This window comes from Marinobacter halodurans (genome assembly GCF_004327985.1).
GTDB lineage: Bacteria > Pseudomonadota > Gammaproteobacteria > Pseudomonadales > Oleiphilaceae > Marinobacter_A > Marinobacter_A halodurans.
The window spans coordinates 1-57671 of sequence record NZ_SJDL01000014.1 but is presented as its reverse complement, the minus strand read 5'-3'; the positions used below and the strand labels follow the sequence as shown (position 1 = coordinate 57671).

50 protein-coding genes and 1 riboswitch (1 of these 51 running past the window's edge) are annotated in these 57671 nt (G+C 60.6%); of the genes, 31 read left to right on the top strand and 19 right to left on the bottom strand.

Annotated features, from left to right (window positions below):
* The 9 genes from pip to EZI54_RS10710 all read left to right on the top strand — a co-directional run.
* Positions 1 to 837, top strand: partial view of a prolyl aminopeptidase gene (gene pip / locus EZI54_RS10750; protein WP_131481835.1) — the 3' portion only. The gene continues 135 nt to the left of window position 1, outside the view; 837 of the gene's 972 nt are visible here — the last part of the coding sequence; its start codon lies beyond the left edge, outside the window; it ends in the stop codon at positions 835 to 837.
* A 172-nt stretch (positions 838 to 1009) separates the two neighbouring features.
* Positions 1010 to 1453 (top strand): D-aminoacyl-tRNA deacylase, encoded by a 444-nt coding sequence (gene dtd / locus EZI54_RS10745; RefSeq protein ID WP_131481833.1) that lies wholly within the window; start codon positions 1010 to 1012, stop codon positions 1451 to 1453.
* Between the two features lie 619 nt (positions 1454 to 2072).
* Complete coding sequence (locus EZI54_RS10740; protein WP_131481831.1) at positions 2073 to 3074, top strand: porin; 1002 nt, start codon at positions 2073 to 2075, stop codon at positions 3072 to 3074.
* A gap of 128 nt (positions 3075 to 3202) precedes the next feature.
* On the top strand, positions 3203 to 4051 hold the full coding sequence (locus EZI54_RS10735) for a CYTH domain-containing protein (RefSeq protein ID WP_131481830.1): 849 nt from the start codon (positions 3203 to 3205) through the stop codon (positions 4049 to 4051).
* Between the two features lie 256 nt (positions 4052 to 4307).
* Entirely contained in the window at positions 4308 to 7232 is a 2925-nt protein-coding gene (glnE, locus tag EZI54_RS10730) for a bifunctional [glutamate--ammonia ligase]-adenylyl-L-tyrosine phosphorylase/[glutamate--ammonia-ligase] adenylyltransferase (protein ID WP_131481828.1), read from the top strand.
* A gap of 94 nt (positions 7233 to 7326) precedes the next feature.
* Entirely contained in the window at positions 7327 to 8253 is a 927-nt protein-coding gene (locus EZI54_RS10725) for a branched-chain amino acid transaminase (RefSeq protein WP_131481919.1), read from the top strand.
* 65 nt (positions 8254 to 8318) lie between these two features.
* Positions 8319 to 8723: a DUF6165 family protein gene (locus EZI54_RS10720; RefSeq protein WP_131481826.1), complete on the top strand. Its 405-nt coding sequence runs from the start codon at positions 8319 to 8321 to the stop codon at positions 8721 to 8723.
* Between the two features lie 245 nt (positions 8724 to 8968).
* A complete protein-coding gene (locus tag EZI54_RS10715) occupies positions 8969 to 10213 on the top strand; it encodes an O-antigen ligase family protein (RefSeq protein ID WP_131481824.1) in 1245 nt (414 codons plus the stop codon).
* Positions 10210 to 10980 carry a glycosyltransferase family 25 protein gene (locus tag EZI54_RS10710; RefSeq protein ID WP_131481822.1) on the top strand — a complete coding sequence of 257 codons (771 nt, stop codon included), beginning with the start codon at positions 10210 to 10212 and terminating at the stop codon, positions 10978 to 10980. Before EZI54_RS10715 ends, EZI54_RS10710 begins: the two co-directional genes overlap by 4 nt.
* A 9-nt stretch (positions 10981 to 10989) precedes the next feature.
* Here the strand turns inward: EZI54_RS10710 and EZI54_RS10705 are convergent, their stop codons facing one another.
* On the bottom strand, positions 10990 to 12042 hold the full coding sequence (locus EZI54_RS10705) for a glycosyltransferase family 9 protein (protein ID WP_131481918.1): 1053 nt from the start codon (positions 12040 to 12042) through the stop codon (positions 10990 to 10992).
* 162 nt (positions 12043 to 12204) lie between these two features.
* Between EZI54_RS10705 and EZI54_RS10700 the strand changes: the two genes are divergently transcribed.
* The 3 genes from EZI54_RS10700 to EZI54_RS10690 all read left to right on the top strand — a co-directional run bounded on the left by EZI54_RS10700 (position 12205) and on the right by EZI54_RS10690 (position 15220).
* Positions 12205 to 12927, top strand: coding sequence for a 3-deoxy-D-manno-octulosonic acid kinase (locus tag EZI54_RS10700; protein ID WP_242674423.1), 723 nt, complete (start codon positions 12205 to 12207; stop codon positions 12925 to 12927).
* A 79-nt stretch (positions 12928 to 13006) separates the two neighbouring features.
* A complete protein-coding gene (locus EZI54_RS10695) occupies positions 13007 to 14134 on the top strand; it encodes a glycosyltransferase family 4 protein (protein ID WP_131481820.1) in 1128 nt (375 codons plus the stop codon).
* 21 nt (positions 14135 to 14155) lie between these two features.
* Positions 14156 to 15220, top strand: a complete 1065-nt coding sequence (locus EZI54_RS10690; RefSeq protein ID WP_131481818.1) for a CDP-glycerol glycerophosphotransferase family protein — start codon at positions 14156 to 14158, stop codon at positions 15218 to 15220.
* 128 nt (positions 15221 to 15348) lie between these two features.
* Here EZI54_RS10690 and EZI54_RS10685 read toward each other — a convergent pair whose 3' ends face one another.
* The 4 genes from EZI54_RS10685 to EZI54_RS10670 all read right to left on the bottom strand — a co-directional run bounded on the left by EZI54_RS10685 (position 15349) and on the right by EZI54_RS10670 (position 19679).
* A complete protein-coding gene (locus tag EZI54_RS10685; protein ID WP_131481816.1) occupies positions 15349 to 16275 on the bottom strand; it encodes a polysaccharide pyruvyl transferase family protein in 927 nt (308 codons plus the stop codon).
* On the bottom strand, positions 16272 to 17906 hold the full coding sequence (locus EZI54_RS10680; RefSeq protein ID WP_242674422.1) for a glycosyltransferase family 2 protein: 1635 nt from the start codon (positions 17904 to 17906) through the stop codon (positions 16272 to 16274). The genes EZI54_RS10685 and EZI54_RS10680 overlap by 4 nt, the downstream gene beginning before the upstream one ends.
* A gap of 71 nt (positions 17907 to 17977) precedes the next feature.
* A complete protein-coding gene (locus EZI54_RS10675) occupies positions 17978 to 18874 on the bottom strand; it encodes a lysophospholipid acyltransferase family protein (protein WP_131481814.1) in 897 nt (298 codons plus the stop codon).
* A gap of 121 nt (positions 18875 to 18995) precedes the next feature.
* Positions 18996 to 19679, bottom strand: coding sequence for a YrbL family protein (locus tag EZI54_RS10670; protein ID WP_242674421.1), 684 nt, complete (start codon positions 19677 to 19679; stop codon positions 18996 to 18998).
* 45 nt (positions 19680 to 19724) lie between these two features.
* Here EZI54_RS10670 and EZI54_RS10665 point away from each other — a divergent pair, with 45 nt between their 5' ends.
* The gene (locus tag EZI54_RS10665) at positions 19725 to 20396 is read left to right on the top strand and encodes an SGNH/GDSL hydrolase family protein (protein WP_131481812.1); all 672 of its coding nucleotides are present in this window, start codon (positions 19725 to 19727) and stop codon (positions 20394 to 20396) included.
* Here EZI54_RS10665 and EZI54_RS10660 read toward each other — a convergent pair.
* Genes EZI54_RS10660 through lpxL form a run of 4 tightly spaced genes read right to left on the bottom strand, consistent with a single transcriptional unit; the run spans position 20371 to position 24435 of the window.
* On the bottom strand, positions 20371 to 21420 hold the full coding sequence (locus tag EZI54_RS10660; protein ID WP_131481810.1) for a glycosyltransferase: 1050 nt from the start codon (positions 21418 to 21420) through the stop codon (positions 20371 to 20373). The two genes, EZI54_RS10665 and EZI54_RS10660, sit on opposite strands and share 26 nt — an antisense overlap.
* On the bottom strand, positions 21417 to 22535 hold the full coding sequence (locus tag EZI54_RS10655) for a glycosyltransferase family 4 protein (protein ID WP_131481808.1): 1119 nt from the start codon (positions 22533 to 22535) through the stop codon (positions 21417 to 21419). The genes EZI54_RS10660 and EZI54_RS10655 overlap by 4 nt, the downstream gene beginning before the upstream one ends.
* Positions 22532 to 23476 (bottom strand): ELM1/GtrOC1 family putative glycosyltransferase, encoded by a 945-nt coding sequence (locus EZI54_RS10650; RefSeq protein WP_131481806.1) that lies wholly within the window; start codon positions 23474 to 23476, stop codon positions 22532 to 22534. The genes EZI54_RS10655 and EZI54_RS10650 overlap by 4 nt, the downstream gene beginning before the upstream one ends.
* Positions 23473 to 24435: an LpxL/LpxP family Kdo(2)-lipid IV(A) lauroyl/palmitoleoyl acyltransferase gene (gene lpxL, locus EZI54_RS10645; protein WP_131481804.1), complete on the bottom strand. Its 963-nt coding sequence runs from the start codon at positions 24433 to 24435 to the stop codon at positions 23473 to 23475. The genes EZI54_RS10650 and lpxL overlap by 4 nt, the downstream gene beginning before the upstream one ends.
* Before the next feature lie 230 nt (positions 24436 to 24665).
* Here lpxL and waaA point away from each other — a divergent pair, with 230 nt between their 5' ends.
* Positions 24666 to 25925, top strand: coding sequence for a lipid IV(A) 3-deoxy-D-manno-octulosonic acid transferase (waaA, locus tag EZI54_RS10640; protein WP_131481802.1), 1260 nt, complete (start codon positions 24666 to 24668; stop codon positions 25923 to 25925).
* Positions 25926 to 25989: 64 nt separating this feature from the next.
* Here waaA and EZI54_RS10635 read toward each other — a convergent pair whose 3' ends face one another.
* On the bottom strand, positions 25990 to 27372 hold the full coding sequence (locus tag EZI54_RS10635) for a TolC family outer membrane protein (protein ID WP_131481800.1): 1383 nt from the start codon (positions 27370 to 27372) through the stop codon (positions 25990 to 25992).
* Between the two features lie 204 nt (positions 27373 to 27576).
* Positions 27577 to 27681: riboswitch (TPP riboswitch) on the top strand.
* Between the two features lie 118 nt (positions 27682 to 27799).
* Between EZI54_RS10635 and thiC the strand changes: the two genes are divergently transcribed.
* From thiC to EZI54_RS10600, 7 genes are all read left to right on the top strand, one after another.
* On the top strand, positions 27800 to 29680 hold the full coding sequence (gene thiC, locus EZI54_RS10630) for a phosphomethylpyrimidine synthase ThiC (RefSeq protein WP_131481798.1): 1881 nt from the start codon (positions 27800 to 27802) through the stop codon (positions 29678 to 29680).
* A gap of 112 nt (positions 29681 to 29792) precedes the next feature.
* Positions 29793 to 30422 (top strand): ADP-ribose diphosphatase, encoded by a 630-nt coding sequence (gene nudF / locus EZI54_RS10625; RefSeq protein WP_131481796.1) that lies wholly within the window; start codon positions 29793 to 29795, stop codon positions 30420 to 30422.
* Positions 30422 to 30910: a DUF1249 domain-containing protein gene (locus tag EZI54_RS10620; protein WP_207389195.1), complete on the top strand. Its 489-nt coding sequence runs from the start codon at positions 30422 to 30424 to the stop codon at positions 30908 to 30910. The genes nudF and EZI54_RS10620 overlap by 1 nt, the downstream gene beginning before the upstream one ends.
* A 137-nt stretch (positions 30911 to 31047) precedes the next feature.
* Positions 31048 to 31872 carry a 3',5'-cyclic-AMP phosphodiesterase gene (gene cpdA / locus EZI54_RS10615; protein WP_131481794.1) on the top strand — a complete coding sequence of 275 codons (825 nt, stop codon included), beginning with the start codon at positions 31048 to 31050 and terminating at the stop codon, positions 31870 to 31872.
* A gap of 5 nt (positions 31873 to 31877) precedes the next feature.
* Positions 31878 to 32468 (top strand): YqiA/YcfP family alpha/beta fold hydrolase, encoded by a 591-nt coding sequence (locus EZI54_RS10610; protein WP_131481792.1) that lies wholly within the window; start codon positions 31878 to 31880, stop codon positions 32466 to 32468.
* Between the two features lie 72 nt (positions 32469 to 32540).
* Positions 32541 to 32933, top strand: coding sequence for a glycine cleavage system protein GcvH (gcvH, locus tag EZI54_RS10605; RefSeq protein WP_131481790.1), 393 nt, complete (start codon positions 32541 to 32543; stop codon positions 32931 to 32933).
* A gap of 93 nt (positions 32934 to 33026) precedes the next feature.
* Positions 33027 to 34220, top strand: coding sequence for a class I SAM-dependent rRNA methyltransferase (locus EZI54_RS10600; RefSeq protein ID WP_131481788.1), 1194 nt, complete (start codon positions 33027 to 33029; stop codon positions 34218 to 34220).
* On the opposite strand, the gene EZI54_RS10595 is transcribed toward EZI54_RS10600, so the two are convergent.
* Together EZI54_RS10595 and EZI54_RS10590 are read right to left on the bottom strand one after the other, a co-directional pair.
* Positions 34200 to 35333 carry an imelysin family protein gene (locus tag EZI54_RS10595; protein WP_131481786.1) on the bottom strand — a complete coding sequence of 378 codons (1134 nt, stop codon included), beginning with the start codon at positions 35331 to 35333 and terminating at the stop codon, positions 34200 to 34202. The two genes, EZI54_RS10600 and EZI54_RS10595, sit on opposite strands and share 21 nt — an antisense overlap.
* Positions 35334 to 35338: 5 nt before the next feature.
* Entirely contained in the window at positions 35339 to 35995 is a 657-nt protein-coding gene (locus tag EZI54_RS10590) for a histidinol-phosphatase (protein ID WP_131481784.1), read from the bottom strand.
* A 262-nt stretch (positions 35996 to 36257) separates the two neighbouring features.
* Between EZI54_RS10590 and EZI54_RS10585 the strand changes: the two genes are divergently transcribed.
* From EZI54_RS10585 to EZI54_RS10575, 3 genes are all read left to right on the top strand, one after another.
* The gene (locus EZI54_RS10585; RefSeq protein ID WP_131481782.1) at positions 36258 to 36779 is read left to right on the top strand and encodes an RNA pyrophosphohydrolase; all 522 of its coding nucleotides are present in this window, start codon (positions 36258 to 36260) and stop codon (positions 36777 to 36779) included.
* A 6-nt stretch (positions 36780 to 36785) separates the two neighbouring features.
* Positions 36786 to 39080, top strand: a complete 2295-nt coding sequence (gene ptsP, locus EZI54_RS10580) for a phosphoenolpyruvate--protein phosphotransferase (RefSeq protein WP_131481780.1) — start codon at positions 36786 to 36788, stop codon at positions 39078 to 39080.
* Between the two features lie 244 nt (positions 39081 to 39324).
* Entirely contained in the window at positions 39325 to 40566 is a 1242-nt protein-coding gene (locus tag EZI54_RS10575) for a patatin-like phospholipase family protein (RefSeq protein WP_131481778.1), read from the top strand.
* Between the two features lie 9 nt (positions 40567 to 40575).
* On the opposite strand, the gene EZI54_RS10570 is transcribed toward EZI54_RS10575, so the two are convergent.
* The 6 genes from EZI54_RS10570 to EZI54_RS10545 form a co-directional block, all read right to left on the bottom strand.
* Complete coding sequence (locus EZI54_RS10570; protein ID WP_131481776.1) at positions 40576 to 40956, bottom strand: gamma-butyrobetaine hydroxylase family protein; 381 nt, start codon at positions 40954 to 40956, stop codon at positions 40576 to 40578.
* 64 nt (positions 40957 to 41020) lie between these two features.
* Positions 41021 to 42352, bottom strand: coding sequence for an ATP-dependent protease ATPase subunit HslU (gene hslU, locus EZI54_RS10565; RefSeq protein ID WP_131481775.1), 1332 nt, complete (start codon positions 42350 to 42352; stop codon positions 41021 to 41023).
* A gap of 10 nt (positions 42353 to 42362) precedes the next feature.
* Positions 42363 to 42893 (bottom strand): ATP-dependent protease subunit HslV, encoded by a 531-nt coding sequence (hslV, locus tag EZI54_RS10560; protein WP_131481773.1) that lies wholly within the window; start codon positions 42891 to 42893, stop codon positions 42363 to 42365.
* A gap of 222 nt (positions 42894 to 43115) precedes the next feature.
* Complete coding sequence (locus EZI54_RS10555; protein ID WP_131481771.1) at positions 43116 to 43769, bottom strand: SPOR domain-containing protein; 654 nt, start codon at positions 43767 to 43769, stop codon at positions 43116 to 43118.
* A 37-nt stretch (positions 43770 to 43806) separates the two neighbouring features.
* Positions 43807 to 45492, bottom strand: a complete 1686-nt coding sequence (argS, locus tag EZI54_RS10550) for an arginine--tRNA ligase (protein WP_131481769.1) — start codon at positions 45490 to 45492, stop codon at positions 43807 to 43809.
* A gap of 189 nt (positions 45493 to 45681) precedes the next feature.
* Positions 45682 to 47856, bottom strand: coding sequence for a primosomal protein N' (locus EZI54_RS10545; RefSeq protein WP_131481767.1), 2175 nt, complete (start codon positions 47854 to 47856; stop codon positions 45682 to 45684).
* A 194-nt stretch (positions 47857 to 48050) separates the two neighbouring features.
* Here EZI54_RS10545 and rpmE point away from each other — a divergent pair, with 194 nt between their 5' ends.
* Entirely contained in the window at positions 48051 to 48269 is a 219-nt protein-coding gene (gene rpmE / locus EZI54_RS10540) for a 50S ribosomal protein L31 (protein WP_131481765.1), read from the top strand.
* A gap of 318 nt (positions 48270 to 48587) precedes the next feature.
* Positions 48588 to 49853 carry a malic enzyme-like NAD(P)-binding protein gene (locus tag EZI54_RS10535; RefSeq protein ID WP_131481763.1) on the top strand — a complete coding sequence of 422 codons (1266 nt, stop codon included), beginning with the start codon at positions 48588 to 48590 and terminating at the stop codon, positions 49851 to 49853.
* 77 nt (positions 49854 to 49930) lie between these two features.
* On the opposite strand, the gene EZI54_RS10530 is transcribed toward EZI54_RS10535, so the two are convergent.
* Positions 49931 to 52384, bottom strand: coding sequence for a penicillin-binding protein 1A (locus EZI54_RS10530; protein WP_131481761.1), 2454 nt, complete (start codon positions 52382 to 52384; stop codon positions 49931 to 49933).
* A 185-nt stretch (positions 52385 to 52569) separates the two neighbouring features.
* Between EZI54_RS10530 and EZI54_RS10525 the strand changes: the two genes are divergently transcribed.
* The 5 genes from EZI54_RS10525 (at position 52570) to EZI54_RS10505 (ending at position 57497) form a co-directional block, all read left to right on the top strand.
* On the top strand, positions 52570 to 53637 hold the full coding sequence (locus EZI54_RS10525) for a pilus assembly protein PilM (RefSeq protein ID WP_131481759.1): 1068 nt from the start codon (positions 52570 to 52572) through the stop codon (positions 53635 to 53637).
* Complete coding sequence (locus EZI54_RS10520) at positions 53637 to 54206, top strand: PilN domain-containing protein (protein WP_131481757.1); 570 nt, start codon at positions 53637 to 53639, stop codon at positions 54204 to 54206. The genes EZI54_RS10525 and EZI54_RS10520 overlap by 1 nt, the downstream gene beginning before the upstream one ends.
* Complete coding sequence (locus EZI54_RS10515) at positions 54203 to 54817, top strand: type IV pilus inner membrane component PilO (RefSeq protein WP_131481755.1); 615 nt, start codon at positions 54203 to 54205, stop codon at positions 54815 to 54817. The genes EZI54_RS10520 and EZI54_RS10515 overlap by 4 nt, the downstream gene beginning before the upstream one ends.
* A gap of 2 nt (positions 54818 to 54819) precedes the next feature.
* The gene (locus tag EZI54_RS10510) at positions 54820 to 55368 is read left to right on the top strand and encodes a pilus assembly protein PilP (protein ID WP_131481753.1); all 549 of its coding nucleotides are present in this window, start codon (positions 54820 to 54822) and stop codon (positions 55366 to 55368) included.
* A 65-nt stretch (positions 55369 to 55433) separates the two neighbouring features.
* Positions 55434 to 57497, top strand: a complete 2064-nt coding sequence (locus tag EZI54_RS10505; RefSeq protein ID WP_242674419.1) for a type IV pilus secretin PilQ — start codon at positions 55434 to 55436, stop codon at positions 57495 to 57497.
* Positions 57498 to 57671: the final 174 nt, after the last annotated feature.

The following is a 57671-nucleotide window of genomic DNA, read 5'->3' as shown; positions in this document are numbered from 1 at the left end:
GGCGGCTGTGAGGACTACTATCGACGTTTCTTCGATGCCGAGCGTTTTCGCATCATCCTGTTTGACCAGCGTGGAGCCGGGCGCTCGACGCCCCTCGCCGAGCTGGAAGGCAATCATACCCGGGCCCTGGTGGAGGACATGGAGCGTATTCGCCAGTTCCTCGGCATCGAGCAGTGGGTGCTCTTTGGCGGCAGTTGGGGGGCGACCCTCAGCCTGGTGTACGCCGAAACGCATCCCGGCCAAGTCCTGGGCCTGGTGTTGCGCGGTATTTTCCTGTGCCGTCCGCAGGATATACGCTGGTTCTATCAGGATGGGGCCGGGCGGATCTTCCCGGACTACTGGGAAGACTACATCGGAATCATTCCCGAAGCCGAACGGGATGACATGGTCGGTGCCTACTATCGCCGGCTGACCAGCCCCAACGAACTGGAACAGATGCAGGCCGCCAAGGCCTGGTCGGTCTGGGAAGGGCGCTGTGCCACGTTGCATCCCAACCCGCGGGTGGTGGAGCACTTCGGGCATCCCCACGTGGCCATCGCGCTGGCGCGGATCGAGTGCCACTATTTCATGAACAGCTCCTTCCTGGAGCCCGACCAGATCGTCCGGGATGCCGGTCGCCTGCAGGGTATCCCGGGGCACATCGTGCACGGACGCTATGACATGGTCTGCCCGCTCGACAATGCCTATGCCCTGCGTCAGGCGTGGCCGGAAGCCGACTTCTCGATCATCCGGGACGCTGGCCATTCGGCTTCCGAGCCGGCCATCGTCGATGCCCTGATGCGCGCCTGCGAAAGGATGGCCGAACGCTACGAGCATTCCCACCGTCGTCCGGTCTAGGGCTGCAGCAAAAGTATCCGTCTTTTGTCTATTTATGTAACCGCTGCTTGCCGAGCCGGGTGGGGATAATTAGAATCCTGATCTGTTCGTAGCAGTCCTGTCATGAATGGGTCATATTCCAGGCATGACAAAGCCCCAGCAGTTCGAACCGGCAAAGGGACAAGGAGTTGATTTGAAGGCCCTCATCCAGCGGGTGACTCATGCCAAGGTGGACGTGGACGGCCAGTCTGTCGGCCGTATCGACGCGGGTATTCTCCTGTTTCTCGGCGTCGAACACGACGACACTGACGAAACCGCCCGGAATCTCTGCCAGCGTGTCCTCAACTACCGGATCTTTCCCGACGCCGACGGTCGAATGAACCTCAGCCTCCAGGATTGTGGAGGCAGCCTCCTTGTTGTTCCCCAGTTCACCCTTGCCGCCGATACACGCAAAGGCCAGCGCCCCAGCTTTTCATCTGCGGCGCCGCCAGACCAGGGCAACACCCTGTTTCGGGCATTTGTGGCGAGCGCGCAGGAGGTCTTGGGCGAGGCGCGGCTGGGTACCGGGCAGTTCGGCGCCGATATGGCCGTCTCGCTGGTCAACGACGGGCCGGTGACGTTTCTCCTGGATGCCTGAGATCAAGGTGCCCCGGGCCATGGGCAGGAAAATGTGTCATAAAAGCGTCACGATTGCCGTGATTCAATGCCGCCCGAGGGTGGCCGAAAGTAGCACTTGATTGATCGAATAGTTGTGCTACTTTCCGATGCTTTAATGCCAGGAATGATTAAGGTGCAGTCAGTCAGGGGCTGCGCCATCATGGCGCAGGCTTAATGATCAGTCCAGAGGGTAATGCAGAATAACTGACTGAAAAATGGAGTTTTTTCTGGGTTGGCCTGAAACTTGTTGGATTGGTTTGAAGATTGGCGTGATCTGAACGCTTAAAAAATCGCCAAAAAAATTTGCAAAATGAGATTGACTGTATTAAAACCGTGTCATTATGCAGTGCTTTAAGAAGCAGCTGTAAGTGACTGACCTTGAAGGTGTACCCGGATCGGGTTCGGCAGGAGCTGGGACGATTTAGGGAGCCTGAAAGGAAACGTATCACGCATGTTCCTGTTGTGGCTCAGGATTCGCTCCGGGCGTAACTCGAATGACATGCTTGATTCACATAATGGGCCTGCTAAAAGGCCCAATACTAAAAACGGGTAAAAACCCGCGGCTAAAACCTGAGTTAACTCAAGAAGGAAGACGCAACATGAAAAAGACTCTGATCGCATCAGCTGTAGCGGCGGCTACTTTTTCCGGCGCAGCGCTGGCGCAGGAATCCAACCTGCCGACCGTATACGGCAACATCCAGTTGAACACTGTTTACACTGACCTTGACGGCGCTGGCAGCAGCTTCAGTGGCCTTCAGGACAACGGCACGACTCTGGGTGTCAAGCACAGCCACGAGATTGCACCGGGCGTTGAAGGTTTCTTCAAGATGGAGCTTGAAGGTATTGCAGCAGACGATAAAGCTCATTCTGGTGGCGGTTCAGGTGCAGACCACAACGGTATCACCAAGCTTGACGAAGCCTACATTGGTGTGAAAGGCGACAGCTTTGGTCAGATCTGGGTTGGTTCTGACGATTCCACCTTCGAATCCGCTATCGATGAAATTGCCAACTATTACGAGTACGGCGGTCAGAACCTGGGTGGTGGTTACGACACTGGCGAAGGCAACCTGATCCAGTATAAGACGCCGTCCTTCAGCGGTCTGACCCTCGGTGGTGCGGTTCAGGTTAACGGCGACAGCGATACCGGTGGCAAGTCTTACCCGTACCAGCTGGCTGCGACGTATGAAATGAGTGGTCTGGAACTGGCCGTTGCCATGGATTCCAACGACGGTGGTCGCGCATACAGCAGCAACTCTGCCAGCTTCAACAATGAGAACACCTACGGCGCTCGTGCCAGCTACAGCATGGATAACCTGCGTGTCACTGGTCTGGTCAAGACCCGCAAAGACGTAGCTGACGTATACGGCCTGTTGGGTTCATACTCAATGGGTGCCAACACCTTCGCAGCTTCCTGGGAGCATCTGTCTCCGGACAGCGATGTTGACGACTCTGACGTATTCTCTGTACAGGCTCTGCACAACCTGTCTGACCACATGTACGTCTACGTTGAAGGTTACCTGGGTCAGTATCCGGACAATACCTTCGGTCCTGATGCCAGCGATCAAACCGATCTGGCTATCGGTGGTACTTACTACTTCTGATTCAGCGCTTAGCTGACTCGAAGCCGTACCTGAAAAACCGGCGCCCCTTGGGGTGCCGGTTTTTTTGTGCCCGGACGTTTTGCGCCTTATCCTGAAGCGCGAATCACCGATACGGATCCGGATAGAACATGGCTGAAGAACTGGAAATCAAGTTGACGCTGGGAAAGGGTGGCATAGATGCGGCAAGGGCTTGGCTGGCGGGTTGGGGATCGGGCGAGACCACCCGGAAGCGCCTGGTGAACCGGTATTTCGACACCCCCGAGCAGGCCCTGAATCACGAGCGCGCAGCCCTGCGGGTGCGTCAGGCGGATGCCCATTACATCCAGACGCTCAAGACACAGGGTGAGTTTGTCGATGGCGCGCACAAACGGCAGGAGTGGGAATGGCCGCTACCCGGCGCTGATCTGAACCTGGGATTGCTGGCGGACACGCCGATTGCCGAGAACGTCAACCTGGCCCGGCTGGCAGTGATTTTCGAGACCAACTTCGATCGCGAAACCCGTCTGCTGACTCGGGAGGGGGCGACCATAGAGTGCGCGCTGGACAGCGGAACGGTCGTGGCCGGCTCGCGGCAACGTGCGCTGGCCGAATTGGAGCTTGAACTGAAATCCGGCGATAGCACTGCGCTGTTGGAACTGGCCTCGCAGCTGGTGGGACAGGTGCCGGCTTTCCTGAACCTGGTCAGCAAGGCGGAGCAGGGTTACTACCTGGCGGGGCTTGGCGAGCCCGCGAGTCGTGTTGATAGCGATGAGCCTGTGACAGCCTGGCTGCAGGCTCTCGGGATCCACTGGCTGACCGGCGAGGCCGGGCAGGTGTGCCGGGAGGCGCTCGATGCGTTGCACCAGGTCGCTACGCGTATGGGGCTCGAGGAAGAATGGCGCTGGGCGTTAGCCCAGGATGATAGGGCGACGGACTGGCTGTTCGATACTCGGCTGCTGAGACTCCAGTTGGGATTGCTGCAACGGCCGGCACGATAATGTAGCAGGCGTCGTCCACAGGGGATGCGACGAGGCCGGCCGGGATCAGCGTCAACCGCCTGAGGCGTTGGCGGATCACTCCTGACATGGGAAGATGCGTAATAAAATGGTGCCCGGCTGGTGACGGTGCGTCTGTCTTTGTTGAGCATCGGTGATGTCCCGGGCCAGGGGCCGGGTAGTTGCCGTGTTCCAGTCCAGACGGATGACCTGGCGGGCGCCCCAGGAAGTTGCTGAGCGATAAGGTGGTTTTGACGTTATGACAGTTGCCCCGCATTCCGGCCCCGCGATTCCGGACCTGCTTCGTGAAGACGCCGATGGCGTGACGAGACTGCTCGATGGACTGCCGCCGCTGCCGCAGGACAGGATCGTCACTCGAGTCCATTGGCAGCGTGCGTTGGTTGGCAGCTTCTTTCTGCGAGAGGTTCTCGAGCGTCATCACGGTTGGCTGTATGACTGCCTGAAGAGCCAGCCGCTGTCACAGCCGCTGGATCAAGCCGTTCTCGCCGCCCGCTGGCAGGCCTACCTGCAGGAAGTCACCGACGAAGCATCGCTGCACCGCGCGCTACGGCTGTTTCGCCGTGAGGCGATGTTCCGGATTATCTTCCGTGATTTCGTACGTCTGGCGGATCTGGATGAAACCATGGGCGCTGCCAGTGCCATGGCTGATGTCGCCATCGATGGCGCCCTGGACTGGCTCTACCAGGACGCCTGTGTGCAGTCGGGCACACCCTGGGGCATCGATCCGGTTACCGGTCAGGAAGCACCACAGCGCCTGGTGGTGATGGGCATGGGCAAGTTGGGCGGCCACGAACTGAACGTGTCTTCCGACATCGACCTGATCTTCGGCTTCCCGTCCAATGGTGAAACCCGGGGCGGGGCGCGGGCCATGGACAACCAGCAGTTCTTTATCCGGCTGGGGCAGCGCTTGATCCAGGCGCTGGACCAACTGACCGCCGACGGGTTTGTCTTCCGGGTTGATATGCGACTGCGCCCCTATGGACAGAGTGGCGCATTGGCGCTCAGTTTCGGCGCGCTGGAGTCCTACTACCAGGATCAGGGGCGTGACTGGGAGCGCTATGCCATGGTCAAGGCCCGGGTCGTTGCCGGCGACAAGAAAGCGGGTGAGGTGCTGATGGCCACGCTGCGCCCGTTTGTCTATCGCAAGTATATTGATTTCAGTGCTTTTGAATCGCTTCGCAGCATGAAATCCATGATCAGTCGCGAAGTGCGTCGCAAGGGCATGGAAAACAACATCAAGCTGGGTGATGGCGGCATCCGAGAGATTGAATTCGTGGTCCAGGCTTTCCAGTTGATCCGGGGTGGGCGCGATCGCGAACTCCAGCAGCGGGAGCTGCTGTTGATCCTGCCGGAACTGGTCAATCTCGAATTACTGCCCCAGACGGTGGCCGACGAACTGGCCGATGCCTACTTCTTCCTGCGCAACCTCGAACATGCCTTGCAGGGCATTGCGGACCAGCAGACCCAGGAGTTGCCGGCGACGCCCGCCGCGCAGGCTCGGGTGGCCATGGTCATGGGATTCGAGAGTTGGCGCGATTGCCTGGCCGAACTCGATACCCATCGCAACCGGGTGGCGCGGCACTTCGCTGATATCATCGCCTCTGACGAAGAGGAGACGGAGGAAGGAGAGGCCAGCGCCCGCTGGCAGGAAATCTGGCTGGCGGAGCTGGAACCCGAAGCGGCGGTAAAACGACTGGCACAGGCTGGATTCGAAGCGCCGGAACAGAGCCTCGAGCAGCTTGTGACCCTGCGCAGTAGCCGGACCACACAGATGATGCAGACCGAGGGGCGGCGCCGCCTGAATCGCTTTGTCCCGGTGTTGCTGGAAGCGCTGAGCCAGGTCGACCAGCCCTCCGAGACCCTGTCCCGGGTCCTCCAGTTGGTCGAAGCCGTCCTGCGCCGCACGGCCTACCTGGTCCTGCTGCTGGAAAATCCGGGCGCATTGCATGAACTGGTGCGCCTGTGCAGCGAGAGCCCCTGGATTGCCCGGCAACTGGCGGAGACGCCACTGCTGCTCGATGAGCTGCTCAACCGGGAAAGCCTGTACCACCCGCCGTCCCGGGAAGCGTTGCAGGACGATCTGCGCCAGCAACTGCTGCGCATCCCGATGGAGGATCTGGAAGAGCAGATGGAGGTCCTGCGCCATTTCAAGAAGGCACACGTCTTGCGGGTGGCGGCGTCGGAGCTGCGCGGGACGCTGCCCCTAATGAAAGTCAGCGATTACCTCACCTGGATCGCCGAGGTGGTGCTGGATCATGTGGTGGAAGTGGCCTTCTCCAACCTGGTGAGCCGCCATGGCTATCCCCATCATGGTGACGGTTCCGCCTGCGACAGTGACTTTGCCATTGTCGGCTACGGCAAGCTGGGTGGCATCGAGCTGGGCTATACCTCCGACCTGGATCTGGTGTTCATCCACACCGCGGATCCGAATGGATCGACCAACGGCGACAAGCCCATCGACAACGCGGTGTTCTACACCCGCCTGGGCCAGCGCATCGTCCACATCCTCAGCACGCAGACGCCATCCGGTCAGCTGTACGAAGTGGACATGCGACTGCGCCCCTCCGGCAATTCGGGGTTGCTGGTGAGCAGCCTTTCAGCGTTTGAAAAATACCAGCGCGAGGATGCCTGGACCTGGGAGCACCAGGCCCTGGCCCGGGCCCGGGGCGTGGCCGGCAGTCGCGAGGCGCTGGAAGCTTTCGAGAAACTCCGGCACGACATCCTGTGCCAGTTCCGCGACCGCAACGCCCTGCGTCAGGACGTCATCAGTATGCGGGAGAAAATGCGGGCGAGCCTGGGGACGCCCGTCAAGGAAGGCGAAATACCGGAAGCGTTCCATGTCAAGCACGACCAGGGTGGCATCGTGGATATGGAATTCATGGTCCAGTACCTGATGCTGGCGTACTCCAGCGAGCATCCGGAGTTGACCCAGTGGTCGGACAACATCCGACAGATGGAGGCGCTGGGACAGGCGGGCGTGCTGCCGCAGCACGATGCGGAAAAACTGCGCGAGGCCTATATCGCCTTGCGCTCCACGATTCACCGCCGTGCCCTGCAGAACCTGAACAGCCGGGTTGAGGCGGATGCCTTCCCTGAAGAGAGAGCCTACATCTGGTCGGTCTGGAACCGGGTGATGGAAATCCGGGCAGAGCGGGAGGGGTAAGCCCCTACTGCGCCGGTCTGGTGTTTCCTGCTAGAATGGCGGCTTTTCCGGGCCCGCTGGCGGGCTTTCCACAGCTTTTTTCAGGAGCAATATGATGTCGATGGCGGATCGTGACGGCCTCATCTGGCTGGATGGAGAAATGGTGCCCTGGCGCGAAACCAAGGTGCACGTCCTCACTCATACCCTGCATTACGGCCTGGGCTGCTTCGAAGGTGTAAGAGCCTATAACACCGAGAAAGGTCCTGCGATATTCCGTCTGCAGGATCACACCGACCGCCTGTTCCGCTCTGCCCACATCCTCAACATGAAGATGCCGTTCACCAAGGAGCAGGTGAACGAGGCCCAGCGCCGCGCCGTGCGTGAGAACAACCTGGACGAGGCCTATATCCGCCCCATGGTGTTCCTGGGATCCGAGGGTATGGGCCTGCGTGCCGACAACCTCAAGGTACACCTGATGGTTGCCGCCTGGCACTGGCCGTCCTACATGGCGCCGGAAGCCCGCGAACTGGGGATCAAGGTGCGCACGTCGTCCTATACCCGCCACCATGTGAATATCACAATGTGCAAGGCCAAGGCGAACGGCAACTACATCAACTCCATGCTGGCGCTGAATGAAGCCGTCGCCTGCGGCTGTGAGGAAGCGCTGCTGCTGGACAATGAAGGCTACGTCGCGGAGGGTTCCGGCGAGAACATCTTTATCCTGCGTGATGGCGTCCTGCATACGCCGGAACTGACCTCCTGCCTGGAAGGCATTACCCGCCAGACGATCCTGGATTTCTGCAAGGAACTGAATGTCCCGGTACGGGAGCGCCGGATCACCCGGGATGAGGTCTATATCGCCGATGAGGCTTTCTTCACCGGAACCGCTGCGGAAGTCCTGCCGATCCGAGAGCTGGACGGCCGTGTGATCGGTGCCGGCAAGCGCGGACCGCTGACCGAGAAGCTTCAGACGATGTACTTCGATGCGGTCAAGGGCAAGCGTCCCGAGAACGCCAGCTGGCTGACGCACACCAACGACTGAATCGCCGTGGCCGGTGATGCCGGCCACCTTCGAAACGTTAACCAACGAGTCTCCGGAACAATACTATGGCCGACGTCATCACCGTACCCGTCTCCTTTGGCGAGGTACTCGACAAGATCACGATCCTCGAAATCAAGTCCGAGCGTATCGAAGACGCCGAGAAGGTGCGCAATGTGCGCCTGGAACTCGATGAGCTGAGCCGGACCTGGAACGACGCCGTTCCGGATCAGTCCGCCATCGGCGAACTGCGCCAACAGCTCAAGGCGGTGAATGAAGCCCTGTGGGAAATCGAGGACGACATCCGCGATCAGGAAGCGGCGCAGGACTTCGGGCCGCGGTTCATCGAGCTGGCTCGTGCGGTCTATGTCACCAATGACAAGCGTGCTGCGATCAAGAAAGAGGTGAACCTGGCCCTGGGGTCCCGTTTCGTGGAAGAGAAGTCCTATAAGGATTACGCATCTAAAGTTTGATGTGTGCCAAATAGATAAGAGCGACTGATAGTGAAGATGTTGACGCTTTTCGGGAGGTTAGAGCGCCGATTATCTATTGATATTAAATATCGATATTTTCAGCCATCTTTGCGAATAAAGGTGGCTTTTTCTTTTTCCGGCTGATCTAGAGTTTCGTCTGGCCAGAAAGTTGTCACTGTGAGTCGATTAAAAACGACGTTTCTGTCTGGCTAGGCAGGGTTCAAGTCTCAGCAGTAGCTGGCTGGGTGCAAAGCACTTATTTTGAAATTTTGGGGTATTCTTTGAGCAATTCTGATAGCTCTATAAACTCTTGGCTTCCACAGCTTCTTCCACTGGTTCCTCTTGTCTATTCCTTTACGCTTATGTGGTGGATTCCAGAGGGCGACAAGTATGTTCCTGGAATGGTCATAATATCTCTTCTTGTTTTTTGCTTTTATAGTCGTAGATATCTCGAGTTGAAACTGGATGGAGTTCGAAAGAAGTTTTTGGTTTCGGTTTGGCTGCTGACATTGTATCAAATAAGTGTTTATTTTATAAAAGGGGACAGCTGGACTGAGCTAAGAGCTCTTCTTACGATGGCCGTTTATCTTTCATTTTTGAGTTTTTTAAAAATAAGAATTTTTTGGCTCAAGTTACTTCTCATTATATCGGGGTCTGGCTTGGTCGTTCTAACTTATGGGTTGTATTTGGCTCACGGTGGAAGGATAGGTGGTTTTATCAACCCCATACCATACGCGACAGCTTTGGCTGCGGTTTTTTCGATGATTTTTTTAATTGCAATTCACGAGAGGTGTTTGTGGAAAAAAAACGCCCTTTTTCTTCTCTCGGTTGCTATTTTTTTAGCGATACTGATGACTCAAACTCGAGGCATTGCGTTGCCTCTGGTTGTTTTTGTTCCTTGCGTACTTGTGTATTGGCTAATTAGGGAGAGGTCGTTTAAGTTTGCGATCTCAGTTCTTTGTATATTTTTCTTGTTGGTGATGAGTGGGGTTTATTTTATATCCAAGGGTCGTATAGAAGCTACTTCTAATGAGGTGGCGGCCATTGAGGCGGGTAATCAAACAGGGTCGATAGGTTTGAGGTTGCAGATGTGGGGTGCTGCATTTGATATATGGCGTCAAAGACCAGTTTTTGGCTGGGGGCAGACGCACTCCGAGGCACTGAGGGCAATGTATCGTAGCGGTGATGTCAGTAAGGCTTTAATGGATTTTAATCCTCCTCATTATCACAACCAGTTCATTGATATGGCGGTTAAGAAAGGTGCTTTAGGGCTTGCTATTTTTGTTTTTATGTTGTATCGGGCGATAGCTATGGTTTCCGCATCTTCCTCTCCAGCTTTGCGGTGGGGAGGAAGCTTGTTAATTGCTCTATATCTGGCTGCAGGTTTGACTGATGTGCCATATAGACATCCTGGCACTGTTTATATTTTCTTCAGCTTGGTGATGTCCATATATTTAGCGGCTCCAAAAAGGCAGGGGATAGTGAGATGAATGTGTATGTTCTTTCATTGCTGCCAGACACAGAGCGGCAGGAAAGCATAAAAAGGCAGTTAGATAGCGCTGGTATTCGATTTGAGTTTTTTTGGGGGGTTGATGGTAGAGAAGGCTGGCATGAGCTTTTTGAAAGGTACGATGAAGAAGCTCGCATGAAGATTAAAGGTGAGCCGTTGCTGTTGGGGCAGCTTGGTTGTTTTGCTAGTCACTACTTGCTATGGGAGAGGTGTGTTTATAATAATGAAAGCTGCATAATAATTGAAGACGATGCGGTTATAGATGGGGATGGTTTTAAAGAGTTTTTAAAGGTCGTTGATGTTATTGAAGAGCGTTATGAGTGTGTTCGACTTTTTAAAAGCAAATCGCGTATTCGGAAGGCTGTTCCCGTAGAAAACGTTGGCGGCTTCAGAGTGTGTAAGTTTTTGAAAGGCCATATGAGTACGACTGGCTATTATTTGACTCCGCTGGCAGCTAGGAAATATATGATATCTGCCCAAAAATGGGTGCTTCCTGTGGATATATACATGGATCAGTTTTGGAATAATAAAGTGGAATGTTACGGAATTGAGCCGCCTTTTTTAACAAACGACGAAGACTTTACGTCCATTATACGGTATGTGCCGAAAAACAGGAAGGCTAGACGGACTCTTGGCGTAAAACTAAGGCGAGAGTTTTATCTCCTAAAAAATAATATGAAACGAGCGGTTTGGAATGTGTGTTATATGTTGAAAACAAGAAAGATGTTTAGTCGGATAGATCTTTGAGGACTGTAATTAAAGTTGTTGTTTGAGAATTATTAAGTTAGCTAGTGCCCATCGATCGTAGGCTTCGCATACGTCCTCGACAGAAATCAGCTCCATAGCGCCCTCGAATTCCGCTTTCATGCCCCAACGGGCTGTATCCACCGTTTTTCCGGTGAATTTTTCCAGTGCCTCCGGATAACGATCGACGCACCATCGCAGTGAGTTGTAGGGGCCCGAGCGATTCGGATTGCTGGCCGCAAACAGACCCAGCACATCGGTGCCCATGGCGCTGGCGATGTGCGCGGGGCCCGTGTCCGGGGCGATCAGCAGGTCCGCCCCGCCAAGCAGGGCCGTCAGCTGTTTGAGCGTGTCCTGGCCGCACAGGTTGAGTGCCGGCTGGGTCATGGTCGAAGCGATGCGTTCGCAATATTCTCGCTCATAGGGGGCTGGACTGCCGACCAGAATCAGACGAGCACCGTGCTGTGCGACGATATGGTCGGCCACGGCTGCATAGCGGTCAGCACTCCAATTGCGTAACGTGTGGCTGGCACAGGGACTGATTACGATATTAGGCCGGTCTTTTGCCAGGTGCTCACTGGCGAACGCATGATCCGATTCGCTCAGGGGGATCGTCCAGCGTGGTGGGGCAGCTTCCAGCCCCAGGGGCACCAGAAAGCTGGCCAGGCAGTCGCGAACGTGCTGGCTGGGGGCTGCCGGAATCCGACGATTGATAAACAGGCTGTGGAGATCCTTGCTGCGAGCCCGGTCGTAGCCGACCTTGATTCTGGCCGGTATCACCGCGGCGGCCAGATTGGCACGGAAAGCCACCTGCATGTGAAGTAGCGCATCGAACTGTCGACCACGGAGTTGCTGTCGCAAATCGCGGTAGCCCTGTAAGCCGCTTTTCTTGTCGAAAACGATAAACTCGACGCCGGGCAGATCGCCAACCAGCCTGGCTTCGATCTTGCCAATAATCCAGGTGATCTTAACGTCCGGGAGTTGTGCCTGGAGGCTGAGCACCACAGGTATGACATGCGTGACATCGCCGATGGCCGACAGGCGCATGATGCAGATTGACTTGATCAAGGAAACATCCGTTAGTGCTGACAACACGGGCTATCTGGAGCCGCGATGGTGTTCGTTGTTAAACTCGGCGTATTCTAACGCACTTGGAACCGGGCGTCTTTGCTGTCCGCCGGGCTGCGGGTTCGAGTCATGTCATAGGGAGAAGCGGTCAGCACCGTCATGATCATGCAGAAAGAAAAGTATGTTCCGGGGCACGGTGCAGCGCTGCTGGTCAATCCGGATTACGGTGAGGTGACGCCAGACTGGTTTCTGCCTGCTTTCTGGGGCACCCGGGCGGTGTCCGTCAGCAGTGGCGGGCGAGGAAGTGCCTGGTTTATCGACGGGCTCCGGGGAGGAATGGTGCTGCGCCACTACCTCCGCGGCGGTTACGTTGCCAAAGTGTCCCGGGCGGCTTACCTCTACACAGGCGAGGAACGGACGCGCTCCTTTGCCGAGTTCCGACTGCTGACTCAGTTGCGTGACCTTAAGTTGCCCGTCCCGGAACCGATTGCCGCTCATTATCGCCGTTTCAATGGCGTATTTTATGAAGCGGCTATTCTTCTTGGCCGGATTGAGAATGTCACTCCGCTTGGCGACTGTGTCGCCGATCTGGCCGAAGACGACTGGTTTCGTCTGGGGCAGTTGCTGCGCCGGTTCCATGAGGCAGGCGTCAATCATGCCGATCTGAACTGCTTCAACATCCTCCTGCAAGGCCAGGCCTTTTATGTCATCGATTTTGATAAGGGGCGTATTGAGGCGGCGCAGTCTGATGAGGCTCCCTGGCGTCAGCGAAATCTGGATCGCTTGTACCGATCACTGGTAAAACTCACGCGCCCAGAGTGGGACTTGGGTCAGTGCTGGCAGTCGTTGGAAAAAGGTTACGCGGTTAACGCTCCGGCCTGACGCCGGTCGTCTTTGGCCGGGCCAGAGGCTAAACTAGTGCCCATTTCTGACTGATACCACTTTCACAAGGAAACCCGGTTTGACTGGAACCTCCGATGCCCCGCTTCGTGTCCTTTGCCTGACGGACTCCTGCGATCGCCCGGAATCTGAACTGTTCATCGGCCTGAAGGCGGCGGGCGTTGATGTTGACGTCATGTGCAATCCCAAAGGTCGAAACTATCAGCGGCTTGTGGAACAGGATCTGGTCGTCGCTCCCCTGGCGCTCCGGGGGCGGTTTGACAAGGGAGGCACGGCGGCCATCCGGCGTCAGCTCCAAAGCAAGCCGTATGACGTGATCCATGCCTACAATCCGCGCGCGCTGGCCTGCGGGTTGAGAGCGTCTAAGGGGATGGATGTCCGGGTTGTGGCCTATCGCGGCGTTATCGGCAATGTGGGGGCTATGCATCCCGAGTCCTGGATTACCTTCCTGCATCCGCGGGTCGACAAGATCGTCTGCGTCGCCGACGCCATTCGCGATCATCTTGAGGGGCTTGGCTTCCCTTGGTCGCGCCTGACGGCCGACCGGCTGCAGCGAATCTACAAGGGGCACGACCTCACCTGGTATCAGACGGAGCCAACGGATTTGCAGCCGCTGGGGGTGCCGGAAGGCGCTTTCGTGGTGTGTTGTACGGGCCGGGGTGTGCCGCGCAAAGGGTTCGATGACCTGGTGCGGACGGCCCTCTATTTGCCGGAGGACGTTGAGGTTCACTACCTGTTGGTCGGCGATGTGGATCGCAACGAAACCATCCGCAAGGAAGTGGCCGCCTTGCCGCATCCGGAACGCGTACACTTTGCCGGTTACCGTACCGATGCGCCTCAGCTTGCGGCGGCCAGCGACGTGATCGCGTTGCCTTCCAAGTCGCAGGAAGGATTGCCTCGAGCGGTCATTGAGGCCATGGCCTACGCTGTACCGGCGGTCGTTACCCGGGTGGGAGGTATGCCCGAGTTGGTCGACGATGGCGTGACGGGGCTTGTTGTCCCCCCTTGCGACGAGAAGGCGTTGGCAGAGGCGATTCTCAAACTCTACCGATTGTCGCCGGAAGAGCGGCGGGCCATGGGCGCGGCAGGGCGCCAGCGGATCAGCGAGCACTTCCATACGTCGCAGACCGTTCGAGAAACCGTCGCCATGTATCAGTCCCTGGTCGATGGCAAACGCCGCTCACGCTGAACCCGAATTGACGAGTATCAAATGCCCAGACGCTACCTCTTCTACGTGAGCCAGCCATACTCTTACGCGATTCTCCGTCCCCTGCAGACTGCCATTCGCAAGAGAGGGGGTGAGGTGGCCTGGTTTGTTCTTGGGTGTTCTGCCCGGCCGCTGCACGACGATGAGGTTCGTTTACGGACGACCGCGGAGGTCCGGGAGTTCGACCCTGTCGCAGTGTTCTGTCCAGGAGATTGGCTACCGTATTATTTCCCGGGGATTAAAGTGAAGGTCTTCCATGGTCTGCCCATCAATAAACGTGGCAGTGAAAAGGAAAGTCATTACCGGGTTCGAGGCTGGTTCGATCTCTACTGCACCATGGCGAAGACCGATACCGAACGCTATCAGGCAATGGCCGAGGTGGACCCGCACTTTGCAGTGGCCAAAACCGGCTGGCCAAAACTGGACGCGATCCTGAAGTCCCGGTCTTCGGTGCCCAGGTCGGATGATCGGCCCACCGTTTTCTATGCTTCGACGTTTACCCGGGATGTTACGTCTGCGCCGGACCTGGTGGACACCATCCGACGTATGAAAGATTCCGGAGAGTGGCATTTTATCGTGACCCTTCACCCCAAGATGCCAGAGAACATCGTTGAGCAGTATCGGGCCATGGCGGACGACAATCTGACGTTCATCGAGAGTGACGAGGATTTCATTCCGTTCATGGGGCAGACGGACGTGATGCTCTGCGACACCTCATCCATCCTGTTCGAGTTTATGTTCCTGGACGTCCCGGTAGTCACGCTGCGGACAAAAATGCCCGGACCTTACCTGATCGACGTGGATTCGGTGGAGAAGGTGGAGCCGGCGTTGCGGACGGCGCTGTCTAGGCCGCCGGCACTGATGGAAAGCATGCGCGCATTCGCCGATCAACTGCACGAATTCCGCGATGGTCAATCTAGTGAGCGGGTGCTGGATGCGGTAGAGCGATTCCTGATGCAGCCCCCAGTTCTCAAGCGTAAGCCACTCAATTTATTGAGAAAGTTCAAGCTACGCCGACGACTGGCTCGCGAAGCTAGGCAGCAGGTTATATTCGATCAAAGTGGTTAGTTTTCCAGACACGGCTTTGATAAGTGACGGCTGGCACTATGTGATGATGCACATCAGCCACCTTGAGAAATTGATTCTCATTGGAATTCGGAAGTGAGTTGGTGCAGTGTGTCGCGGCACAATAGCGTTTAGCAATGATCTGATTTCAGTTTTTCTACGGCGTTTAGAAGTTTTTCTTCAGTAGTTTTGATGTGTTTGTCTGAGCTAAGCTGGCCGTTCGTGTGGTTTGCAGCTTTTATTAAGGATTCAACTAATATTTCAATACTTGCTTCCCCCCTAAAAAAAGGATAATTGGGCAAATTTGACCATTTTGGAGGACTATATCCAAATCGGTTTACCATTCGTTTGAACTTCGTTTCGATACGTTTACTCAGAGGAGGAAGGTGTTGGTAAATCGTTGGCAGATGTGTGAACTCAAGGTTTAAGCCCATAAATTCGGACCAGTCAAACCATTTCTCTTCTTGAAAGGATGGCGAAAACTTGATTGGCCACCAAGGTATGCGTAATGCATCTGCGATAATGGCCCCGTGCATAGCTTCGGAAAGTATAAGTTCGCACTCTGAAAGCTGATTTGTAAATGACTCAATATGTTGTCGCGGAGTGATGAACTTTACCCCAGCAGAGTTGCATACAGTCTCCCAATCAACGAAGTCTTCGCTTCGATGATGAGGTACAAAGCCTGTGAGTACAGGGTTACCAATGGGGGCTTCCCTGCTGGCAATCAGTTGCCTTAGTAGATAGGCGCCGTCTCCGACAGCAAAAGACGGTTCCACCCCAATCCATTTGGCGGTTCTGTATCCCCTGACACCGTATACTTTCCAATGTGGGGCTAGGTTGGGCGCCTGTGAATTCCATGCCCCTGAAGACAGAATGCTAATGGTTCGTGCCCCCGATAGCTGTTGAACCATGCGTTTTTCAGTCAGAAGAGTACCTACTCCCAGGAATACATCTTCATTGCCTTCGTCAAATAGCCGAGGCAATAATTTGGGCCAAAGCCAGCGGTTTAAGTCATCACCAACGTTTAGATTTCCATTATCGCAATATTCGAGCTTCATGATTTTCCATCGTTTTTACGCAGCTTGCTCAGTGTCCACAAACCTGCATATTTGTTGAATGATCCTTGAGCGTAGGTTGCGGCAACAAGATAGCCTACAGGACCATCCAGAAAGCCTAAACGGACCAGGTACACCTGGATGAACGTCAAAATGCCCCGGAAAGTTGCGTAGGCCAATGTCCGAGCGCGTTTGCCGCGACGGAACTTCTCCCGCGACCCCAGCCAGGCATATTTGGCGCTTTTCTCCAGGGCATGGCCGAAATCCCGATGGGTAAAGTGGGTCATTCGGCCGCGCAGGGTTTTTGTCGTCCGCCCCTCGGGAATCAGGATGCGTTCATGCACCAGAGCGTCGGAGAAACGCACGCCCTCGCGCCGGAACAGTCGCAGGGGCGCTCGGCCACTCCGGCCAAAATCCAGTCGTGTGCCATAGAGTGTGACGGCCCAGGGCAGCTTGTAGGCGTCGGCATCCGGGGCCGAGAGGCGGTCGTTGATTTCCCGGGCCAGCGCCGGGGTAATACGCTCATCCGCATCGATGGACAGGACCCAGTCCCCCGTTGCTTTCTCCAGCGCCCGTTGCTTCTGGATGCCGAATCCCGGCCAGTCGGTAATCTCGACGATGTCCGCCAGGGCGCGGGCCCGCTCCACCGTATCGTCGGTACTGCCGCTGTCCAGTACGATGATTTCGTCCGCCACTGCGCGCACCGAGCGCAGGCAGTCTTCGATGTTGTCGGCCTCGTTCCGGGTGATGATGGTGGCAGAGACCCGTACCGCCCGGGCCCGGTGATCGCCCCGATCGAGTTCAACGAACAGGGACGCCATGATCGGCGCCATCAGCAACAGGTTGAGCAGCAGTGCGGTGGTGCCGGCCTGGTTGCTGAGGATGGCGGTCACGAGCAGTGCACTGGTGATTAGCGCGGCCACGGCCACTGCGCGTGCGGCCGAGTGCCTCGATGCGGCGAAAGACAGGCTGACAGACACCGGAATGGAAACCAGCAGGAGCCAGCCCAGGATCTGGAGAACGCCGGTCTCACCCAGCGAGGCGGCCGTCCAGGCATGATCCATAGCCGTCTCGGCCGGACTCAGGATCAACCCGATCGACGCCGCACCGGCGAGCACACCTGCGACACACGCCAAAGCGCGCTTCATCCGGCCCTGCCGGAATAACGTCCAGGCGCCCCAGGAACCCAGGGTGGCGATGAGGGTTGGGACCTGCGCCGCTTCCCGGGGCGCGGTGATCGTCAGGCTGGCAGCAAGCGTCAACAGGCCCGCCGCGGCGACGGCCGTGAACAGGTCTGCCGCGACCAGGCGGATGGCACTCATGCCGGTGGTCAACGGCCAGAACAGCAACAGCAAGACAAGTGGCCAGGCCCTGCCGGCCGCGGACGCGGGCGATGGCGCAATGGCCGTCGCCACACCGATGATGATGACGAAACCCCAGAAGGCAAAGTGCACCAGCCGCAATTCCCGGGGGATGTCCCAGTCGCCCGCCCGGCGACGTGCCGCCAATCCGGCGACCGCCATGGCGATGATAGCCAGTTCGAGGATGGCCGGGTGAATCAGGGCGCCCGCCAGGCCAATGGCCAACAGGCCCAGCATCAGTGGCCGTAAACGCTCGGCGGAAAGGCTGGTCACAGGAAAAATCCTTCTGGGTTGTCGATAGGGCTTTGCATCGTGTCAGTGTAGTGATTTCCGGCGCATGCCGGTTACTTCGCTTTATAGGGATTGGGCAGTCCCGGCGGCCGATGGCGCATGCGCTTGTATTCCCACTGGTATTGCGCCGGGATCCGGCGGACGCAGCGCTCAACCGACGCATTGAGGGCGCGGGTGGCAACCACCGGATCGGCATCGTCCAGCCCGGGTTCGCACTCGCGGATCACAATCCGGAACCCCCGGGCGTCCGGCAGGCGCTCGGCGTAGGTGATCAGTGCGGCGGCGCCGGACTTCTGGAGCAGTTTGGCCACCAGCGTCATGGTGCGGACGTCCATGCCGAAGAAGGGGGCATAGGCATTGCCTTTGCCCCGCGGGCTCTGGTCGGGCAGGATGCCGGCGACGCCGCCATCGCGCAGGAGACCAATCAGTTGGGCCAGGCCGCGGCGGTCCCCGCGGACCAGTTCTGAGCCCAGACGGCCACGGACCCGGATCATGTAATCCTCGAATTCCGGCAGGTGAGGCGGGCTGTAGAGGGCGGCCATCCGGTAGCGTGAAGAAAAATACAGACCCGCCAGCTCCCAGTTACCCAGGTGAGGCGCCAGCAGGATCAGACCGCGGCCATCGGCCCGATACTGCTCCAGCAGCGCCTCGCCTTCGATCTCGCGAATCAGGTCCAGGCAGCGCTCGACCGGCCATTCCCACATGAGCGGGATTTCCAGCATGGTCCTGCCTGTCTGCTTCATGCTTTCCCGACCCAGGGCCTTGCGATCGGATTCGGGCATGTCGGGAAAACAGATATCCAGGTTGACCTGGGTGACCCGCCGCGATTCCGTCGGAAGCTTCCAGCCGAGCAGGCCCAGGATGGCGCCCAAATTCTGGGCCGAGCGCAGTGAGAGTTTGCTGGCCAGTTTCAGCAGGCCAGTCAACAGCGAGATTCTAGACAGGGCCATGGTCCCGTTGATTTCCAGGTCGATAGAGTCAGGGCAGGAAACTACATCATCCTGTGCGACAGTGCCACTCCGCGGATACCTGGGGTCGGCCGATGGCCCGTCCGGGTGCGGCGGACGTGAATCAGAGTTTTTCGGCCCGGGTCCAGCTGCCTGGCCTGCCGCGAATTTCCCAGTCGATGCGCTGGCGAAAGCGCGCGAGCTTGCGTGCGATGTATCGGCTGCGATAGGCCGGGATTGTGGTCAACCGGGTTGGCACGGTCGGTGCGCCCAGGCCATCCACCAGGTACAGCGTCAGCCGATCGTCACGACGGGCCAGGACCAGGTTGTGGGGCAGCAGGTTGCGGGTCAGCAGGCCGGTTTGCCGTAGCCAGTCGGCAAACTGGCCGATGGCCCTCTCGACTTCGGTTGTCCGGCCGTTGTGTTCCAGGTATCGCTCCAGGGTGGTGCCCGGCTGACCATCGGTTTCGGTAATCAGCTCGCTGACATTCGCCGGCCCCAGCGTGGTATCGATGCTGCCATGGAATCGGGGCAGGTGGCGCCAGGCCTGTTGCGGATCGGCCAGGGCCGCGATCTGGCGGTGCGCGATGATTTCCTGTCGATTATCATTGATGCGGTCCCGGCCCAGCAGCTTCTTGTACCAGGGTTGCCGTGCGAAACGGGCTTCGATGTTTTCCGGGCGCAGGACCTTGAGGCACAGTCGGGGATCATCCGGATGGCGGTAGCAGGTCCGGTTGTAGCCTGCGGCGAAAGGCGCCTGGTGGTTGAGGTCGATCATGGTTGCGGCCGGGCTCGAAGGTTCGTGCATAATCTAGCACGAGTCCATGGCTGTGGAAGAGGAGAGGACGTCCTGATGCCGGAAAACGGCTGCATCGTATACGGCGACTGCAATACCGAAGGGATTGCCGGCTTCTCCGGTGAGCTCTGGCCCGACCGGGTGGCCCATACCTTGGGACTACCGCTGGTCAACTGTGGCCATACCATGAGTACCACCCGTGAATTGCGCCGCTACGCGCGCTCCTTCCCGCCTGCCGGTTTCCGGCTTGCCTTCATCCAGTACGGGTTGGTGGACTCCTGGCTGACCTTCCGGGGCGCTCCCTACGTGCTCTACTATCCGGATAATCCGCTACGCAAGCTGGCGCGCAAATGGGTCAAGACCCTCAAGAAGCGGGCCCGCCGCTGGCAGTTGCAGGACCGTTGGGGTGCCGTCGAGCAGGTGCCGCTGGCTGAATACATCGCGCACATTCATGCCGTGGTGACCGCGGCGCCGGACACGCAGTTCGTGCTGGTCGGCACCGCCCCCAACCTGGAAGAGCCCCGCAATCCACGCATCCGGCAGTACAACCGGGCCCTGGCAGAGCTGGCGGACCAACTGGACAACGCCGTCCATGCCGATGCCTATGCGGCGTTATGGGCCGACCGGCACCACACCCTGATGGACGATGGCACCCATCTGACCGATAAAGGCCATTGCATCCTGGCGGGGGTTGTCCTCGACGTCATCCACCGGCGTGTTGCAGCGTGAGCTCCCTGTAGACAGCCAGGGTCTGTTCGGTCATGGCGTCCAGTGTCAGCCTATGGCGAGCCTGTTCGAAACTGGCCTGCTGGGTTTGCCGCAGGGTGGATAACGTTGCCAGCTTGTCCCTTAAAAGTGTTGCCAGGTCTGCCGTGGCCGTCGATGAGGCGATGCAGTCTGCCGGCAGGAACCGGCTCACCCCGCTGACCGGTGTGGCCAAGAGAGGGCAGCCATTCAACAGGGCCTCGACCATGATGTAGGGAAACCCTTCGCGCTCGGAGCTGATCACACAGGCGTCGGCCCGGGCGAGCCAGCCGGCAACGTTGGACTCATAGCCCGGCAGGTGGATCGTGCCGGTCTGGCCGGAGTCCCGGACCAGCGCTTCCAGGCGCGACCTTTCATGACCTTCGCCAAGAATCGCCAGTTGAACGTTGCCGCCGGATGCCGCGGACCAGGCCTGGATCAGTCGGTCAAAGCCTTTAACCGGCTCAAGGCGTCCGGTGGCGATCACCAGGGGCGACGTTTCCGGGATGGGCCAATCCGTGCCTTCCTTGAGTGGTCGTGGATCTATGCCGTTGTAGATCACCCAGACCCGTGGATGCGTGAGCTGGACGGCCAGTTCGTCGCTGACGGCGATGACGCCGTCAAGGCGGTCCAGCCCGCGGTGGGCGGACTTGGTGCCATGGACTGTGCCGACGTAACAGACCTCGCGGTTCCCCTGACGCCGTTTGACGCCAGCCAGCAGTTGGATCGCCTTGTTGCCCTGGGCGTGGCAGATGTCCGGCTGCAGGCGCGCCAGAATCCGTCGCAGTCGCAGCCCCAGCCAGGGATGCCGGCGGCTGAAGTGAACGGGTATTGGGTGAAAATGGGCGAACGGGATGAAGCGGTCGTGGTAGCGGGCATCAGCCAGCAGATGGACTTCGTGGCCCCGCTGGGCCAGGCTGCGGGCCAAATCCAGAGTGTGTGTTTCCATGCCGCCCCAGGTGGTACCCGGCGTGGCCAGGATCAGCGCAATGCGCAGCGGTTCACTCATCTGACCGCCCTGCCATGGCGTTCCAGCAGCCCGCGATAGACTGCCAGGGTGGTCTCGGTCTGGGCGGTGAGGTGAAACCGCTCGGGAATCTCTATCGCCGGCCGGGGCTGCGTCAGCAGCCGTTGGGCCGTTTGCACAAATGCGCGGGTGTCATCGGGCGCAACCAGACCCGCCGGGAAACAGGCGCGCAGGGTTTCCGCCGCACCGCCGCGCTCGAAAGCAACCACCGGCGTGCCCGACGCCAGTGCCTCCGTCAGGGTGCGACCGAAGGGCTCGGGCTTGGTGGACAAATGGCAGACCAGGTCCGCGAACAGATAGAGTTCGTGCATGTCACTGCGCTGCCCGAGAAAGGTGATGTGGTCCTCCAGCCCAAGTTCGCCGATCCGGCTTTCCAGTTCAGTCCGGTAGCGCTGCTTGCCGCCTTCGAGCCCACCGGCAATAACGCCGTGCACCGAGGCGTCCTCCCGCACCATCCGGGCGATCACCTCAAGAAAGGTCAATTGGCCCTTCCACCGCGATAGGCGCCCCGGCATCAGCAGGATGCGACGGTCACGCAGCTGTGGGTAGTCCTCCAGCAACTGGTGGCGCCATGCCGGGTCCAGTGGCATCTCGCAGAACTGGCGCGTGTCGACACCACGCTGGATAACGCTGATCCGGTCTTCGGCGACCGCATAATTATCGAGAATGTATCGGCGCACGCAGTCGGATACGGCGATCAGGTGCTCCGCCTTGCTCATGATGGCGCTGTAGGGATTGACCGAATACATGCCGTGGAAGGTGCTCACCAGCACCGGCCGTTCGTTGACCGGGAGCCCTTTCCAGGCCAGGTAGACCACCCAGGCCGGCATGCGCGAGCGCACGTGGACGACATCGGGCCGTAACGATTGCAGCAGGCGGCGGACCGGCCGCACCTGGCCCAGTGTCACCAGGGACTTGCGGTGGATCGGCCGTGTCACGTGCCGGGAGCCGGTTGCCTCCAGTTGCGCCACCATGGGCCCGCCGGCGGACAGTACCGTCGAGTCGTGCCCGCGTTTGACCAGCTCGGCAGCGAGCTCCACCGTGCCGCGTTCAACGCCCCCGCTCTCGAGCGCGGGCAGGACCTGCAGAATCTTCACGACGGCACACCCCGGCAGCGCTCCAGCAACCACCGGGCGGCCCGATCCGCTTCCCAGAGTGGTGGCGTGATGGGCGTGGTAGCCGACATCACCGCTTGCGCTTCCGACAGGGGATGCGCCCGGCGTTGTTCGAGCAGCGCTTCGACCCCGGCCGCCACCCGGCTTCCGGAAACCGGAGTCAGGCCGAACAGTCCCGTGGGGATACCGGCGGTGAGACTCTCATACACCATCGACGCGCTGTCGGGCGTGATCCAGGCGGCGCGACTGTCGGCCAGCGTATGGGCCAGCCAGCGGTCGTGGGTGTCCCGGTGATCCCGGAACCGGAAGAGCGGTCCCTGGCGTTCGCGCAGCGCTGCGATCAGCTCTTCCGGGCTGCGCCGGCTGGAGGTGACGGTCCACTGCCAGCCCGGATAGGCCCGGAGCAACCGGGCCAGTTGCTGGAGGATCGCCGCGTTGTCCCACCGGTAATGCCGGGAGGGACCGCCGATCAGGATGACGCCGTGTTGGCGTTTGGTCAGATGGGCCATGGGCGTCATGGTATTGAGTACGCCTATGGTGACCAAGGTACCGGGCGAGGGCGAGGGACGATCGTGGTGCGGAATGATCCGGCAATCGATCCATTGCTGGGGGAAGGAGGGCCGCATAAGCAGTGCGGTCCGGGCTCTGCGGGTACGGCGCAAGGCCAGTAGCAGGCGATGGGTGCCGGTGCCGGCGGCCACGATCAGGCCCGGCTGGTGCAGGCCGTCGGGGACGTCGAGTCTGGGCCGCAGGCCCATCAGCGCCCGCCATCGTGGTACCCGCTGGGAGAGGGCGTCGATCCAGTGGCAGCGTACGTCGGCGTGGGCCGCGAGTCGGTTGGCCAGGCCCCGCAACTGGTTACGGTGACCGGGCTTGTCGTCGTGGATCAGCCAGGTCACCAGGGGCTCGACGCCGTGGGTCATGGCCGTTTCCTGGCATAGAACCCCGGGTCGTCCCGGGAGGGGCGCGTCTTGAAGCGGCGGTGCATCCACAGGTACTGATCCGGATGCTTGCGCACTTCGCTTTCGATCGCCGCATTGACCCGGGCGGCGTCGGCCTCGTCATCGCCGGACGGGAACGCCTCCAGCGGCGGATGGAAATAGATGTCATAGCCGATCCCGTTGTCGCGCCGGAAGTGGCTGAACGGGATCACCACGCAGTCGCTGCGCTCGGCAATCCGGGCCGTGGCGGTGATGCTGGCGGCGGGAACACCGAAGAACGGCGCGAACACGATACCTTTGCGGCCGTAATCCTGATCGGCGGCGTACCAGACGATGCGGTTGGCCCGCAGGCGCTTGAACAGGCCCCGCAGGTCCTTGCTGTTGAGGGCAACGCCGTAGCGCTGCTCCCGGGAGCGGGTCATCACGGCATTCATCAGTGGGTTGTTGTGGTCACGCTGCATCACGTCCGCATCGATGAACAGCGACACCAGGCTGCCGCCCAGGTCCAGGGTGCTGTAATGGCCGCCGAGCAGCAGGATGCCCTTGCCCTTCTTCAGCGCTTCATCGACGTATTCCAGACCGTGGACCTGGGTCAGGTGACGCAGCGTTTCCGGGTTCCGGAACCACGCCAGGCTGATTTCCATGATGCCGATGCCGTTGGAGTGGAATGTCCGGCGCACCAGGGCTTCCCGGTCACGGTCGCTCAACTCCGGGAAACACAGGTCGATGTTCACCCGGCAGATATGGCGACGACTGGCCAGCGTCCGGTAGGCCAGTTCACCGATCAGGCGACCCACGCCCCACTGCACGCGCAGGGGCAGGCGGGCCAGTAGCCAGATCAGTCCAATGGTGAGCCAGGTTGGCCACCAGCGGGGGTGTCGGTAGTGGGCGAAATTGGTGTCGCGGACGCGTTTACGTTTCTTCGACTTCGATTGACTCACGGCTCGTCCAGAATGATGGGTGGAATCGTCCCTGCTTTGGGGGCAAGTTTATCAGCAAAATGCCGGTTGATAAGGCCAGGCGGGGCACTGGCTGCATTTCCGGTGGCGATCCGACGCCTTCTTCGGTTGTGAATGTGAACTATGCTCTGACCTGAAGGGAGGTCCGGGACGCAACCTGATGCACATTTCGGTAGAATCCCGGCAACTTCTGATCCCGCACTGGAGTGCTGATGCTGCGTTTCGTCTATTCGACTCTCTTTCGTCTCATCCTGCCGTTCGTCCTGATCCGGTTATGGTGGCAGGGACGGACGTCGCCTGACGCGGTGGTGCATTGGCGGGATCGTATTGGTCTGATTCCCCGCAGCGACAAGCCGGTTATCTGGGTGCACGCGGTGTCGGTGGGAGAGACTATTGCGGCGGCCCCACTGGTCCGGGCCCTCCTTGAGCGGCGACCCGATGCCAGCATCCTGATGACCGCCATGACGGCGACCGGCCGGGCGCGCGCCAACGCCCTGTTCGGGGACCGCATCCGCTATGCCTATTCCCCCTACGACACGCCGGGATCGGTACGCCGCTTCCTGCGACGGGCCCGGCCACTGGCGCTGGTGATCATGGAAACGGAGCTCTGGCCCAACATGATCTACCAGACGGCGGGTGCCGGGACGCCGGTCTACCTGATCAATGCACGTCTGTCCGAGCGCTCTGCGCGCAGCTACCAGCGTTTTCCAAACGCCAGTCGCCAGCTCCTGAAACAGATCGACTGGATCGCGGCCCAGGCGGACGGAGATGCCCGACGTTTCGTGGAAACCGGCGCCCATGCGAGCGCCGTATCGATCACCGGCAGCGTGAAGTTTGACGTGGTCGTGACCGACGAACTGCGGGACGGGGCTGCAGAGCTGAGGTCCCAGCTCGGCGCGGGCCGGCCGGTCTGGATTGCGGCGAGCACCCACGACGGCGAGGATGAGCAGATCCTGCAAGCGCATCGGCAGCTGTTGGCGGCGGACCCTCAGGCTCTCCTGGTGTTGGTGCCGCGGCATCCGGAACGCTTTGACGATGTGGCGGCCCTGGTCCGGCAGTGCAACCTGAGCCTGGCCCGTCGGTCCGAAGGCGGCGATGCCTCGGGCAGCCAGGTGTATCTCGCCGACAGCATGGGTGAGCTCATGATGCTCTACGGCGCGGCGGACGTGGCGTTCGTGGGTGGCTCGCTGATCGAGCGGGGCGGTCACAATCCACTGGAGCCGGCGGCCTGGGGCATGCCGGTGATAACCGGACCTCACGTGTTCAATTTCGACGACATTTACGAGCGTCTGGAAAGTGGGGCGGGACTGGTCCGGGTGGGGGATGCCCGCGAGCTGGCAGCGGCTGTCGATCGCTGCTTTTCGGATTCGGCCCACCGTAACGAATTGGGGAAAAATGCGAGGGCCGCGGTGGATGCCAATCGCGGGGCGTTGACGCGCGTCGTCGACGGGATTGTTGAAAAGCTGGGTTAGGCCTGGCGGAGCGGGATGATGAGCACCGGCGCCGGCTTCATGCAGGCGCCGGTGCTTATTGCGATCAGCGTGACTGGGTCGGGTCCACGGTCTTGGTATCGGTGGCAATGGCCTCGATACCCGGTGCGGACTCGCTCAACCAGCGATTCAGGTCCACCAGGTCCTGCGGGCTCAAGGTACCGGCCACCAGCTTCAGGTTCAGGGTGTTGACCACATAGTCATAGCGGGCATTGGCGTAGTCGCGCAGGGACTCGTAGTAGTTACGCTCGGCATCCAGCACTTCCACGATATTGCGCGTGCCCACTTCATAGCCGGCGCGGGTGGCGTCCAGTGCGCTCCGGCGGGAAACGATACTCTGCTCCTGGGCGTTGACCGTCTCGATGTTGGAGTTGACCGTCCGGTAGAAGCTGCGCGCGTTCACGCTCACATCGCGGCGTACCGTCTTCAGGTTCTGGTCGGAGGCTTCCAGTTGGGCTCGCTGCTGGCGAATGCCGGCCTCGGTGCCGTTGCCTTCGTACAGTGGCACGTTCAGTTGCAGGGCAATCACGCCCTCGGTCGTGGTGCCGTCCACCGTGCTCTGGTTGGGCGACACTTCATTGATGCCGTCCAGCTTGGTGTTGCCATAGCTGGCATTCAGATCCAGTGTCGGATAATGCCCCGCCTTGGCCACATCCAGCCGGGAGCGGTTGGCCTGCAGGGTGTAAGCGGCGGACTGGACGCGCCAGTTCTGCTGCAGGGCGATTTTTTCCCAGGCTGCCGGGTCCGTGGGCTGCGGGCGCGACAACGGGAAGTCCTGCTGCAGATTTTCCAGATCGCCGGCATTCTCGCCGATCAGCCGGCTCAGCTGTTCCCGGGCAATGTCGAGATCGCTTTCCGCGGAAATCCGTTCGCTCTTGCTGGCGTCGTAGCTGGCACGGGATTCATAGACTTCGGTAATGGCGATCAGGCCCACATCGAAGCGTTCCTGCGCCTGGTCGTACTGGCGTTCGAACGCCGCCTCGGCCGCGCGGACGGTGGTCAGGTTGTCCTCGGCACGCAGCACGTTGAAGTAGGCGGTGGCTACATCCAGTATCAGCTGCTGCTGAGCCAGGCTGTAATCGGCCCGGGCGCTTTCGCTCTGGAACTGGCTGGCGTCGTAGTTGAACCAGTTCTCGGCCCGGAACAGGGGTTGGGTCAGTTTCACGCCATAGCCGTAGGACTTGTAGGAATCCTCCATCCGCGGGCCTTCGGAGTCGATATGCTGGGCATTGCCATAAGCATTGAGCTTGGGCAGGAGCTGGCTGCGAGTCACATCGACATTGGCCTGTTGGGCTTCATAGGTGGCCCGGGCTGACGCGATGCCGGAATCGTAGGCCAGCGCTTTTTCATAGGCGTCAATGAGGTCGGTGGCCAGGGCTGGCTGGGCAGCCAGCAGTCCGATCAGACCGGTTAGCACGGATTTCTTCATGGATTCTCCTGCCTGCACATGATTGGGGTGAGCCTCATCCCTGAGTGTGGGTCCGCGGTTGCTGGACAGAAGTCGGGAGGCTCAAGAGAGCGGTCCTCATTATGGACAAAAATCCATCTGATCTCTACACTTGCGGAAGTCACCTTTAAGGGCCTGCCTGCACCGTGCGGTGTGGTATGCGGGCTTGCAGGTCGATCAGTTCATTGCGTCTTGACGGGGTGCCGGCAAAACCGGCTGAGATTGCCCAGAGCAAAACCCGCGAACCTGATCCGGTTAATACCGGCGTAGGAATCTAAGACAAGTTTTCCAGCCCAATCCAGGTCCTTAACCTGCATTGCGTCCGGAACCCTCCTCGTCAAACGCGCCCGTCCAATCCAGGACACTTTGCGTCGATCCCCGGATCGGCCCCAACACGAGGGACGCCTTGATGAGTAACGAAACCATCGAATTCCTGAAGGATGCCGCCGAAGTCGACCAGGCGGCGGTCCAGCCGCTGCCCTGTTCCCGCAAGATCTACGTTACCGGAAGCCGGCCGGACCTACGGGTGCCCATGCGTGAGATCAGCCTGAGCGACAGCATCACCGACAGCGGCACCCGGCCCAACGAGCCGCTGGTCGTCTACGATACGTCGGGCCCATACACCGATCCGGAGGCCCGGATCGATCTGCGCCAGGGCCTGGCGCCGGTACGCCAGGCGTGGATTGCCGAAAGGGGCGATACTGAAACCTTGCCCGGTTACACGTCCGACTTCACCCGGCGACGGCTGAAGGATCCCAGCCTGGACGTGCTTCGCTTCGAGGAACGCCGCCAGCCGTTACGGGCGAAACCGGGTCGCAACGTCAGCCAGATGCACTACGCCCGCCAGGGCATCATCACCCCGGAAATGGAATTTGTCGCGATCCGCGAGAACATGAAATTGCAGGAAGCCCGGGCCAAGGGGTGGCTCGACAGCCAGCATCCGGGCCAGTCGCACGGAGCCGCCATGCCGGCCGAGATCACGCCGGAGTTCGTGCGGGAGGAGATTGCCCGGGGCCGGGCGATCATCCCTGCCAACATCAACCACCCGGAGCTGGAACCGATGATCATCGGCCGCAATTTCCTGGTGAAGATCAACGGCAACATCGGGAATTCGGCGGTCAGCTCGTCCATCGAGGAAGAGGTGGAGAAGCTCACTTGGGGCATCCGCTGGGGCGCCGATACGGTGATGGACCTGTCCACCGGCAAGAACATCCACGAAACCCGGGAATGGATCATCCGTAACTCGCCGGTGCCGATCGGCACCGTGCCCATCTACCAGGCGCTGGAGAAGGTGAACGGTGTGGCCGAGGACCTGACCTGGGAGATCTTCCGCGACACGTTGATCGAGCAGGCGGAGCAGGGCATCGACTACTTCACCATCCATGCCGGCGTGCGGTTGCATCATGTCCCGCTCACCGCGAAACGGGTCACCGGCATCGTCTCCCGGGGCGGCTCCATCATGGCCAAGTGGTGCCTGGCGCATCACCAGGAAAGCTTCCTGTATACGCACTTCGAAGAGATCTGCGAGATCATGAAGGCGTACGATGTCTCCTTCAGCCTGGGGGACGGGCTGCGGCCGGGTTGTATTGCCGATGCCAACGACGAGTCCCAGTTCGGCGAACTGGAAACCCTGGGCGAGTTGACCAAGATTGCCTGGAAGCACGATGTCCAGGTGATGATCGAGGGACCGGGTCACGTGCCGATGCACCTGATCAAGGAAAACATGGACAAGCAGCTCGACTGCTGCGACGAGGCTCCTTTCTATACCCTGGGCCCGCTGGTGACGGACATTGCACCGGGTTATGATCACATCACCTCCGGCATCGGAGCCGCGATGATCGGCTGGTACGGCTGCGCCATGCTGTGCTACGTGACGCCCAAGGAGCACCTGGGGCTGCCCAACAAGGACGATGTGAAAACCGGTATCATTACCTACAAGATCGCCGCCCATGCCGCCGATCTGGCCAAGGGGCACCCCGGCGCCCAGGTGCGGGACGATGCCCTGTCCCGGGCCCGGTTCGAGTTCCGCTGGGAGGACCAGTTCAATCTCGGTTTCGATCCGGATACGGCGCGGGCCTACCACGACGAGACCCTGCCCAAGGACTCGGCCAAGGTGGCCCATTTCTGTTCCATGTGCGGGCCCAAGTTCTGTTCCATGAAGATCACCCAGGAAGTGCGTGAATACGCGAGGGAACAGGGCCTGGAAACGCGCGATGCCATCGAGCAGGGCATGCGGGACAAGTCCCGCGAGTTCGTGGACAGCGGCGCGAAGATCTACAGCAAGATCTGAGGTGCCGTCGGGGTCCCGTCTTTACGGGCGGGGCCTGTCGCCTGCCGGGGGACTTGCCAATCCGGGCGCCGGGCTTCTATGGTTCGACTTCACTTTCCCGAATAGGTGGATCATGCCAGAGCAAACCGTCGCCCCGTTCCAGTTCGGCGCTGAAGATGTCGAAGTCGAGAGCCGCGAGACCCTGTACAAGGGTTTTTTCGGCATGGAGCGGCTGCGATTGCGCCACGCGCGTTTCGCTGGCGGCTATACCGACGTGTTCGACCGGGAGATCTTCCAGCGTGGGGACGCCACGTGCGTGCTGCCCTATGATCCGGTGCGCGACGAAGTCGTATTGCTGGAACAGTTCCGCCCCGGTGCCCTGGGGCGAAACCAGTCGCCCTGGCTGCTGGAACTGGTTGCGGGGATGGACGAGCCCGGCGAGACCCCGGAAGACGTGGCCAACCGGGAAGCGGAGGAGGAGGCCGGACTGACGTTCAGGCGCCTGGAGAAGATCTGCCACTACCTGGTGTCGCCGGGCGGGACCACCGAGATGGTTTCCCTGTTCTGCGGCCATGTGGACGCATCCGGTGCCGGTGGGTTGCATGGAATTGAGGCAGAGCATGAAGATATTCGCGCTCATGTAATGGCGGCGGATGAGGCTTTGCGTATGATAACGGATGGGCGGATCAATAACGCCGCCGCGATAATTGCCCTGCAGTGGCTTGCCATGCAGCGGCCGAGATTGAAGCAAGAGTGGTCCTGATGTCAGAACACGCGGAAATGCCCTTGCGGCGCAGGAAAGCCTACGTACCCGACCTCAGGCGCTTCGGCGCGCTGTGCGAGGGGAACTATGGCCGGATACGGCGGTTGCGCCTGCTGGCGGAGGCGCATCCGGAGGTGGCTGAGTTCGAGTTGCGTGACGGCGATGCCTATTTTGGCCGTGTCCGCATCGAGCAGTTGCAGCAGTCCCGCTTCACCGAGACGCTGCTGCTGGAGCAGATCCACAACGCCGGGCGTTGGCTGAACGATCCGCACCTGACCGTTCGCGTCTACCACGACGCTGGTGTGGCGGAGGTGATCAGTTGTTATCGCTATAACCGGATTGAGGCCATCAACGACTATCCCAACCGGTTCATGCACCACCCGGACGAGAAAACCCAGGTGAACGCGTTCCTGGCCGACTGGCTGGATTTCTGCCTGCGCTTTGGCCATGTCCCGGCCGATCGCATCGCCTGGCCGGTCATCGACTGACGTCCCGACCCCTATGATGCGCGGGCAACTGCAGCCGAATGTGACAGTCCTTCAGGAAATTGTGCAAACTATCCGCTAGTCTTTCGGTCAATACCGTTGTTAATGGATATCATTCATCCTGGAGTCGCGGCCCATCCATGCCTTCCCCCGTCCTCTCTGACAAGCAACCGTCCGTCCCGCTGCGGGTCCTGCAGATCACCGATCCGCACCTGATGGCGGATCCCGAAGGGGTGTTGCTGGGAATGAATACCCGGGAAAGCCTGGAAGCGGTGCTGGCGCTGGCGGCCGGGGCCGAAGACCATGAGCCGGACCTGGTGCTGGCCAGCGGCGATATTTCGCAGGACGGCTCCGAAGCGGCCTATCGGCTTTTCCAGCGACTCATGTCCGGGTTCAAGTGCCCGGTGATCTGGTTCCCGGGGAATCATGACGATGCCGCCACGATGCGCAAGGTTACTGCGGGCAGCGGTGCCGACGAGCGCCGGGTGTTGGCCGGGGGCTGGCAGGTGATCTGCCTGGATTCGTCGGTCCCCGGTCAGGTGCACGGGGAACTGGCTGACGACGAGCTGGATTTCCTGGGCCGGTGCCTGGCTGAATATCCGGATACCCCCACGCTCGTGACCTTCCACCATCATCCGGTGGACATCGATTGCCGCTGGATGGCCGATATCGGGCTGGTGAACCGCGACACCCTGTATCAAACGCTGTCCGGTCATTCCCAGGTGCGCGGTTTGCTCTGGGGGCACATCCACCAGGCCTGGGATGACGAGCGTGACGGCCGGCGCTTGATGGCGACACCGTCGACCTGCATCCAGTTCGCCCCCGGATCGAACGATTTCTCCCTGGACGACAAGGCCCCCGGCTACCGCTGGCTGGAACTCTATCCGGACGGCTCGCTGGCCTCGCACGTGCGCCGCGCCGAGGATTACGCGTACACTGTGGACCTCGACAGCCACGGTTACTGATCGCTATGCCCGAACAACCCCGCCTGATCTACCTGCACGGATTCAGAAGTTCGCCCCAATCCCAGAAAGTCACCGAACTGAGGGGATGGCTGGCCGACAGTGGCCTTCCCGTGGAGCTGGTGGCGCCGGAGCTTGGGTTTTCCCCGGATGAGGCTGTCGCCCATGTCGAGCAGGCTGTCGAAGACGCCGGGAAGCGACCCTGCGGGCTGATGGGCAGCTCACTGGGCGGCTACTACGCCACGGTGGTTGCCGCCAGGCGCGGGCTGCGGGCGGTCCTGATCAATCCGGCGGTCGCACCCTACAACCTGCTGCGCCCCTATCTCGGCATGCAGGAGAACCTGTATACCGGGGAGCGCTTCGAGGTGACCGAGGCGCATATGCATCAGCTGCGGGCGATGGACCCGGGCCCGCTGGTGAATCCGGAGCGTTTCATGGTGCTGCTGCAAACGGCGGATGAGACGCTGGATTTCCGGGAGGCCGCGGCCCGCTACGCCGGCGCACCGACCTGGTTGCAACCGGGCGGCGACCATCGTTTCCAGGATTTCCCCCGGGTCCTGCCTGCTGCGCTGGCATTCCTTGGTATGGCGGCGCGCTGATCCGCCGGCTATTCAGTGCTGGCCTGCAATTGCGGTAAACTCCCGGGAAAATGCAAACAAGGACATCCCATCATGAGTCAGATCCCTACGGACCTGAAGTACATCGAAACGCACCAGTGGGTTCGTGTGGCCGGCGACGGCACCGCGACGGTCGGTATTACCGACTTCGCCCAGGACCAGCTTGGTGACGTGGTCTTCGTGGAACTGCCGGAAGTCGGCGCCACCGTCAACGGCGGCGAGGAGGCCGGCGTGGCCGAATCTGTCAAATCCGCCTCCGACGTCTTCAGCCCGGTCAGTGGCGAGGTGATCGAGATTAACGAGAGCCTCGAGGAAGAGCCGGAAAAGCTGAATGAAGATCCCTACGGTGAAGGCTGGCTGTTCCGCGTGCGCCTGAGCGATGAGGGCGAGCTGGATGGCCTGATGGAGGCGGACGCCTACGCCGATCTGGTCGCCGATACCGAATAACCCCGATTGGCCGCCCGGGGAAATCCCGACTGTCCCCGGGCGGTCCGCCTCCGTATAATCCCGCCACTTTCCCGTTTTGATCGTGGTCTGCCTATGTTTCCCCAGCTATACCTTCGCAAGGGCGCGGAGCGGCGTATCCGCGCCGGCCATCTCTGGATCTACAGCAATGAAGTCGACACCAAACGCACGCCGCTGACCGCTTTCCAGGCCGGCGAGCAGGCCGCGCTGATCGCTGCCAACGGCAAGGCTTTGGGAACGGTTTTCGTCAACCCCCATGCGTTGATCTGCGGCCGGCTGATCAGTCGGAATCCGGATCAGGGCATGACGCCGCAGCGTCTCAGTGAGCGGCTGGACGTGGCCTTGCAGATGCGTGAGCGCCTGTTCGAGCGACCCTTCTATCGCTGGGTGTTCGGTGACGCCGACGGTCTGTCGGGACTGGTCATCGACCGGTTTGACGATGTGGTGGTTGTCCAGGTTTCCACGGCGGGGATGGAGTCCCTGCGGGATTCCCTGGTGCGGGCGATCCAGAAGCTGGTCCACCCGCGTTCGATCGTTTTCAAGAACGACGGCAAGATGCGTGACGTGGAGGGGCTGGACAGCTATGTTTCTGCCGCCATGGGCGAGCTGCCGGATCAACTGGTGGTGGAGGAAAACGGGGTGCGTTTCCGGGCCCCTCTGGCGACCGGGCAGAAAACCGGTTGGTTCTATGATCACCGGATGAACCGCAGGCGCTTGCAGGCCTATGCCCCGGGCAAGCGGGTACTGGATGTGTTCAGCTATGTCGGTGGGTGGGGCGTGCAGGCCGCGGCGGCCGGTGCGAGTCAGGTCACCTGTGTCGACAGTTCCGCCCAGGCTCTGGACAGTGTGGGCGAGAACGCCCGCCTGAACGGCCTGGACAATGTGGATACCCTGGAAGGCGATGCCTTTGCCGTGCTCAAGGACCTGTGCGACCAGAAGGAAAAGTACGACATCGTGGTGCTGGACCCACCGGCCCTGATTCCCCGTCGGCGCGACCAGAAAGCCGGGGAGCAGGCCTACGCCCGGCTCAACCAGCTTGGGCTGCGGCTGCTGGAGCGGGATGGGCTGCTGGTGTCGGCCTCCTGCTCCATGCATCTGTCCACGGACCGGCTGGTGGACATCATCCGCGGCAGCGGCCGGCGTATCGACCGCTTCGTGCAATTGCTGGAGCAGGGGCACCAGGCTCCGGACCATCCGGTGATTCCCGGTATTCCCGAAACCGACTACATCAAGAGCTGCTTCGTCCGCTCACTGACCGGCTTCCTCTGAGGAAGCCGCCGGCGCGTTCAGGCTGATCGAGACCAGCGTCTCGCGAACCTGGGCCAGGGCTTGCCGCGCCGCTTCCAGGGCATCGGTATCGACCGGTGTCCTTGAGGGATCGATGGCGTCCAGCCGCTTGGCCAACGCCTGCATCTGCTGGCGGAGCGTCTCGGTCGAATCGACGCCGGCCAGCAGGATACCGTTCCATGCCGTTGCCTGATGGCGCACGATGGCCGCCAGCTCGCTGAAATCCGTGGCCGCTCCAGGACTGTGGGCCACTGGCATCCCGTTGTGATCCTCGCCATCGGGAAACCGGAACCAGGCGTCGAGGCGTTTACCGATGGTGGCTCCCAGGCGCTTGTCCAGGGTCGCGGCGGCCCGCCCGGGGTTCCCGTCGATAGCCACCAGACCGGTGACCAGGTAAGCCGTGTTTTCCGTGTTGCACAGCGTTTGGACGTCCCGGTTGAGGGCGTTGGCGATCAGGCGCAGCAGGTCATGCCTGCGATCCGGCGCATTCACCGTTTCTTCGGATTGCTTCTTGGGCAGCCGATAGCGCTTGAGCGTCTCTTCAGCGCTGGAGGCGCCGGCTGGCCAGAGCAAGCTCTCCAACGGGTGGAAGCCTTGCGTGAGATAGTAGAAATCGGTGGACTGATGCTCCTTACGCAGGTAGTCCGGTGTGAGCGGTACTTCGGAATAGGTGAGGCCGCTGTGCGGGTATCCGGGCACCTGGTCCAGGTAGCCGGGAAGCAGCGGGTGAGCGTCGATCGGGTCCCGGTCGTTGTATTTCTGGGGCATGGCCTGCCCGGCCAGGCCATAGAGGAACGCGAGCCGGCGATAATCGCTGTGGGCCTGGCGCCAGGCCTGGCGGGCCTTCTTCAGGGTGTCGCCACCCGGATTGTCGAGAAACGTGGCAACCGCGGCATTGAGGGCGCTCGCCCCGTTGCAGGCGGACGTGGTCGTTTGCTCGACGCCGTCCTGCAGCGGCTGGGGGATCCGGGCCGCCGGCGCCGTCTCCGGGGGTGTTTCCATATCCTTTTCCGCAGGCGTCTTGTCCGAGCAGCCGGCGATCAGCATGCCGGTGCCGAGCAATAGGGCGAGCCCGCAACCTGCCATCCTTGCCATGGCGTTCAGTCCCTGAGCGAGATAATGGGCCAGTCCCGCTCCCGCGCCAGGTCTGCCAGCTTGGGGTCCGGGTCGACGGCGATCGGGTGCGCCACCTGTTCCAGCAGCGGCACGTCGTTGTGGGAGTCACTGTAGAACCAGGCGTCGCCGGCGCTGCGCTTCTGCTGCGCCAGCCAGGCGCCCAGACGGGTCACCTTGCCGTCCTGGAAGCTGGGCGTGCCGGCCACCTTGCCGGTATAGCGGCCGTCCTGCATCTCCGGTTCCGTGGCGATCAGGTCGTCCACGCCCAGCAGGTCCGCAATCGGCTGGGTTACGAAACGGTTGGTGGCTGTGATGATGAGCAGGTAATGGCCCTGCCGGCGGTGTTGCTCCAGCAGTTCGAAAGCCTTATCCAGCAGCATCGGCCGCACCCGTTCGTCCACGAAACGCTGGCGCAGCCGGTGCAGGACCTCCGGTTCGTGCCGGGTCAGCGGTTCGAGGGCAAACGACAGGTAGCGGTGGATATCCAGGTCGCCGTTCAGGTAATCCTGGTAGAAACGGTTGTTGGCCGCTTCGTATTCGCCGGCGTCGACGATGCCTTCCGAGACGAGAAAGTCGCCCCAGGCATGGTCGCTGTCGCCGTTGATGAGCGTGTTGTCCAGATCAAAGATCGCAAGCGTCAAGCTGAGTATCCCCTCAAATCGCCGTGTTTGGAGTCGCCTGCCAGGCCGTCCGGAGACGTTTCGAAAAGGGGGGATTCTAGCATGTTGTAGGGCAACAGGCGCAGTTTGCCCGCCGGTACGCTTTCTGCAAGAATGAAGGCAACTTAGGCAAATTGCGGGCCCTTGTCATCAACGCGATGATGGCGGATTGCGGGGGCACAGCCTCGATCCGGGAAGCCTGGTGACAGGGCCGCTGCTGAAAAATTCAGGCAGGTATAGAACAGTGATCGACTCCGACGGTTTCAGACCCAACGTCGGAATCATTCTGGCCAATGATCGGGGAGAAGTTCTCTGGGCAAGACGCATCGGACAGGACGCATGGCAGTTTCCCCAGGGGGGGATCGACCATAATGAAACCCCCGAGGAAGCGCTCTATCGCGAGTTGGGCGAAGAAGTCGGGCTGGGGCAGCGGGATGTGGAAATCATCAGCTGTACCCGCGGCTGGCTGAGATATCGTCTGCCCCGGCGAATGGTTCGGCATCATTCGCACCCGGTATGCATCGGGCAAAAACAGAAATGGTTCCTGTTGAGGTTGCTTTCTCCCGACGCCAGTGTCTGCGTCGACAGGACGGATTCTCCGGAATTCGACGGCTGGCAGTGGGTCAGCTACTGGTATCCGCTGGGGCAGGTGGTGTCGTTCAAGCGGGAGGTTTACCGGCGGGCCCTGCGGGAGCTGGCCCCGCGATTATTCCACAATATGGAACAGTGGCAGGGATTGCCGCCGTTCCCGGACAGGATGGATTAACGGTCTATGTTGAGCACGCTGCGAAGTATCGTTCAGGAAGTCAATGGTGCCCGGGACTTGCAGGAAGCCCTGGAAATCATCGTCTCCGGTGTGCAGCGTGCCATGGGAACCGAAGTCTGTTCGGTCTATCTGCTGGACCCGGACTCCAACCGCTATATCCTGATGGCCACCGAGGGCCTGTATAAGGAGGCCGTCGGACGCGTCAGCCTGGCGCATTCCGAGGGGTTGATCGGTCTGGTGGGTTCCCGCGAGGAGCCCATCAATCTGGAAGACGCCACCGCCCACCCCCGCTACCGCTACTTCCCGGAAACCGGTGAGGAGCGTTTCCGCTCGTTTCTCGGTGTCCCCATCATTCACCATCGCCGCGTGCTTGGCGTTCTCGTCGTGCAGCAGCGCGAAAGCTCACGCTGCTTTGACGAGGGCGAAGAAGCCTTCCTGGTCACGATTTCCGCCCAACTGGCCGGCGTGATCGCCCACAGCGAAGCCACCGGTGCCATCAGCGGTCTGTCCCTGACCGGCCAGGAAACCCATGATATCAGCTTCAAGGGCGTGGCCGGCGCACCGGGGGTCGCCATCGGCCAGGGTGTGGTGGTCTACCCGCCGGCGGACCTGGATGCGGTGCCTGACAAGGCTGTGGACGACCCCGACGCCGAGCGGGAACTGTTCCTGCAGGCGGTTGGTGCCGTGCGCGAGGACATCCAACTGGTCGCCGAGCGGCTGGCTCCGCAGCTGCGCCCGGAAGAGCAGGCGTTGTTCGAGGTCTACCTGCGCATGCTGGACGACAATGCCCTCCCGGCGGAGGTCATGAACCGGATCGCCGACGGCCAGTGGGCCCAGGGCGCCCTCAAGCAGGTGGTGCAGCAGTACGTCCGCCACTTCGAAATGATGGGCGACCTCTACCTGCGTGAGCGGGCGGTGGATATCCGGGACCTGGGACGCCGCCTGCTGTCGCACCTGCAGGAAGGGGATCACCAGGCGTTGAACTACCCCGAGAAGACTGTCCTGGTCAGTGATGAGCTGACGCCGGCCATGCTGGGCGAGGTGCCGCGCGGTCAATTGGTGGGGCTGGTCTCCGTGCGCGGCTCCAGCAACTCCCATGTGGCGATCCTGGCCCGGGCCATGGGCGTGCCGACCGTCATGGGCATGATCGACATGCCTGTCAACCAGTTGGACGGCCGTGAGCTGATCGTGGATGGCTTCGAAGGCCAGATCTACGCTTCGCCGTCCGCCGACCTGCGCTCGTTCTACCAGGAAATCTGCGAAGAGGAAGCGGCGCTGTTCCGCGGCCTTGAGGAACTGCGCGACAAGCCCTGCGTTACCACCGATGGCGTGCGGGTGTCGCTGCTGGTCAACACCGGTCTGATGACCGACGTGGTGCGTTCACTGAGCCATGGCGCGGAAGGCATCGGCCTGTACCGCACCGAAGTGCCGTTCATGATCAACGAGCGCTTCCCGTCGGAGCAGGAGCAGCGGGAGTATTACCGCGAACAGCTGGAGGCCTTCGCTCCCAGCGACGTCACCATGCGCACGCTGGACATCGGCGGTGATAAGGCATTGACCTATTTCCCCATCAGCGAGGAGAACCCGTTCCTGGGCTGGCGGGGTATCCGCGTGACCCTGGATCACCCGGAAATCTTCCTGGTGCAGGTGCGGGCCATGCTCAAGGCCAGCGAAGGTCTCAACAACCTGCGCATCATGCTGCCGATGATCAGCAACGTGTCCGAAGTCGAGGAATCGCTGCACCTGATTTACCGCGTCTATCACGAGGTGCGTGAAGAGGGCTACGATATCCACATGCCCAAGGTGGGCGTGATGATCGAGATTCCGGCGGCGGTCTACCAGGTCCGCGAGCTGTCCAACCGGGTCGATTTCCTGTCGGTGGGCTCCAACGACCTGACCCAGTACCTGTTGGCGGTGGACCGTAACAATCCGCGGGTGGCGTCCCTGTATCACTCGTTCCACCCGGCCGTGCTGCAGGCGCTGGTGAAGGTCGTCGACGATGCCCACGCGGTGGGCACGCCGGTGAGTATCTGTGGGGAACTGGCGGGGGATCCCGGCGGGGCCGTGCTGCTGATGGCCATGGGCTACGATGCGCTGTCCATGAATGCGGCCAACCTGCCCAAGGTGAAATCCGTCATCCGCAGTATCGACTCCCTGTGGGCCCGCAAGCTGCTGGATGACGTGCTGGACCTGGACTCACCACACGTGATTCGCAGTTGCGTGGATCTGGCGTTAAGGGATGCCGGGTTCGGCCGCTACCTGCGTCCCGGACGCTCCCTTTCGGAAAGCACGACCAATTGAGCCCGAAGGGCTCAGCTCCGGCCCTTGATGCGGAACCACCACACCGGCGGGCTGACGCCTTGGCCGGAGACACCAGCGGTACGCAGTGGGCCAGCGAATTAGCCGGACGGGACACTAGTATGTTTATTCTAGTTTCGGGTGCTACCGTCCAAGGCATCTGTTGAATCTCAATGCGCCCCGGCGGATCTGGACCGGACATCGAAGACAATGGCCCCTGACGGGGCTGCGTCAGATAAGAGCAAACATGGCTGTGAACAAGACGGACATCAAGGATAAACCTCGTATCGGCCTCGCCCTCGGTGGTGGCGGTCCGTTGGGCGGGATTTATGAAATCGGAGCGTTGCGGGCGCTGGACGAGGCGCTGGATGGCATCGATTTCAACGACCTTGATGTCTACGTCGGGGTCAATGCCGGATCGTTCGTTGCGGCCAACCTGGCCAACCAGATGACCACGGCCCAGCTGTGCCGGATCTTTGTGAAGAACGAGGCGGAAGTGCATCCCTTCCACCCGGAAGTCTTCTACCGGCCGGCCTTCCGCGAGATCGGGCGCCGGTTGATGGCGGTTCCCGGCCTGCTGGCCAGTGCCCTCGGGCGTTTCGCCAACAACCCTTACGACCAGAGCTTCCTGGAAGCGCTGACCATCCTGGCCCAGGCGGCTCCGGCCGGGCTGTTCGACAACGAAGGTCTGAACGACTACCTGGCGCGGACTTTCAGTATGTTGGGCCGCACCAACGATTTCCGGCAATTGCGGCGCAGCCTCTACATCGTTGCCGCGGATGTCGAGAGTACCGAGGCGGTCTGTTTTGGTGCGCCGGGTTTTGACCACGTGCCGATTTCACGGGCGATCCAGGCCAGTACGGCGTCGCCGGGGCTTTATGTGCCGGTGGAGATCGATGGTCGCTATTATGTGGATGGCACCCTGCGCAAGGGGCTGCACGCGTCGGTGGCGTTTGAGGATGGGGCGGATCTGGTGCTGGCGGTCAATCCCCAGGTGCCGATCGATGCCAGTGCCGCCGTGCGGGCCGGAACCATGACGCCGGGGGCGCTGACCCAGGCGGGCATGCCCAATGTCCTGGCCCAGACCTACCGCACCATGGTCTATTCCCGGATGCAATCGGGCATCGCCCAGTACGGACGGGATTATCCGGACAAGGATATCCTGCTGTTCGAACCGACCCGGGACGACGCCAAACTCTTCTTTTCCAACGTCTTCAGCTTCCAGTCGCGGAGGATGGTCTGCGAGCACGCCTACCAGATGACGCGCCGTGACCTGTTGGCCCGGGCGGATCAGCTGGAATCCCGGCTGGCACCCTATGGGATCCGCCTGCGCCGTGACCGGCTTGAGGATGATCAGCGCACCATCAGTACCAGTCTGTATGGGGAAATGCTGCCGTTATACGTGGCCAAGGGCCGCAGTCGCTCGGCGCGTGATCGACTGAGTTCGGGCATCGACAACGTGACCGACATCCTCCAGAAGGCCCTATAGGCCGCTGGTTCAGTGGTAGCGAACGCTGCCGTCCCGTGAACCGCCTTCCCGGTCCAGTCGCTCCAGGTACTCCTGCCAGTATCGATCCTTCTCGCGCCCCAGTTCCAGCAGGTAGGACCAGGTGAACAGGCCGGAATCGTGGCCGTCGCTGAAGCTCAGCTTCAGGGCATAGTTGCCGACCATCTCCGCCCCCGTCACCAGCACATCACGCTTTCCCGTCTGCAGGGTGCCGGGACCCATGCCGTGACCGCGCACTTCAGCCGAAGGGGAATAGACCCGAAGCAGTTCGAAGGGCAGCTCAAGTGCTTCGCCGCCCTCGTAATGGAGCAGCAGCAGGCGACTCTGCTTGCGGATGCGGATATCGCTGGGGCGTTTGTCGTCGGTCGTCATGGTCGTTATGTCGGCTTAGGGGTGGTCAGGGAAGGGGAGGCGATGGGATCGCCTCCCGCAGGTTTTACAGGATGTAGCGGCTCAGGTCCTCGTCTTCCGACAGGTCGCCGAGTTTTTCGTCCACGTAGGCGGCCGTGACCTGGAACTCGCCGGTGGAGGAGTCGCCCGCATCGAACGAGATGGTCTCCAACAGCCGCTCCATCACGGTGTGCAGGCGGCGGGCCCCGATATTCTCGGTGGTTTCGTTGACCTTCCAGGACACCTGGGCGATCCGCTCAATGGCGTCGTCGGTGAAGCTCAGCTGCAGCCCTTCCGTGTTCATCAGGGCTTCGTACTGCTGCACCAGGGACGCATCCGGTTCGGTGAGGATGCGCTTGAAGTCCTCCGGCGTCAGCGCCTGCAGCTCGACGCGGATCGGCAGGCGGCCCTGCAGTTCCGGAATCAGGTCAGACGGCTTGGACAGGTGGAACGCGCCCGAGGCGATGAACAGGATGTGGTCGGTGCGCACCATGCCAAACTTGGTACTGACGGTGCTGCCTTCAATCAGCGGCAGCAGGTCGCGTTGCACACCTTCACGGGACACGTCGGCGGAGCCGTTTTCAGAGCGCTTGGCCACCTTGTCGATCTCGTCAATGAAGACGATGCCATTCTGCTCCACGGTCTGGACGGCCTTCTGCTTGATTTCCTCCTCGTTGACCAGCTTGGCGGCTTCCTCTTCGCGCACAGCGACCAGGGCGTCCGCCACCTTCATCTTGCGGGTCTTCTTCTTGTCGCGGGACAGGTTGGAGAACATGTTCTGCAACTGATTGGTCATCTCTTCCATGCCCGGCGGCGCCATGATCTCTACACCAGCGCCGGAGCTGCTCAGTTCCACCTCGATTTCCTTGTCGTCCAGCTCGCCTTCCCGCAGTTTTTTGCGGAACAGCTGGCGCGTGGAGGAATCGCCGGATGAGCGCTGGCTGTCTTCCTCGAAGCTGCGGGCCGGCGGCAGCAGGGCGTCCAGGATGCGATCCTCGGCGGCGTCTTCCGCGCGGTGTTCGTTACGCTTGATTTCCTTCTCACGCAGCAGTTTCACGGCCATGTCCGCCAGGTCACGCACGATGGATTCCACGTCGCGACCGACGTAACCCACTTCGGTGAACTTGGTGGCTTCCACCTTCAGGAAGGGCGCGTCCGCCAGTTTGGCCAGGCGGCGTGCGATCTCGGTCTTGCCCACACCGGTGGGACCGATCATCAGGATGTTCTTGGGGGTGATCTCATCCCGCAGCGCCGGTTCCAGTTGCATGCGGCGCCAGCGATTGCGCAGGGCAACGGCAACGGCGCGCTTGGCCTCTTCCTGGCCGACGATGTGCTTGTTGAGTTCATGAACGATTTCACGAGGGGTCATTGCAGACATGAGGGCTCCGTCACTCTTTGCCGGACAGCACTTCGAGCGTGCGGTTGTGGTTGGTGTAAATGCAGATATCCGCGGCGATATCCAGGCCTTTCTCGACGATCTCGTCGGCCCTGAGCTCGGTGTTGTCCAGAAGGGCTCTCGAGGCCGCCTGGGCGTAAGGGCCGCCGCTACCGATGGCAATCAGGCTGTCTTCTGGCTCGATCACGTCGCCGTTGCCGGTAATGATCAGGGAGGCGGTGTGGTCGGCAACCGCCAATAGCGCTTCCAGTCGTCGCAGGGCCCTGTCCGTTCGCCAGTCCTTGGCCAGTTCAACCGCGGCTCGGGTGAGATTGCCCTGGTGCTTCTCCAGTTGCGCTTCGAAACGCTCGAACAGGGTGAAAGCGTCGGCCGTGCCTCCAGCAAAACCGGCCAGGACCTTGTTGTTGTAGAGGCGGCGCACCTTTCTGGCATTGCCTTTCATGACGGTGTTGCCCAGGGAAACCTGGCCGTCACCGCCCATGGCTACCGTGTCGCCGCGTCGTACAGAGAGAATCGTTGTCATGCTAGCTCCAAGTGCTGATGAGCCTGTGGGAAATCAGGAAACCTCAGAATACATCCCGAATGCCGGACGAGGTTCAGGGTGTATTCAGAGGCCCCTCGGGATTTCTTAGATATGGCTATGACAGGGCGATTTTCAAGGGGATAGTCGAGATGGCCTATCGTGACAATTCGGCAACGATCCAGAGGGGAAGGGCCCGGTCTTTGTGCGACCGGGCACGCTGCGTCAGCCGTCTTTGGGGACCTTGCGGACCAGCGGCTCGATGTTGATGCTGACCAGTTTGTCGACCACGCTGTTCATCTTGCTGCGGGAATCGAACGGGCCGATGTTGACGCGATACCAGATGACGCCGCTGTCCAGCTTGATCTGCTGAACCGTTGCATGCAGCCCCTGGAAGGCCACCTGGGCGCGCTGGCGCTCGGCGTCGCTGCGGCCCTTGAACGACCCGGTCTGGATCATGTACTGGTAATTGCGTTCGGCCGGTGCCGGACCGGGATCATAGGCCTCAACCTTGGGCGGTACCACTTCGGATTCCGGCAGCATCTCGTAGAACTGGAAGGATTCCTTCTTCTCTTTCTGGGCGGGTTTGGCCTTGGGTGTCGTTGTCGCTGTTTGTGCCGGCTTGTTGCGCTGGGACGAGCCGGCCGGGCCATTGCCCTGAGTGGGCAGCGAATTCAGGTAGGCGATGAAGCCGATGAACCCACCCACCAGGGCAAGCGACAGGATCCAGCGCAGGGACAGGCCGCCAGACTGCTTCCGGGGGCTGGCTTTCTTGCTGCGTTCCGGTTTCTTGGCGGCCTTGGCCCGTCGCGGCGCAGGCCGGCTGCTGGTGGCTGCTGCGCCCTTGGGGCGGGACTTCTTGGCGTAATCACGGGACATCGGTGATGGGCCTCGCGCTGGACTGCTGTCCTGTGGGTTACATCTCTTCCGGTGCGCCGACGCCGATCAGCGACAGGCCGTTGACCAGCACCTGCTGTACCGCCAGGCACAGGGCGACACGCGCATCGCGGATACTCTCGTCTTCCACCAGGACCTTGTGAGCGTTGTAGTACGTGTGGAACTGTCCGGCCAGGTCACGCAGGTAATGGGTGACGTGGTGCGGTTCGCGCTGGGCGGCCGCATTGGCGATCAGTTCCGGATACTGGGCCAGGCGGTTGGCCAGGTCGCGCTCTTCTTCCAGGGCAAGGCCATCCAGTCGTTCGGCCAGTGCCTGGCGATCCACCTGGACACCCTCGGCGCCGAGCTTGCGCAGTACGCTGCAGATCCGGGCATGGGCATACTGGATATAATAGACCGGGTTTTCATTGGTCTGGGAGCGGGCCAGGTCGATATCGAAGGTCAACTGGGAATCGACCCGGCGAGCCGCCAGGAAGAAACGGGTGGCGTCGCGGCCGACTTCATCGATCAGGTCGCGCAGGGTGACGTAGCTGCCGGCCCGCTTGGACAGTTTGACTTCCTCGCCGGAACGGGTCACCAGCACCATCTGGTGCAGGACATACTCCGGCCAGCCCTGCGGGATACCGGTTTTCAGGGCCTGGAGGCCGGCGCGTACCCGGGTCACCGTGGAGTGATGGTCGGCGCCCTGCTCGTTGATCACGGTGGTGTAACCGCGGCGCCACTTGTCCAAGTGATAGGCGACGTCCGGCAGGAAGTAGGTGTAGCCGCCATCGGTCTTGCGCATCACCCGGTCCTTGTCGTCACCGAATTCGGTGGTGCGCAGCCAGGTGGCGCCTTCCTTCTCGTAGGTGTAGCCGTTGTCCGTCAGCATGCGGACCGTTTCTTCCACCTTGCCACCGCTATAGAGGGACGACTCCAGGAAATAGACGTCGAACTCGACGCCGAAGGCCTTGAGGTCGAGATCCTGTTCGCGGCGCAGGTAGGCCACGGCGAAGGCCTTGATCGCGTCCAGGTCGCCGGCATCGGCCTTGGCGGTGACTTCCCGGTCGTCGGCCGTTACGGTTTCGCCGGCGAGGTAGGCCTTGGCCACATCGATGATGTAGTCGCCGCGGTAGCCGTCGGCAGGCCAGCCTTCGTCGTCCGGGGTCTTGCCCTGTGCACGGGCCTGGACCGAGAGCGCCAGGTTGTCGATCTGGGCGCCGGCGTCGTTGTAGTAGAACTCGCGGGATACCTTGTAGCCGTTGGCTTGCAGCAGGCGCGCCAGGCAGTCGCCGATGGCTGCGCCCCGGCCGTGACCGACATGGAGCGGCCCGGTCGGGTTGGCTGAGACAAACTCGATCTGCACCGATTCGCCCTGGCCGTTATCGTTACGGCCGTAGTTTTCGCCCGATTCGATGATCGTGCGCACGATGTCGAAGCTGCTGGCATCGCTCATGAAAAAGTTGATAAAACCCGGGCCGGCGATCTCGACTTTCTGCACGGCCTTGCTGGCCGGCAGTTTGTCGATCAGGGCCTCGGCCAGCTGTCGCGGTGGTTTGCCAGCAGCCTTGGCGGTGGCCAGGGCGATGTTCGTGGCGAAATCACCGTGCGCCTTGTCGCGGGTGTTATCGACATTCGGTGTGAACGTCTGGTCGGCCGGCAAAACGCCGTCGGCCTGGAGCGCCGCAATGGCGGCTTCAAGTAGCTGGGTTACCGTGTCTTTCATGCTGGCAGATGACTCTGTCGGGTCGGAGCATTGAATGGGCTGTGAGGGCCTCTGATCAGTTCCGGAGTGTCTTCGGCGCGTTCGCTCGGCCAAAGGCGGGTCAGGAACTCATCGGAGGCCCCGGATTGAGCCCTCTCGAGGATCGCGTATTATCGCGGAAAGCCCGCCCTTTCTCAATGTGGCGGACCACTATCCGGTTTCCAGTGGATCGATATCCACCTGCCACTTCAGTGTGGCCGGCTTCTTTTCATTTTCGAGGAAATGGCACAGGTTCGCCAATGTCGCCTGCAATGGGCCGCGCCGGTCGCAGAGGAAGACCAGTTGTGCCCGGTGGCGGTCGGCGCGGCGGGCGATGACCGCCGGTAACGGGCCCCAGGTTTCGATGCGGGCATCGCGGATCTGTGCCTTGGCGGCATCGAGCAGTGCCAGGCTTTCTTCCATCGTGGCCGCTTCCGCCCGCAGCAGGGCCATGGCCCGGTAAGGCGGCAGGCTGAGTGCTTCGCGCTCGGCCAGGATGTGATCGGCGAGTGCCGGATAGTTGCCGTTGCAGAGCTGGTTGAGAAGTGGGTGCTCACTGTGACAGGTCTGGATCAGGACGGTGCCGGGAATCACGCCGCGCCCGGCCCGGCCGCTAACCTGCAGCAGTGTCTGCACCAGCTGTTCCGGTGCACGGAAGTCGACGCTGAACAGGCCACCGTCGGCGTTGACCACCACCACCAGCGAGACGTTGGGAAAATCATGCCCCTTGGCCAGCATCTGGGTGCCCACCAGGATGCAGGGTTCCCCGGTATTTACCCGCTCCAGGATGCGATCGATACTGCCGCGATTGCGGGTGCTGTCCCGGTCGACGCGAATCACCGGGGTGTCGGGGAAGGTGGACTGGAGCACGTCTTCCGTTCGTTCGGTTCCCTGGCCGATGGGCTTATAGGCCTCGCTGTCGCAGTTCGGGCAGGTGAGCGGTACGGCCATCTGGAAGTCGCAGTGATGGCATCGCAGGGCCCGGTCGCGGCGATGATAGGTGAGCCGCGAATCGCAGCGGGGACACTCACTGGTGTGGCCGCAGTCGAAGCACATCATGACCGGCGCAAAGCCCCGGCGATTGACGAAGACCAGCACCTGTTCGCGGCGTTCGATCCGCTCGCGCACGGCTTGCAGGGCCCGTGGCGATAATCCACCTTCCAGTGGCCGGCTGCGGATGTCCAGCAGGCGCATGGCCGGTGGGCGGGCCTTGCCGGCGCGCTCCTCCAGCTTGACGAGCCGGTACTTGCCGGAGGTTGCGTTCTGCCAGGATTCGATGGACGGCGTGGCCGAGCCCAGGATCACCGGGCACTGGTTCAGGTGGGCCCGGTAGACGGCCAGATCACGGCCGGAGTAACGAAAGCCTTCGCCCTGCTTGAACGAGGTGTCGTGTTCCTCGTCGACGATCACGGTGCCTAACCGGGCAAAGGGCAGGGTGACGGCCGAGCGGGTGCCGATGACGATGACCGGCTCGCCGTGCCGGATTCTTAGCCAGGTCTGCAGGCGCTCGCCGTCGTTCAGGGCGGAGTGCCACACGGCGATACGTTCGCCAAAATACCGGGTAAAGCGGCGTACGGTCTGCGGCGTGAGGTTGATTTCCGGGACCAGCACCAGGGCCTGCTGATCGTCGGCCAGAGCCTGCTTTATATAATGAAGGTAGAGTTCGGTCTTGCCGCTGCCGGTAATGCCATAAAGCAGGGTGGCGGTGAAGCCTTCGCCCGGATCGGGAAGCTGCTCGAATGCCTGGCGCTGGGCTGGCGTCAGCTCCGGCAAGGTGTCGATATCGGCAGGTGCCGTGCCGACACGGTCCGGCGCTTCGGTCTCCCGGATGAGCTGGCGCTCAGCGAGAGCTTTCAGTTGCGCGCGCGCGAAACCGGCAGCGAGGATGTCTTTCTGTGGGACCGGCCGATCCTGGTCCGATAGCCACTCAAGTAGGGCAAGTTGGCGCTTCGCCTGGGTGGGAAGGGTGGCGGCATCGGCGCCTGGGGTGACGGCCCAATGCGTTTCAGTGGGTTGTTCGGCGGGACGTCCGCGGCGCAGGGCCGGAGGCAGGCCCATAAACAGGCACTCGCCCAGCGGATGCTGGTAGTAGGCCGCAGCCCATTGCAGCAGCGTTCGGGTCTCATCGGGCAGCGCAGGCCAGTCTTCGAGAACCGCGCTGATGGGTCTGAGCCGGATGCCCGCCGGCGGCTCGACGCCGGTGTCGACGACAAGGCCGACCAGCGACTGGCGGCCGAACGGGATGCGCACACGCTGGCCTGGCTGAATGTGCATGCCGTCGGGAACCCGGTAGTCGAACAGTCGGCGCAGGGGGCGTGACAGCGCAATGCGTGCCGTCTGGGTCACAGGGTCTCCATCATCGGGGAAAACAGGGGCGCAGTATAAGGGAACACTGCTACAGGCTCATCTATTGCGAATCAAGGGAATTCTGATATGATTCGCGGTCTGATTTTGGCGGCCCTTTGACCGCCAAGTCCATTTTACCCCATGCGGTGCCTGGCAGGAGATCAGGTGGCGGCATAAGCAGAGAGGGTTTTCCCATGAAAGAAGGCATCCACCCGAAGTACGAAGAGATTACCGCAACCTGCAGCTGCGGTAACGTCATCAAGACCCGTTCCACCATCGCCCGCGACATGCAGCTGGACGTATGCTCCCAGTGCCACCCGTTCTTCACGGGCAAGCAGAAGGTGATGGACACCGCGGGTCGTATCGACCGGTTCCAGAAGCGTTTTGGCGGCCGCATCAAGAAGGGCAGCTAATCCGCAGATCCTGTCCGCCGATGTTGGCGGATCCAGCAAAAAAGGCGCCATTTGGCGCCTTTTTTGCCTCTGGAGGCTGGCTGGATTTTCCTCGGATGGGCTGGTCAGTATTTGCGCAGCCGCCCTTGTTTGAGCTGGGTAGTCAAGCCATAATGGCGCGCTCCCGTCAGCGGTGGCGGAGAACTATAAAGTGAGAGTGGGGCCGGGGGCGAACCTTGATATCGGGGCGTTTTCGGCGTCGTCCGTTTAGCGGGGCGACCACCTTCGGCCAATAGAACGAAGCTCCACCCGATTAACGTGACAAACGGAACAGTGGCAATGTCTCAAGATCTGAAAGCAGCGGCCCTCGATTATCACGCCAACCCCCGCCCGGGAAAGCTGAGCGTTGAGATCACCAAGCCGACCCGGACGTCCCGCGATCTGTCCCTGGCCTACAGCCCGGGCGTGGCCGAACCGGTCCGCGAGATCGCGAAAGACCCTGAAAACGCGTACAAGTATACCGCCAAGGGCAACCTGGTCGCCGTCATTTCGGATGGTTCCGCCATTCTCGGTCTGGGTAACCTCGGCCCCCTGGCCAGCAAGCCGGTCATGGAAGGCAAGGGCGTACTGTTCAAGCGCTTTGCGGGTATCGATGTCTTTGATATCGAGGTGAATTCCGAGAGTCCGCAAGCGTTCATCGAGACGGTGGCCCGGATTGCCGATACCTTTGGTGGCATCAACCTGGAAGACATCAAGGCGCCCGAGTGCTTTGAGATTGAACGTGCACTGAAAGAGCAGTGCAACGTGCCTGTTTTCCACGATGATCAGCACGGTACGGCTATCGTAACAGCCGCCGGCATGCTCAACGCGCTGGAGTTGCAGGGCAAGAAGCCGGAGGAGGCCCGTGTGGTCTGTCTGGGTGCCGGTGCGGCGGCTATCGCCTGTATGAAGCTGCTGATCAGCTGCGGTATCAAGTCCGAGAACATCTTCATGATTGACCGCAAGGGTGTGATCCATGCCGGTCGTGACGACCTGAACCAGTACAAGGCCATGTTCGCCACCGAAACCGATTGTCGCACCCTGGATGACGCCATCGATGGTGCGGACGTGTTCGTGGGCGTATCCGGTCCGGATCTGTTTTCGGCCGCGCAGTTGAAGAAGATGGCTCCCAATCCCATCGTGTTTGCCTGCTCCAACCCGGACCCCGAGATCAGTCCCGAAGTCGCCCTGGCGACCCGTGATGACCTGATCATGGCGACCGGCCGTTCGGACTATCCGAACCAGGTCAACAATGTTCTGGGCTTCCCCTTCATTTTCCGCGGTGCACTGGACGTCCGTGCAACGGCCATCAATGAAGAGATGAAGGTGGCTGCCGTCCACGCGATCCGTGACCTGGCAAAAGAGCCGGTGCCGAGGGAAATCTGCGAAGCCTACGGTGTCGAGAGCTTCGAGTTCGGCAAGGAATACATCATTCCCAAGCCGATGGACGTGCGTCTGCTGGAGTTCGTGCCGGCTGCCGTTGCCCGGGCTGCGGTGGATTCCGGGGTGGCGCGTCACGCCTACCCGGCACACTATCCGCTGAAGTCGATCGACGATATCCGCTAAGCCTCTGGGCCAGCCATAAAAAAACCGCCGTTTGGCGGTTTTTTTATGGCGCGAATCCGCTGGTGAGCCAACCCTTCCTAGAACAGCTCCTGCGGCATGACGGCATCGCCGTTGTCCTGGTTGCGAATGGTGTCGGCGGATTGTTGGGCCGGCACATTTTCCTCCCGGAACAGCTCAAAGATTGCGTCCGGATTCCCGGGCGCGGCACGTTCGCCGGTTTCGGGATCGATCTTCACGGTCACAATGCCGTTGGGGCGGGGCATGTAAGACGGCGGTGCACCCTTCAGCGCGACCTTCATGTAATCCAGCCAGACGGGCAGGGCGGCTACGGCCCCGTATTCGCCGCGCCCCATTGGGCGGGGAGTGTCAAAGCCGACCCAGGCGGTGGTGGCCACTTGGTGATTGAATCCGGAGAACCAGGCGTCCTGCTGGTCGTTGGTGGTCCCTGTCTTGCCACCGACGTCGTCGCGGTTGAGTGCCAGCGCGCGGCGTCCCGTACCCTTGCGGATCACGTCACGCAACATCGAGTGCATGATGTAGACGGCGCGTTTGTCAGCCAGCCGGGGCGCCGTGCGGATAGCGGGGAAGCCGGCCTCCGAAGTGGGAGAGCTGGCCGCCAGGTCGTTGCAGTTGTCATCGCACTGGATAACGCTGGGGGCGGCATAGAGGATGTTGCCGCGGCTGTCCTCGATACGGTCTATCAGGTAGGGGGTGACGTCATAGCCGCCGTTGGCGATGACCGCGAAGCCGCGCGCCACTTCCATTGGCGACAGCGTTCCACTGCCCAGGGCCAGCGTCAGGTTGTGTGGCATGCCGGAGGTGTCGATTTTCAGCTGCTTGAGATAATCCAGGGTGTAGTCGATGCCGATCGAGCGCAGCAGGCGAATCGATACCAGGTTGCGTGACTGGTAGAGCGCCTTGCGCAGCCGGGTTGGCCCGGCGAATCGACTGCCGGAGTTTTCCGGTCGCCAGATGGATTCCTGGTCGGCGTCGTCGAGTACGATCGGTGCGTCGTTGATGATGGTTGCCGCTGTCTTTCCTTTTTCCAGTGCGGACAGGTACAGGAACGGCTTGAAGTTGGAGCCGGGCTGCCGTCTCGCCTGGATGGCGCGGTTGTATTTCGATTCCTCAAAGCTGTAGCCGCCGGTCAGGGCCTCGATGCCGCCAGTCTTTGCATCCAGTGAAATCAGCGCTCCTTCGACCTGGGGCAGTTGTGCCAGGGCCATGAACGGTTTGGCGACCGTCTCGGGTAACTCGCCGTCAGCCTCTGATGAAGTCGGGGCAGGGGATTGGGGGCGGGCGTAGACCACGTCCCCAACCTTGAGGACGTCCGCCGGTTTGGTCGGCTCGGATCCACGCCGGTTTTCATCGCGGTACTCGCGCGCCCACTTCATGGAGTCGAACGGCATCGTGGTCTCACCGGTCGGTCGGCTGTAGACGGTTGCTGATTCGCCGCTCAGCTTGGTGACAACGACAGGTATCAGGCCGGGGTAGGTCGGGTAGCTGCCCAGTGCCTTGTCGAACTCGCCGGTGGCCATCGTGTCTTCGTCCAGGTGGCCCAGCGGGCCGCGGAAGCCGTGACGATGGTCGTAGGCTTCGAGGCCGGCCTGCAGTGCGTCGTTGGCTGCTTTCTGTTTCTCGCTGTCGACCGTCAGGTACACCTTATAGCCGTCTGTATAGGCGTCGTCGCCGTAGCGCCTGACCATCTCCGAGCGCGCCATCTCCGCCACGTAGTCGGCCTTGAGTTCGTGCTCGGCACCGTGATAGCTGGCGGTAATGGGCGCGCGTGAGGCGAGTTCATAGGCGGCATCCGAGATGTAGCCCAGCTCGCGCATGCGCTGCAGGATCCAGTTGCGGCGGGACAGGGCTCGTTGCGGATCGGCCAGGGGGTTGTAGGCGGAGGGCGCTTTGGGTAAACCGGCCAGCATTGCCATCTGAGCCAGTTCCAGTTCATTCACCGGTTTGCCGTAATAGACCTGTGACGCGGCCTGGATACCGTAGGCCCGATTGCCCAGATATATCTTGTTTAAGTACAGTTCCAGTATCTTATTCTTGGGAAGTTCACGCTCTATCTGAAAGGCAAGCAGTATCTCGTTGAACTTCCGGATAAAGGTACGTTCGCGTGTCAAAAAGTAATTTTTTGCAACCTGCATAGTGATGGTACTGCCCCCGGAGCGGATGGAACCGGTGGTGACCAGTTCGACTGCAGCCCGCACCAGGCCTTTGATGTCGACCCCATTGTGCTCGTAGAATCGCGAATCTTCAGCGGCCAGGAAGGCATGTAACTGAAGGTTGGGGATCTGTTCGATTGTGATGGGAGCCCTTCTCTTTTCACCGAATTCTGCTATTAATCTCTTGTCGCTGGAATAGACCCGAAGCGGCGTCTGGAGCCGGATGTCGACAAGCTGATCGACCGATGGCAATCCCGGGCGCAGGTAAAGATAGAAACTTGAAAGCAGCATGGCGCCGATCGAAAGGCCGAAGAAAAGCAGCCATGTACTAATGCGAGTAAAGCGAATCATTCGGGACATTTTTTCTGACAACTGTTGGATATAGGTCTATCATCTGAGAAATTGCTTTAGAAGGATAAGGCATCCTCAAAGTTCACTATGCCTTTCTTCGACGAAGAAATCGCATTGTAGACGTAAAGCAAAACAAATTCTCTTAAATAAAAAAGTCGTAACCGGGTGCATTAAACCAGGTATAGGGTGAGCGCGTGTTCGGATTGTTCGGTAAAAAGTCCAGTGCTGTGCTGGGTATCGACATCAGTTCAAGCTCGGTCAAGCTTCTGGAACTCTCCAGGCAGAGTGGCGAGCGCTACAGGGTTGAGAGCTATGCGGTAGAGCCGCTGCCCGCCAACGCTGTTGTCGAGAAAAATATCACGGATGTAGAGGCCGTCGGTGACGCATTGCGCAAGGTGGTGAGCAAGGCTCGCGCCAGCGTAAAGCAAACGGCGGTGGCGGTGTCCGGGTCGGCGGTAATCACCAAGCTGATCCAGATGAACGCCGGCCTCAACGAATTTGAGATGGAAGACCAGATCGCGCTGGAAGCCGATCAGTACATTCCCTATCCGCTGGACGAAGTCGCCATCGACTTCGAGGTCCAGGGGCCTTCGGAAACCAATCCCGATCAGGTCGACGTCCTGCTGGCTGCCTGCCGGAAGGAGAATGTCGACATCCGGGAGGACGCCCTTTCCATTGCCGGTCTTTCCGCCAAGGTTGTCGACGTTGAGGCGTACGCGCTCGAACGGGCCTACACCCTGATCGAGCCGCAGCTCGATTCCCAGGGTGAGGAACTCGTGGTCGCGATCGTCGATGTCGGCGCCACCATGACGACCCTGAGCGTGCTGGCCGATGGCAAGACGGTCTACACAAGGGAGCAGATCTTTGGCGGCAAGCAGTTGACCGAGGAAATCCAGCGCCGTTACGGACTGTCCCTGGAGGAAGCCGGCCTGGCCAAGAAACAGGGCGGCCTGCCGGACGACTATGAGATTGAAGTGCTGACCCCGTTCCGGGAGGCCGTCGTGCAGCAGGTGGCTCGTGCACTGCAGTTCTTCTTCGGCGCCAGCCAGTACAACGCTGTCGATTATGTGGTGCTTGCCGGGGGGACCGCATCCATTGCGGGGCTGACCGAAATGGTCGAGGAAAAAACGGGAACGGCGACCCTTGTGGCCAACCCGTTTGCAGACATGGCGGTAGGCTCCCGGGTCAATGCGTCTGCACTGAGCAACGATGCGCCGTCGCTGATGATTGCCTGTGGTCTGGCGATGAGGAGTTTTGACTGATGGCGAAGATTAACCTCAGACCCTGGCGCGAGGAACTGCGGGCGGAGAAGCAGCAGCAGTTCGTGGTCATGATCGTTGGCGCAGTGATTGTTGCAGCGGGCCTCGGGTTCCTGTGGAAGAGTCATGTCGATGACCAGATCTCCTACCAGGAGTCCCGCAACGCCTACATCCAGAACGCGATGAAGTCCCTGGATTCCCAGATCAAGGAAATCGAGGACCTGCGCCGCAAGCGCGACGAGCTGATTGCCCGCATGAAGGTGATCCAGGATCTTCAGGGCAAACGTCCTGTGATCGTCCGGGTCTTCGATGAGCTGGTCAAAACCCTGCCTGACGGGCTTTTCTACACCGACCTCAAGAAAACCGGCGACACGCTGCAGATTACGGGTATGGCCGAGTCCAACAACCGGATTTCTAGTCTGATGCGCCAGTTCGAGGATTCCGAGTGGTTTACCAATCCCAACCTGACCAACGTGTCGTCTGCTGACAGCCGCCGTGCCGGCTACAGCCAGTTCAACCTGTCGGTGAACCAGAAAACGCCGGAGCCCGAAGAGGAGGGCAAGAAGAAATGAGCCTCGCGGACTCTCTGAAAAGCCTGAATGAATTCGACGTCAACGACCTCGATCTGAACAACGCCGGCATCTGGCCGATGCCGGTCAAGGTCATCGTGATGCTGCTGGTCTTTGGTCTCGTCCTGGGTGGTGGTTACTGGTTCTTCGTCAAGGACGAATACAGCCGGCTCAGCCAGGTCGAAAAGAAAGAGGTGGAGCTCAAGGACCAATACGAGCAAAAAGCCTATAAGGTGGCCAACCTGGCGGTCTTCAAGAAGCAGATGGCGGAAATGGAAGAAACGTTCGGTGCCCTGGTCAAGCAGTTGCCCAGCGATACCGAAGTGCCCGGCCTGCTGGAAGACATCACCAACACCGCCGTGGGTAACGGTCTCGAGCTTGATGAGATCAAGTTGCAGCCGGAGCAGAAGAAGGATTTCTACATCGAGCTGCCGATCAACCTCAAGGTGCGCGGCACCTATCACGAACTGGCGTCCTTTGTGAGCAGTATTGCCGGGTTGCCACGGATCGTGACCTTGCACGACTTTACCATTAAACCAACGGGTGGGGCCGACAGCCAGGTGCTTGAAATGCAGGTTCAGGCTCGGACCTACCGTTACCGGGCTGGGGAGTAAGCATGATGAGCAAGCATGCCTGTAAAGCCTGGACAACGGTCTGTTTGGCGTCTTTGTTAACGGCCTGTTCCCAGGGCAACGGTTTTTCCGATCTGGACCAGTTCATGGCGGAAGCGCGGGCAAAGCCGCGTGGGCACGTCGAGCCGTTGCCGGAATTCAAGGCCTATGAAGCGTTCACCTACTCGGCCGCCGATCGTCGGTCACCCTTCGAGGTGCCGGTGGAAGTGCAGCTCACGATGGTGGATGAGAAACCGCAGAGCGATATCAAGCCCGACTTCGATCGTCCCAAGGAGGTTCTCGAGAACTTCCAACTGACCAACCTGACCATGGTCGGCACGCTCAGACGGGCTGATGGCAGCGGTGATCTCTATGCGCTGGTGAAAGACAACACCGGAGGCATTCATCGCGTCCATAAAGGCAACTATATGGGTGAGAACTACGGCCGGGTGGTCGGTGTGAACGAGACCCGTATCGAGTTGATAGAAATTGTGCCCAATGGCAGCGGTGGTTGGGTCAAACGGCCGCGTACCCTTGAACTGAGTGAGGGCTAAGGAGCGGCGACATGAATAATTCAAGAAATCTGTGTGTACAAAATAGGTTGGGGTCGAGGCTAACGATGTTCAGAAAAACTGTATTGATAATCGGCATGGCTGCTCTCGGCATGATGTCCGGCTTGGCGAACGCCGTCAGCCTGAATGATGTCGAATTCACGGCACTCCCGGGTGACGGGACTGAGGTGGTTCTCAAGTTTGATGGAACGCCGCCGCAGCCGACCGGCTATACGATCGAGCGCCCGGCCCGCATTGCGGTGGACCTCAAGGGAGTGGACAGTGCCCTGCAGAGTCGCAGCGTCTCACTGGGTAGCGGTAATGCCCAGAGCATGACGGTGGTCGATACCAAGGACCGAACGCGCCTGATCTTCAACCTGGTGGACCTGGTGCCTTACACCACCAATGTGGCGGGCAATACCATCACCATGAAGATCGGTGGCGACGAAGGGCAGGCGACAACCCAGATGACTTCCAGCACGCCGGTCCAGTCGGCCGTTTCCTCCTCGTCGGCATCGTCATCCCAGGATGCGGTTTCCAACGTCGATTTCCATCGAGGTGCCGATGGCGAGGGTCAGATCGTAGTGAGCCTGACCAACCCGAAGACTTCTGTGGACCTGTCTGAAACCGGTGGCCGCATTCGCCTGGTGATGGACGGTACCCAAGTGCCCGAATCGCTCCGTCGTCGTCTGGACGTGACGGATTTTGCAACGCCGGTCACCCGTGTGGACACGTTCATGCAGGGCGACGATGCGGTTGTCGAAATTCGACCGAAAGGCAACTATGACTACCTGGCTTACCAGGCAGGCAATGAGTTTACGGTCAGTGTCGAGCCGCTGTCCGACGAAGAGGCCGAGAACCGTCGCGAGGAGAAATTCCCGTATACCGGTGAGAAGCTGTCCCTCAACTTCCAGGACATTGAGGTTCGCTCCGTCCTGCAGCTGATCGCCGACTTCACCGGCCTGAACCTGGTGGCCAGTGATACGGTCAGCGGCAGCATCACGCTGCGGCTGCAGAATGTTCCCTGGGACCAGGCATTGGACCTGATCCTGAAAACCAAAGGTCTGGACAAGCGTCAGATCGGCAACGTCCTGCTGGTGGCGCCGGCGGATGAGATTGCAGCCCGTGAGCGTCTGGAACTGGAAACGTCCAAGCAGATTGCCGAGCTGGCCCCGGTGCGCCTGGATATCATCCAGGTCAATTACGCCAAGGCGGCCGACATCGTGGCCCTGATCAAGGCTGACGAAGAGCTGATTTCCGATCGCGGCTTTGTCTCCTCGGACGCTCGTACCAACACCATCAGCGTGCGCGAGACGGCCGACAAACTCGAGCAGATTCGTCGACTGGTTTCCACCTGGGACGTGCCCGTACGTCAGGTGCTGATCGAAGCGCGCATCGTTCGGGCCTCGACGGATCTGGCTCAAGAGCTGGGTGTAAAGTGGGGCGTTGAAGGCCGCGGAAATCCCGGTGACGATAACTTCGTGATCGGCGGTACCCAGAGCGGTGTGGGCAGCACGCCGACCAGTGGTAGCCTGACGCTGCCGTCAAACAGCCTGAACGTTGACCTGGGTGCCACTCAGTCAAACGCGTCTTCTATTGCCTTCGGCTACATCGGCACGGATTTCCTGGTGGATCTGGAACTGTCCGCCTATGCTAGCGATGGTCAGGCGGAAATCGTGGCCCAACCGAAGGTGGTCACCGCAGACCGCCAGACGGCCAAGATCAAGTCGGGTGAAGAAATCCCCTACCAGGAAGCGTCATCCAGTGGTGCAACCTCTGTCTCCTTCAAGGAAGCGGCCCTGTCCCTGGAAGTCACTCCGCAGATTACGCCGGACGACAAGATCATCATGGATCTGGCAGTGAACCAGGATTCCCGGGGGCAAGTGACCAATGGTATACCGAGTATCGATACCAATGAGGTCACCACCCAGGTGCTGGTTCGTAACGGTGAAACGGTGGTTCTCGGCGGTATCTTCCAGTCCGAGAAGTCCACCACGATCACCAAGACACCGTTCCTTGGCGACATCCCATACCTGGGCGCGCTGTTCCGGAACAAGTCGGTGGTTGACGAGCGTAGCGAGCTGCTGGTGTTCATCACACCGAAGATCCTGAAAGGCGACCTGATCGACTGATTGCCATCCCGGATCCGGAAGCCGCCTCCATCGAGGCGGCTTTTTTGTGGTGCGCCAGGCATGGCGCGTAGCGCCTTGACGGGCGCTGTTCTGGTACAGGTGGTGCTGGCCGGATGACTTGGGGGTGCAAGTCCCCTGTGGGCCCGGTAAGGGGAACCACTAGCCGAACGGCAA

What these genes read in the sequence shown, in the direction of transcription:
- EZI54_RS10690 (WP_131481818.1), top strand. Translation starts at nt 14,156, where the DNA reads ATGCCCAGACGCTACCTCTTCTACGTGAGCCAGCCATACTCTTACGCG.
- hslU (WP_131481775.1), bottom strand. Translation starts at nt 42,352, where the DNA reads ATGTCTGCAATGACCCCTCGTGAAATCGTTCATGAACTCAACAAGCAC.
- ptsP (WP_131481780.1), top strand. Translation starts at nt 36,786, where the DNA reads ATGTTGAGCACGCTGCGAAGTATCGTTCAGGAAGTCAATGGTGCCCGG.
- cpdA (WP_131481794.1), top strand. Translation starts at nt 31,048, where the DNA reads ATGCCTTCCCCCGTCCTCTCTGACAAGCAACCGTCCGTCCCGCTGCGG.
- EZI54_RS10600 (WP_131481788.1), top strand. Translation starts at nt 33,027, where the DNA reads ATGTTTCCCCAGCTATACCTTCGCAAGGGCGCGGAGCGGCGTATCCGC.
- argS (WP_131481769.1), bottom strand. Translation starts at nt 45,492, where the DNA reads ATGAAAGACACGGTAACCCAGCTACTTGAAGCCGCCATTGCGGCGCTC.
- EZI54_RS10505 (WP_242674419.1), top strand. Translation starts at nt 55,434, where the DNA reads ATGTTCAGAAAAACTGTATTGATAATCGGCATGGCTGCTCTCGGCATG.
- EZI54_RS10650 (WP_131481806.1), bottom strand. Translation starts at nt 23,476, where the DNA reads ATGACCCACGGCGTCGAGCCCCTGGTGACCTGGCTGATCCACGACGAC.
- EZI54_RS10710 (WP_131481822.1), top strand. Translation starts at nt 10,210, where the DNA reads ATGAATGTGTATGTTCTTTCATTGCTGCCAGACACAGAGCGGCAGGAA.
- EZI54_RS10515 (WP_131481755.1), top strand. Translation starts at nt 54,203, where the DNA reads ATGAGCCTCGCGGACTCTCTGAAAAGCCTGAATGAATTCGACGTCAAC.
- EZI54_RS10595 (WP_131481786.1), bottom strand. Translation starts at nt 35,333, where the DNA reads ATGGCAAGGATGGCAGGTTGCGGGCTCGCCCTATTGCTCGGCACCGGC.
- rpmE (WP_131481765.1), top strand. Translation starts at nt 48,051, where the DNA reads ATGAAAGAAGGCATCCACCCGAAGTACGAAGAGATTACCGCAACCTGC.
- EZI54_RS10675 (WP_131481814.1), bottom strand. Translation starts at nt 18,874, where the DNA reads ATGGCCCTGTCTAGAATCTCGCTGTTGACTGGCCTGCTGAAACTGGCC.
- EZI54_RS10735 (WP_131481830.1), top strand. Translation starts at nt 3,203, where the DNA reads ATGGCTGAAGAACTGGAAATCAAGTTGACGCTGGGAAAGGGTGGCATA.
- EZI54_RS10665 (WP_131481812.1), top strand. Translation starts at nt 19,725, where the DNA reads ATGCCGGAAAACGGCTGCATCGTATACGGCGACTGCAATACCGAAGGG.
- EZI54_RS10685 (WP_131481816.1), bottom strand. Translation starts at nt 16,275, where the DNA reads ATGAAGCTCGAATATTGCGATAATGGAAATCTAAACGTTGGTGATGAC.
- waaA (WP_131481802.1), top strand. Translation starts at nt 24,666, where the DNA reads ATGCTGCGTTTCGTCTATTCGACTCTCTTTCGTCTCATCCTGCCGTTC.
- EZI54_RS10575 (WP_131481778.1), top strand. Translation starts at nt 39,325, where the DNA reads ATGGCTGTGAACAAGACGGACATCAAGGATAAACCTCGTATCGGCCTC.
- EZI54_RS10555 (WP_131481771.1), bottom strand. Translation starts at nt 43,769, where the DNA reads ATGTCCCGTGATTACGCCAAGAAGTCCCGCCCCAAGGGCGCAGCAGCC.
- EZI54_RS10620 (WP_207389195.1), top strand. Translation starts at nt 30,422, where the DNA reads ATGTCAGAACACGCGGAAATGCCCTTGCGGCGCAGGAAAGCCTACGTA.
- gcvH (WP_131481790.1), top strand. Translation starts at nt 32,541, where the DNA reads ATGAGTCAGATCCCTACGGACCTGAAGTACATCGAAACGCACCAGTGG.
- EZI54_RS10570 (WP_131481776.1), bottom strand. Translation starts at nt 40,956, where the DNA reads ATGACGACCGACGACAAACGCCCCAGCGATATCCGCATCCGCAAGCAG.
- glnE (WP_131481828.1), top strand. Translation starts at nt 4,308, where the DNA reads ATGACAGTTGCCCCGCATTCCGGCCCCGCGATTCCGGACCTGCTTCGT.
- EZI54_RS10720 (WP_131481826.1), top strand. Translation starts at nt 8,319, where the DNA reads ATGGCCGACGTCATCACCGTACCCGTCTCCTTTGGCGAGGTACTCGAC.
- EZI54_RS10510 (WP_131481753.1), top strand. Translation starts at nt 54,820, where the DNA reads ATGATGAGCAAGCATGCCTGTAAAGCCTGGACAACGGTCTGTTTGGCG.
- EZI54_RS10660 (WP_131481810.1), bottom strand. Translation starts at nt 21,420, where the DNA reads ATGAGTGAACCGCTGCGCATTGCGCTGATCCTGGCCACGCCGGGTACC.
- EZI54_RS10740 (WP_131481831.1), top strand. Translation starts at nt 2,073, where the DNA reads ATGAAAAAGACTCTGATCGCATCAGCTGTAGCGGCGGCTACTTTTTCC.
- EZI54_RS10670 (WP_242674421.1), bottom strand. Translation starts at nt 19,679, where the DNA reads ATGCACGAACCTTCGAGCCCGGCCGCAACCATGATCGACCTCAACCAC.
- hslV (WP_131481773.1), bottom strand. Translation starts at nt 42,893, where the DNA reads ATGACAACGATTCTCTCTGTACGACGCGGCGACACGGTAGCCATGGGC.
- EZI54_RS10725 (WP_131481919.1), top strand. Translation starts at nt 7,327, where the DNA reads ATGTCGATGGCGGATCGTGACGGCCTCATCTGGCTGGATGGAGAAATG.
- thiC (WP_131481798.1), top strand. Translation starts at nt 27,800, where the DNA reads ATGAGTAACGAAACCATCGAATTCCTGAAGGATGCCGCCGAAGTCGAC.
- EZI54_RS10530 (WP_131481761.1), bottom strand. Translation starts at nt 52,384, where the DNA reads ATGTCCCGAATGATTCGCTTTACTCGCATTAGTACATGGCTGCTTTTC.
- EZI54_RS10610 (WP_131481792.1), top strand. Translation starts at nt 31,878, where the DNA reads ATGCCCGAACAACCCCGCCTGATCTACCTGCACGGATTCAGAAGTTCG.
- nudF (WP_131481796.1), top strand. Translation starts at nt 29,793, where the DNA reads ATGCCAGAGCAAACCGTCGCCCCGTTCCAGTTCGGCGCTGAAGATGTC.
- EZI54_RS10535 (WP_131481763.1), top strand. Translation starts at nt 48,588, where the DNA reads ATGTCTCAAGATCTGAAAGCAGCGGCCCTCGATTATCACGCCAACCCC.
- EZI54_RS10520 (WP_131481757.1), top strand. Translation starts at nt 53,637, where the DNA reads ATGGCGAAGATTAACCTCAGACCCTGGCGCGAGGAACTGCGGGCGGAG.
- EZI54_RS10635 (WP_131481800.1), bottom strand. Translation starts at nt 27,372, where the DNA reads ATGAAGAAATCCGTGCTAACCGGTCTGATCGGACTGCTGGCTGCCCAG.
- EZI54_RS10700 (WP_242674423.1), top strand. Translation starts at nt 12,205, where the DNA reads ATGATCATGCAGAAAGAAAAGTATGTTCCGGGGCACGGTGCAGCGCTG.